Genomic DNA, 57,671 nt, shown 5'->3' with positions numbered 1-57,671 from the left:
TAGGACGAGAGGCTGCTCAAGAGAGCTACGAAGAGATAAGAAGCGCGCTTGAATACTCAGATATCGTATTTATAGCATCCGGTCTTGGTGGTGGCACTGGCACTGGTGCAGCTCCCGTGATAGCTCAAGTAGCAAAAGAGGTAGGAGCTTTAACAATAGCTGTCGTAACCACTCCTTTTTCTTTTGAAGGCAAAAAGCGCAAAAAACTAGCCGATATGGGCCTTGAAGAGCTAAGAAAAGAGAGCGACTCCATAGTCGTTATCCCAAACGATAAGCTTCTAACTCTTATTGATAAAAAAGCAGGTATGAAAGATAGTTTTAAAATAGTCGATAATGTATTAACTCGTGCTGTTAGCGGTATGAGCACTATCGTACTTGACTCAGGTAAAAGTGATATAAATCTTGACTTCGCAGACGTTAAAAAGATAATGGAACATAGAGGTATGGCGCTAATGGGCGTTGGCGAAGCGGACGGCGAAGAAGCTGCTCAAGAAGCTATCAAAAACGCTATACAATCGCCTCTTCTTGATGATGTTACTATAAACGGCGCTATGGGAGCTCTGGTTCATTTTAGAACCCATCCTGATTGTCCGTTTAGCGATATAAACGAAGCTATGGAGCTTATCACGGAAGCTGTTGATGAAGATGCGGACGTGATCTTCGGAACTACGACGGATGAAAATATGGAAAACAACAAAGTTCAAGTAACAATAGTTGCAACAGGTTTTAGAAACAAAAACGAGAAAAAGCCTGCTCCTGCAACTACAATACAAAACGGTTCAAACAATCCATTCTTAAGCCAAAGACTAGAAAGACTCAAAGTAAGCGGTGGATATGATAGCGAAGAGGCTCAAGCCATACTTGAACTACCGACATATATCAGACACCAAATGGACTAAAAATCCTCAACCCTAGATCCGTATATCACCCAATGCGGATCTTTATACTTCCAAATTAAAAACTAAAATATCTATTTGATCACATTTAAAAAATAAAGAAGTAATATAGCCCAAATTTAATATATTAGACAAATTTGGACCATTAAATGCTGATATGTCAAGCTCCAAGAGCGGCTTTTACCTCATCGCTTGCCATAGAGATATTCCAAGCCGGCTCCCAAACCAAATTTATATCACATTCATTTACGCCTTCAACGCTTAAAGTCGCGTCCTTAACCCAACCCAAGATGAGTTCGTGAAGCGGGCAAGAACGCGTTGAAAGCGTCATCGTAACAACCGCCCTGCCATCATTTTCCTTAACATCATATATAAGCCCCAAAGACACTATGTCAAATCCCACTTCGGGATCAACTATACTTGAAAGCGCCTTATAAATTTTATCCTTCATTTTGAACTCCGAATTTAGTATATTTAAAAAAGTTTATTACATTAACCACAACTAGCACTACGCTTAATGCAAGGCAAATTTGACTTAGCAAATTTAAACCGCCAAAATAAGCCGCAACCGAAGCCGTCTGAAGCGCCAAAGATAAATTTGCCACCCACTTTATCATCATATCATCAAGCAAAGGCACCTTAGTCTTGCCTACAAATTTCGCCACATAATGATACCAAATCAAAAAAGGCATAATCTTATAAAGATGTCCGACTATAAAGGCATACAAAAAGCCAAAAGTAAGCGTAAATACGGCAAATTCTATCTTATCAAGAGCTATACAAACTATGCAAACAAGTAACCAAACAAGAGCGAAAAAGACATTTAAATTCCAGTAGTCATAAGCCTTTCTAACTCTTTTTTTAAGTATCAAAAGAGCTTCAATCAAAAAGCAAATCACACTCAAAGCTATCAAGGCAAAAGCGAGTTCAAGGCTAAATTTAAGAGCAATACCACTAGCTAAAAATAGTGCTATAGATAGCTTGCTGAGATAAAATTTAAGATCATGCACAAGAGCAAACATGGGCAAAAGCACGCTTGCAACGCCTACTATGATCAAAAACACAAAGCCAAGCACGAAGTAGATGTGATAGTGCAAAACAAGCTCAAAATCAAGCGCAAATTTGCCTGATAGTATCAAGATAAGCATAAATCCAAGCACTACTCCCACAAGCAAAAACAGAGCTGAGATAAGCAGCGCAACAACAGCTAAACCACCCTTTTTAGCTCCTAAAAAGCTAAGCGCGTAAGTCACTGCGAAAAATAGTAGCGCGATAAATAAAATCCCGCCTCCCGCATGGATAAGCGCCATTTTCTCAAGATACATCCCAAGGCTTAGCGCCAAAACGCCTGCCGTATATAAAAACAAATTTAAAAAAGCAAATTTTATAGTAAAAAACGCCTTTTCAAGTATAACCGACGTAAGCTGATAGAGCGCGCCGATGATGATGCTCATCACAAAACCCACAAGATATACGTGGAAAAATCCGGCTGTTTTAAGGCTTGTAAGAGCATTTAAATCAACTCCGAAAAACACAAACACGCTTGCAAGCAAGAACAAAATCCCCACGATAAAGTATCCGCCTACCAGACTAAACGGCGGAGCAAATGTATTTAGTAGCATTTAGCCACCGCATTTTACGTTTGTATCTAGAGTTTGTGCACTTGCGCCCTCTTTTAGGCTGATTATTACCTTTACCTCTTCGCCTTCAAGTTTTTCGTGCGATATGTCGTAGCTCTGCTCGATCTTTGGGATGAGAGCGACGGGATAGTGGTGATTTATCATCATTACTTTAGCTTTGCTGTCTGCTATCAAATTTAAAGCCACAAGAGCATTTACCATAGGCTCAGGCGGCACGCATTTTCTCGAGTCAAACCCGATATATTCCACTCCGTCTTCGCTAAATTTATAAAAAGGCAGCGTTGCGCCCTCTACTTTGATCTCGGTTGCGTTTTTGAAAAATTCATTCATTTTTTATCCTTGTTTAAAATTTAGGATAATTATACTCTGATATTTAGTGTGGATTTATTGATTTAGTTCAAGATATGTTTAATTTATGGAACAAATATTTAATTTAATAAAGCAAATTTAAGCCAAATTTCTTTGTCAAAGCGGCTTAAATTTGCTAATTTATTAAATTCTTAATGCAAGAAGTGTCTAACTCCGGTAAAGTATAGCGCCATTCCATGCTCGTTTGCAGCCTGCACAACCTCATCATCACGGATACTACCGCCTGGCTCTATGATGGCTTTTACGCCTACTTCAGAAGCGATATCTATACTATCTCTAAACGGGAAAAACGCCTCGCTAGCAAGCGCGCATCCGTTAAGATCTATACCTAGATCTCTAGCTTTATTTACCGCAGCCCTTGCAGCATCCACACGGCTTGTCATACCCATACCGATAGCTACCATGGCTGAATTTTTCACATAAACCACGCAGTTGCTCTTAGTAAGTGCAGCCACCTTCCAAGCTATCTCAAGGTCTTTTAACTCATCTTTGCTCGCCTCGCGCGTTGTTTGTAGCTTCATATTTTCTAGCTCGCTAGGCTTAACCTCGTCGCTTTCTTGAAAAACAAATCCGCCGTCAACATGCTTAAAGTCGTATTTGTCGTTTGCTCTTGTTAAGAATTTATTTCCCTGAGAGAAAATTTTGATACGTTTTTTGGACTCAAACACCTTAAGCGCTTCTTCATCGACGTTTGCTGCAATTATAACTTCGACGAAAATTTCATTTATCTTTTCAGCCAAAGCCTTATCAAGAGTTCCGTTTATCGCTACAACTCCGCCGTAAGCCGAGATAGGATCGCATTTTAGCGCTTCGGTGTAGCTTTCAAGCAGGCTTGTTTTCGCCGCAAAGCCGCAAGCGTTTGCGTGCTTGACGATAGCTACCGCAGGCGCTTCATCAAAGCTACTTGCAAGCATCAAAGCCGCGTTTATATCGGTCATGTTATTAAAGCTTGCTTCGCCTTTAAGAGCTTTAAAATTGTTGCTAAAGAAGTAGTCAAACTCATATAAAGCGCCTTTTTGGTGCGGGTTTTCTCCATATCTTGTGTCAAACACCTTGCTAGCGGAGATAAATTTCATCTCGCCAAAGCCGCCGTTAAACCGCTCATTCATGTAGTTTGCTATCATAGAGTCGTAAGCCGCGGTGTGTTCATAGGCTTTTATCATTAGTGAGCGTCTAAATTCGAGCGCATTCTCGCCGTTTCTTAAATTTTCAAGCACAGCTTCATAGTCAAGCGGACTGGTTACGATATAGACGTCTTTAAAATTTTTAGCCGCACTTCGCACCATCGCAGGTCCGCCGATATCGATATTTTCTATAATCTCTTCAAAGTCATCGGTTCTAATGGTAGTCTCTTTAAATGGATACAAATTTACACAAACCAGATCGATCCTGCCGATACCGTTTTGCTCGGCTTGCGCTACGTGGTTTTTGTCATCTCTTTTATGCAAAATTCCGCCGTGAATTTTAGGATGAAGAGTCTTTACCCTACCCTCAAACATCTCTGGACTCTTTGTGTACTCGCTCACTTCAAGCGAATTTATACCGCTTTGCACAAGCAATTTATGCGTCCCGCCTGTTGAAAGTATCTCAAAGCCAAGCGAAGCAAGCCCCTTGGCAAACTCCACAACTCCTTCTTTATCACTCACACTGATTAACGCTCTCATTTACTCTCCTCTTTTTGATATATCTTAAAATTTCAAGTTCGTTTAGCTCTTCATATCGCCTCGGCTCAAAGCTATAGTCTGGCTTGAAGCCAAATTTTTCATACATCTTAACCGCTATCTCAAGCTCTTTGTTTGTATATAGATAAATTTCATCAAATTTTCATCACAAAATTTAATCGCCTCTTTTAAAAGCTCTCTTCCAATGCCTTGTTTTTGAAATTTTTCATCAACTATAAGCCACCTAAGCAGAGCTGCGTTTTCAATCTCATCAACGGCTATACAACCGACCAAAGCGCCGTCTTTTACGCAAGTAAATAGCTCTCGTTTTCCGCTTTTAAGACTAGCTACAAATTCGGCTATATCTTTAGCTATCTTCGTTTCAAAAGCCTTGCCAAGATCAAATCTTTTTGCGTAATATTTCGCATTAAGCGAGATTATATCGCCCACGCAGCCGCTTGTGTAGCCTTTAGTTATTTGCACTACTAGCCTTTATCTCCTCGTAAGCTTCATTAATCTCTTGAAGCTTTCTAGTTGAGCGCTCGATAATCTCCTCGCTCTCGCCCCTGCCCATCAAGATATCCGGATGATACTTTTTCACAAGCTCGCGGTAGCGCTTTTTAACATCGCTAAACGGTGCATTTTGTGGCAAATTTAATACCGCATATGGATTTTTCTTCTCGCTTTGAGAATTTGTGCCGTAACTTCTTTGCTCGGATTTTCTCTGTCTGTAAAATCCGTCAAATTTAGCAAACAAAGCCTCCAACACAGATCTATGGACTCTAAATCCTATAGCGATTTGCTCTATTATCTCTCGCTCCGAAGGAGAAAGCTCGCCGTCTATACAAGCCAAATTCAGTAAAAACGAAATTTTAGCTATCGTGGCGTCACTGCTTAGGTTAAATTTAAGATAATACTCGCGAGCTATCTTATATGTGTTGTTTAAATTCTCTTTTTCGGCATTGTAAATTTGCTTAAGCTCTTGCCTTTTTCTTACGTCTCCGCCTAGTTTTAAAGCGATATCATCAAGTATCTCGCTTACCAGCTGAGCTTCCAGCTCATTTACTCTGCCGTCGCTTTTGGCAACCTTGGCAAGCAGGCTAACAAGATACTTCGCCTCTTCGAAAACAAACTGCTTTTTAAAGCCCGATAAAATTTGCGGACTCTGCATAAAACCCGAAGATAGGTAGTATATCAAGAGTATTACGGCGATGATTATCAGCAAATTTCCCATCTAAATTCTTACCAAAGGTGATAAATAGTATTTTTTAACTTGCCGTTAACAAGCTCGTTCTTGCGCCATGAGCTCTCATCATTCATGACGTTCCAGCGACGCTCATCAGGACGATAAAACCAATCTTTATCTATCTGGAAATAAATCTGCTTGCCGTTTGCTTCGATGATATTTGCGATATTATTATCATGATAGCTGTTTTCATCAAAATCCGTAAACGCTCTTTGACCCATCTCCGAATAAAGCAGAGTAAGCTCTTGAAGCATCTCGTTTAGCTCATCATCCATCTTTTTTACATGTAGCCCGATCTCTTCCGCCTCGCGAAATAGTATCGGATACTCATGAGCCGGATAATCGCTGTTTAACCGCTCTGAAATTTTTAGAATTTTCTCCTCGTCGTCTATGTGGTAACGCAAAATTTCACGACAAATTTTAAGCGAAAGCGAGCTAGCTCGATCAACCGCACCAAATACAAGCGGATGAATGTACTCGTATAGCGATTTATACGGGTTTTCATCCTTATCTTTTTCGTTTGTTTTCCATAGTTTTATCACGCGGCTTAGCTCGTCCATAGACACGCTTACAAGCTCGTTGTTTTTATTTGTCGGACTTAGCTCGTGTTTAAGCGAGGTATCAACGGGAGTTAGATACGCAAGCGGACCCATGACGATCTCGTTTGCACCAAGCGCCATCATCGTAGCAGCCGAAGCACAGTTTGCAGGCACAAGAGCGGTTATGTTTTTGCAGTAGTTTCTAAGCGTGCTGATGATACGAAGCGAGGCGATACCGCTACCGCCGTCACTTTTGATAAACAAAAAGGCGTTTTGTATCTTTTTACCTTTTAAAATTTCATACATCGCGCTTGCGTCGTTACCGCACACACTGCCCGCGTTTGAGTTGTAGTAAGTTATCAGCGAACCGCCAAGCTTCGCCTCGATCGCCTTGATAAGCTGCTGCGTTTCGTTAAATAAAATAGGCGGCTTGGCTACATTTCTTTGATTCATCTTCTGCTCTCTTATCTCTTCTTTTTCCTCAGTCTTCTTGTTTAATAACTCTAGCAAACTCATTAAAGTAAACCTCGCTTATATCTTTTAAATTTTCGCTCACGCCATCCATTTCAAATTTGCTTCCGCCCGTTACGCCTATTTTGCTTACTTTAAGCCCAAATTTGCTTGCTAATTCACTAAATTTCGCCTCATCTTTTACCCCCACAACCGCTCGCGAAAAGCTCTCGTCAAATATCCATCTGCTATCGCCAAATTTACACTCACATCTTGCACCTATCTCGCTCATGCAAGCCATTTTAGCTAGCGTCATAGCTACTCCGCCCGTGCCAACTGAGTTTGCAAATTCCAAAATTCCTTCTTTATTTGCCTCTATCACAAGATCCCAAAGCGCTCTTTCTTTTTTATAATCAATCTCTTTTAGTTCGCCGCTAACCGAGTTGTATAAATTTTTCATATAAAGGCTTGCGGCAAATTCGCCTGTCGTTTCGCCTATCAGATATATCGGTGTACCCTCTTTTACAAAGACGCTCGGTAAATTTTTATGCGCGCACTCATTTACGCCAACGCTTACTATAGCAGGTGTCGGATACACACTTACGCCGTCCGTGTCGTTATAAAGGCTCACGTTTCCGCTTACAACAGGAGTGGTTAGCTCGCGGCACGCCTCTTTGATACCCTCGCAACCCTGCGCGAACTGCCACATAAATTCGGGATTTTCAGGATTTCCGTAGTTTAAGCAGTCAGTTATAGCAAGAGGCATAGCACCGCTCATAGCTACCTTTCTACCGCTTAGAGCAACCGCCATAGCAGCGCCTATTTTTGGATTTACATAGTTGTGGCGAGGGCTGCACTCCATACCCATAGCTATGGCTCTGCCGCTCTCTCTTACGCGGATAACGCTAGCGCCTAAATTTCCGGGCTGTTTAATTGTATTTGTCTGGATATTTGCATCGTATTGATCGTAGATCAAAGACTTATTTAAGATATGCGGATCGCGCAAAAGCTTGTTAAATGCGGTTTTGTTATCAACTTTTTCAAATTTATCCAAATTTATATCTTTTATCTCGTCAAGATAAGCAGGCTTTTTCGTAGGACGATCCAGCACCGGAGCGGCCTGCGCAACAGGATCTATCGGAATTTCGCCTGCAAGCTCGCCGTGCCAATAAAGCTGCATCTTGCCCGTATCAGTTACCTCTCCGATGATCTCAGCGTCTAAGTCCCACTTCTTAAATATCTCTATAACCTTGCTCTCATAGCCCTTTTTAGCGCATATTAGCATTCTTTCTTGACTTTCGCTTAGCATAAGCTCGTAAGGTGTCATGCCACTTTCTCTCATCGGAACGCGGTCAAGATACATCTTCATACCGCTTCCGCTGCGCCCCGCCATCTCAAAACTGCTTGAGGTAAGTCCAGCTGCACCCATATCTTGGATGCCTATGATGTAGTCTTTCTTAAATAGCTCCAAGCACGCTTCAAGAAGCAGTTTTTCTGCAAACGGATCGCCAACTTGAACAGTCGGACGCAAGGATTTATTCTCATCGTTAAAGCTATCGCTTGCCATAACGGCTCCGCCAAGCCCATCGCGACCTGTCTTGCTTCCTACGTATATAACGGGATTTCCTATGCCCTCAGCCTTGCCGTAGAAAATTTCATCGCTTTTGCAAAGTCCAAGAGCGAAGGCATTTACAAGGATGTTTCCATTAAAGCTCTCATCAAAGCTCACTTCGCCTCCGACAGTCGGGATGCCCATGCAGTTGCCGTAGTGAGAAATTCCAGCCACCACACCTTTTACAAGATATCTTTGGTGGCGCGCTACGCTTGAGCTACCGCTAATTTGTCCAAATCTAAGCGAGTTCATGTTCGCCACGACTCTTGCACCCATGGTAAATACATCGCGCAAAATTCCACCCACACCGGTGGCTGCACCCTGATAAGGCTCGATAAAGCTTGGATGGTTGTGGCTCTCCATCTTAAACACAGCCGCAACTCCTTCGCCAACATCGATAACGCCTGCGTTTTCGCCGGGACCTTGCAAGACCCAAGGAGCCTTGGTCGGAAAGCCGCTTAGGTATTTTTTACTTGATTTATAGCTGCAGTGCTCGCTCCACATAGCAGAAAATATCCCCAACTCAAGCAAATTCGGCTCACGCCCTAAAATTTTAAGAATATTTTCATACTCGCCGTCGCTAATTTTATGCGCTTTTATCGTAGCCTTATCCATTTTTTCTCCTATTTATTTTCTGATAACAAACCTAATAAAATGCCGATTTGTTTTCTTAAATCAGCATAAACCGTATCGTAAAATCTCGCCGAACACTAATGTTTCTCATCTTTCATAAACAGCTTTTTGCAAATTTGCTTCATATAGCGAAATGGATTCGCCCTTAATAAATTCTTAAAAACATCTGTTTATTAAAATCCGATAAATCAAAGCTCAAATTCCGCTCAAACACTTTTTAAAATATGTAATTTTATTTTGATATTGTATTAAATTTTAATTTTATTATTCATTATAAACGGCTATAAAATATAAAATTTCAAAATTTACGCCATAAATTTAACTATTTTACTTTAGCAAGCATAAAAACATAATAAACCAAAATGTAGCTTTGATGCCGGCATAAATTTTATACTTTATACGCTCTTAAATTTGAGCCGAAAAACATCTCTTTTTCTTTAATCAAGACAAATATCGCTACTATCAGCAATATAGCTGTTTGTAGCACCTTACTATCGGGATGTGTCGCAAAAATTTCATTTGTAAGATTTGCAAAAAGATGAAAGATAACGGCAATAGTTATGTTTCTGCCCGTTTTAATATAAAGCCAATTCATCAAAATCACAAAAACAAACACGCTAGCTATAAAATTTAGCCCGTATAAAAGACCGCTATTTGATACGTTGCTATGATAATAGCCCTTTATAAAGGCTAACGGCAAATGCCAAATCGCCCAGTAAAATGCAAATATAATAGATGATACAAACAGATTAAATTTAGAGGTTAAAGCATCGGTTCCGTAACTATGCCACGCCAACTCTTCTATGATTGCAGCAAAGACAAGTATGAACCAAGCGTTAAAAAAGGCTGAATCAAAACTTGGACTAGCCACTATATGAAACTGCTCTAAACTATATCCGAACAAAACAGATATAAGCTGAGCGAGTAAAAGAGCTATGCAAGTCATAAAAATAGCTAAGATAAGGTAAATTTTACAAACGCCCTTAAGGCTAAATCTATGCTTTAAATCCTTAAATTTAACTCCTTCACGCCAAAAGAGATAAAGTGCTATCAAACAAGGAGATATAAGTCCTAATAGGCTTAAGACCCCTTGCAGGAAAGTTAAATTTAAAGAATTTGGCATATTGCTCAAATAAGCTGCGCTAAAGAAAAACATCCAAGACACAACAAGCGAAGCTGTGAAGAAAAATAGAGGTTTATAGTATCTTGCTTCTTTGGCTTGCATAAATTTAACTTACTCCAAAAACATAGAGTAGCAAAGCACGTTTAGCAAAAACCGCCCTTGCTTTAGCATATCTTGATCGATTCCTTCTTTTTTAAATTTGTCCGAGTGAGCATACTCTTTTATCTTCGCAAGCTCTTTTTCATTTACATGAAATTTAAAATCTAAATTTTTAATCTCAAAACCCTTATTTCCAACGATCTGGGCTTTAATGATAGTTGCAAAAAATTCGCCTTTATCAACGCTTGTATAATAATTCGTAACGCTTTTTGTATTTATAGGTTCCAAACTATATCTAAAAGCTTCGCAGACCGATTTTTCACTAGTAGAGTAAATCACATTTTCTATCATGCCACCACCAAACTCATAAAATTTGATATTTTTTGAATTTTGCAAGCTTTTTATCTCATCATCGCTTGATATATTGACATTTTTACCTTTGTCAAGATCAATTACTATGACACTTTTAAGATCACTCACAAAGTAAATATCGCCTAAATCTTTGCTTGAATAAGTATCGCCAAACTGAGTCTTTACAACAGCATTTCCTTGCACTTCACCAAATTTAAGCGCACTAACTACTCTTTTATAAAAACTAATCTCTTGTAAACTCTCATCACTCTCTAAATATCGCATCCATGCTCTATCGTCTGCTGAAGCGCTGCCCAAAGAGCTTGCGCAACCACTAAAAACTATAGCGCTTAAAAAAGCTACTACAAAAGTTTTAAATTTCATAAAACGTTCTTTTGATTGATTTATTTAGCAAATTCTACGCAAATTATATTTCTTAGTATGCGCTCTTGCTTCATTAAATCCTTATCGATAACGTTTAACTTAAATTCCTCAGACTCTACCGACTTTTTAAATTGAGCAAGATCGGTCTCCGGAACGAAATATTTAAAGCTTAAGCCGTTTGCTATCGGAGTCTTATTTTTTAATATCTCAGATCTCATAACGGTTACAAAGAAATTGCTGTTATCTGGAGTATTGGCATTATAGTAATTAGTAACGCTTTTTGCATTTACGCTCTTACCGCTTATAAAAGCCTCGCACACAAGGTTGCCATTTGCGCTATAAACTACGGTTTCTAAAATTCCGCCACCAAACTCATAAAATTTTATATTTTTTGAATTCTTTAAAGATAAAACCTCGTTTTTATCGTGCATATTGATATAATAAGCACTCCTATCAAGATCTACTATCGAAAAAGACTTACCGCCGCTTGCATACATGTCGCCTATCTTTACGTTTTGAAACTTACCTTCATGCTGCTTTTTGGTAAGAGCAAAACCGATTTTAGAACCGTCTTTTAACTCTTTTGTGGAGGCTAAATTTTCAGAGTAAAACGCTATCTTTTGCATACTTTCGTCATTTTCAAGATAATTAATCCATTTAGGCTCGCTATCTTCTTGAAGCTTTGCCATTGATAAACTAGCATTGCTTTGCGCGCAACCCGCCAAAAAAACTACCGTTACACTGCTTGCAACAACTTTTAAAATACTCATTTTTATCCTTTAAATTTATTTCCCAAGACAAAAGCTGCTAAACATCTCATCAAGTATCTCGCCTCTTTCAAACGGCTTAGTTATAGAAGAAATTGAAGCTATTGCCGAATTTATCTCATAAGCAAAGAGCTCAAGTTCGCTTTCATTGAGTAAATTTAAAGCCCTTTTTATAGCTTCGCTTGCATTTTTACAACACTGAATTTGACGTGTCGAATTGAGCAGTACCTCATTTACATCCTGAGCGTCAAGATATACTTCAAGCTCTTTTATTATCTTTTCCGCGCTATTTTTAGCCGAAATTTCAAGCGGATCAGTTAAATTTGATGTGTCAAATTTAAGCTTCAAGTCGCATTTATTAAGTATGTAAAAAATCTTTTTTTGAGAATCTTTAAGCAAATTTATAATCTCAAAATCCTGTTCGTCAACCTCGTTTGAAGCATCAAAAACGGCAAGTATAATATCTGCTTCCTCAATCGCTTTTAAAGAGTGGGTTATGCCTATCTGCTCGATCTTACCTGCGTTTTTACGAATCCCTGCGGTATCTATAATGCGAATTAAATGAGTACCTATACTAAGACTTTCCTCTATGCGGTCGCGAGTGGTGCCTGCTTCATCGCTTATAATTGCTCGCTCATAATTTAGAAGTGAGTTTAAAATAGAGCTTTTGCCTACATTTGGCTTGCCGACGATTGCAACTTTAAAGCCTTCTATAAGCCCTTTGCGAGAATCGCTTATAGCTACTATTTTGCTTAATTTTTCGTGATTTAGCATTAACATATGCTTAATTTCGCTCATTAAATTTTCAGGAAGATCATCGTCCGCATAATCAATGCTAGTTTCAACAAAAGCAAGAGTTTTAACAAGCTCTTTTCTAATCTCGTCTGCAAATTTACCAAGATCTCCCCTCATAGCCCTAGCTATTATCTTGGCGGCACTTTCACTTCTTGCGTTTATTAAATTCTGTATGCTTTCAGCCTTGCTTAGATCCATCTTACCGTTAAGAAAAGCGCGTTTGCTAAATTCTCCCGGCTGCGCAAGTCTGGCTCCTAGTTTTATGAGACGAGAAATGATCAAATTAGCCACAGCAAATCCGCCGTGAATCTGAAATTCCACAACATCCTCGCCCGTAAAGCTAGCAGGTGCTTTAAAATACAAAAGTATACCTTCGTCTATAAATTCATCATCTGAATAAATTTTAGCTAAAGTTGCAAATCTTGGTTTTAAAGTTTGAATATTTGTGAGTTTAAGGGCTAGACTAAGCGCATTTTCGCCACTTAGTCTAACTATGCATATGGAACCTACGCCATGAGCCGTGGCGATGGCTACGATTGTGTCATTCATATTTTTTAAAAAATTCATTCACAATTATAAACTGTTTGTTATTATCGCTTTTAACTCCAACATATTTATCAGGAAATTTCTCTCGTAATTTCTCAAGTGCAATCTTTACTAAAATTCCGTCAAGCGGCTTAGTCTTAGCCTTTCCGGTATTTTGAACTTTCTCAATGATGCCCACCAAGTATTGATCGATAGCACCCTCTTGGTTTTTTAAAAATTCAGCTATCTCAAGCCGAACAAGTAGATTATATTTTGAATTTATCCAGTTATATATCAGATAAGAGATTGCGTTATACCTATAACCCTCTTTGCCTATAAGAAGTGCGGCATCCTCTCCGTCAAGCTCAATCAAAACAGTCTCATCGTCAAATTTATCCACTTCAATCTTGCTTATATCAAAGCAACTTGCGGCAAATAGCCTATCTAATCCATCTTTTATCTCAGGCAAAACTTTTTGAATATCGGCTCTTAGCTTTTGTTCTTTTTGCTTGCTCTCAATCTTTTGCTCATCATCTTTTATATCTTTATTAAAAGTATCTATTATCGAGGTGTCAAGTATATTTTTAGACTCCTCTTTTTTTACTTTAGGCTCTTTTATCTCGGTAATTTCATCTGATTGAATCGCCAAATTCAGAGGCTCGCTCTCAACTGTTTCGTCGCTTTTAAATGCATTATGAGATATATCAAAATTTTGATTTAAAGCACTAGCCGTATCACTCTTTTGATCTTTCTCGGCTTTATTTGCACTGCCATTTTCACCGTTTGAGCTTAAATTATCTCCATTTCTTTTTTCTTTTCTTTTTTTATTTCTATCTCTTCTTTTTTTATCGCTTGAGCCGTTTTGTTTGTCGCTATGATTTTCGGCTTTTTGCGCACTTTTTTCATCCTTATGTTTTTCACTTCCGTTAGAGTTGTTTGAGCCGTTAGAATTTTTACTTTTATGCTCTTCGTGTGCGCTTCGCTCTTTTTTGTCTCTATATTTTTTAGAGCCATTTTTAGGCTTATCGCTCTCTCTTTCGGCTTCAATTATAGCCGTCTTTTTAAAAAACCCTAAAAATCCCATACTTGGATTTTGAATAACTTTTATATCAAGCTCGGTTACGGAGCAGTTTAGCTCCTCTGCGGCCTTTCTAAAAGCCTCTTGCAGTGTTTTTGCTTCAATACGCATTATGCTTTTACCTCCGCTTTTTTATGCTTTTCAAATAGTTTATTTACAAAAATTTGCTGAACAACCGAACATACGTTATTTATAAACCAATAAAGCGTAAGTCCCGCAGGGAACGTTACAAAGAAAAATGTAAATATTAAAGGCAGGAATTTCATAATTTTTTCTTGCATAGGATCGGTAAAATTTGTCGGTGTTAGCTTTTGCTGTAAAAACATCGTTATACCCATTAATATCGGTAGGACGAAATATGGATCCATCACCGCAAGATCCTTTACCCAAAGTATCCAAGGCGCAGCTTTTAGCTCGATCGCATTTAAAAGTACGCGATAAATAGCAAAAAATATCGGAATTTGCATAAGTATCGGCAAGCATCCGCCCATAGGGTTTGCATTGTGCTTGCGATAAAGATCCATCATATGAGCATTTAGTTTTTGCGGATCGCCCTTATATTTAGCTTGCAACTCTTTAACTTTTGGCGCAAGCTCTTTTAGCTTGTTCATAGACAGCATTCCCTTGTATGTTAACGGGAATAAAACTAGCCTTATAACAAGAGTAAGTACCACTATCGCCCAACCCCAGTTGCCGATATAATCGTGCAACAAACTTAAAAATGCAAACATAGGTTTAGCGATAAAAGTAAACCAGCCATACTCTACAACATCGGTTAGTCTATTATCGATTGATTTTAAAATTTTATGATCTTTTGGTCCTATATATCCGCCCGCTTTAAATTCACCGCTATTTTTTATAAATATTATCGCATTTTCGGCAGTATCTGTTGAAACAAGCACGTTTAACGGCTTATCAAAAGAGTAAAGCAAGCTTGTATAGTAGCGATCGCTTGCAGCGGCAATATTTGCGTCGTCAAATACTTCCGTGCCGTCCACATCGCCGTCTTCAAGTATCTTTAACTTATCATCTGCATATCTGATAAGAGCGCCGTGAACTGTATAGCTATCAACCGCTACGCTTGGTCTAAAGCCCGGTGTTACGAAATACTCACCTCCGGTTACCGCAAGGTCTAAATCATAATTTCCGGATGGATAAAATGTAAGCTTTTTGGTTACGGTTGCGCCGTTTAAATTTTGCGTTAAAATAAGAGTTTGCTTATCGCTTGTGACGTCTATCACGCTTGCGCTGCTTGTGTAGTCGGTCTTAAAAGCTTGCTCGTTTAAATTTGTATCGGTAAATCTTATTTCAAGAGGCAAAAGCGTCTTTGAAGTAAGCTCAATCCTACTTCCATCTTCATTTTTATATTTCTCGTCATTTAAATAAAATTTTGAAATTCTACCAAGGCTATCTATATGAGCTTCATAATGAGCTCCTTTAACCACGGCGATATTTTTTAGCTCATTTGCCACAGGGGCTGGAGCACCTGCTGAATTTGAAGTAGAGGACGGTGCGGCTGAAGCATTTTGCGAAGCGCTTTGAGTTGCTACCGTTTTGTTTTGATCTAGCGGCAAATTTTTCGGTATAAAAAAATAATCATAAGCAATAAAAAAGGCAAAAGAGAGAAGAGTCGCCAATAAAACTCGCTTTTGCACTGAAAGTTTGTCTAACACTATATTTCCTTTAATGAGTCTAAAACTTTTACAACATAAAATTTATTCTCTTTGTATGGTATAAACCAAAAATTTATATTAAAATCCGAATTTTGGCTAAAAATAGAAAAAGAGTTAAATTTCTTACGTATCACAGGGTAATCAATACCACCTTTAAATAGCTGATTGCAACGAAGAATTCGAAGAGTAACCGCAACAAATGCAGAAAAAAAATTATTGTTTTTAAAGTGCCAAGCAGCAAATTCAGAGCATGTTGGATAGTAGCGACACGTCTTAGGCGTCATTTTAGAAATATAACGTTGATAAAATTCGATTAAAGACAGCGCCATTTCTCTTATCATTTTATACATCCAAGCTTTTTTAGAGCCCAACTGATGTTTTTCTGGATCTTTTGATATGAAGTATTTTCCAGACCCGCCTTTACAACCACTACATAAACACCGCTTGCAAGCTCATCTTTCATCTGAATAAAAACCGCACGCAAAAGCCTTTTACAGCGATTACGAACAACTGCCTTGCCCACTTTTTTGCTAGCTACGACGGCTAGCTTCATTTCGGTCGAGGGCTTATAAAAAAGCGTAGCATTTTCACAATACCACCTGCTCGCCTCTTTATAAACTGCCGAGAATTCCTTAGAGTCGCTTAAGGAACTAAATTTGACTAAGCCGCCAATCTTTTTCTACCTTTTGCGCGTCTTGCATTGATGACTTTGCGTCCGTTTTTAGTCTTCATTCTTAAGCGAAAACCATGAGTGCGCTTTTTAGGTGTTTTATGAGGTTGATAAGTCCTTTTCATACCTTTTTCCTTTTTAAAATTTAATGATAAAGTCGTGATTTTAACAACAAATTACTTAAAATCCATTGAATAAAATTTGCAAGCCTTTTAAAAATAATTCAAATTCGGTGCTATAATTTTAAAAATTTTAAAGGTTCATTAATGTCAAATTTTACTATCACAAAAGCAACCAGAGCGGATATAAAGCCAATTTGTACCTTGGTAAAAGAGCTTGCGGAGTATGAGAAACTATCTCATATCATTAGTTTTAAAGAAGATGAGTTTGCTTTTTGCATTTTTGATAAAAATTACGCTCAAATTTTAGTGTGCAAAAGCGAAAATGACATTGTCGGATACGCAATTTATTTTTACACTTTCTCGACGTTTTTAGGACGAGGCGGAATATATTTAGAGGATTTATACGTAAAGCAAGATTATAGAGCAAAAGGTATAGGCAGGGCATTTTTAGCTCGTCTTGCTCAAATTTGCAAAGAGGAAAATTTAAGTAGACTTGAGTGGGCTTGTCTGAACTGGAACGAGCCTAGTATTAAATTTTATGAAAATTTAGGCGCGATAAATCTATCCAAAGAGTGGCGCACGTATAGACTAAATGGCGAAAATTTGGTGAATTTAGCAGATGATAAAAGATAGTTTATTGAGTTTTAACTCATACTTTGATAATATCTCGCAATGATTTACGCCGATAAAAACGAAATTTTAAGACAGCTTTGCTATCTAAGAGCTTTTGGGTATAGATACATAAACCCGTCGTTTGGCTCGCAAATTTATAGCGATGTTTCAACCGATATAACCGAGCTTGAAAACCAGATAAAAAATTGCAACCTCTGCGATCTTTGCAAGAGCAGAAATCACGCTTTAACGGGTAGTGGAGATCTTAACTCAAAAGTTATGTTCATAACCGATACTCCAAGCGTAAGCGAGGATATAAGCGGGAGATATCTTGAAGGAAGTGCTGGAGATAAATTTTGCACGCTTGTTAAGCAAAATTTAGGGCTTAGCAAAGATGAGTTTTATGTAACCAGCATAATAAAGTGCAAAACGCCTTCAAATTTAGCTCCCAGCCTAATAAACTACGAGCTTTGTAAGCCATATCTGCTGTCGCAAATAGACATAATATCGCCAAAAGTGATAGTGGCTCTTGGCGAAAACGTATTTTTAAATTTAATTAACGAAAGCGAACAAAAGCAGAGCTTTGAATCAATCAGAGGCAATCTTTTGAAATTCAAAAGCTCAAATTTGCTTGCCACCTACTCGCCTGCATGGGTGCTTAAAAATCCGAGCAAAGAGCAGGCTTTAATACAAGACTTAAAAAACATTAAAGGGCTATTATGAAAAAATTATTACTGATATTGCTTGTGCCTACGCTATTTTTTGCAAAGAGTCAAAAGCTCTCGGACATCCAGCCCGCTCATGAAATTTATATAAATTTAGAGCCTTTTAAGTGCAATGACACCTGCTTGCTTGAACTTGTAAAAAACGGTCTGCTTCACAGCTTTTTAGCAAGGTATGAAAGAAGCCAGAACATCGAAGTTATCGAAGCTTTTAACTCGATAACCGGAGGAGCGGGCTTTAATGAGCCGATGTTTATCCCAAGTGCCGATGCCGAATTTAAAATAGCAATCATAGTCCCCGAAAACAGTATAAAAAGCTATGCCGGTATCGTTGCAAACTCCGTAATTGCCTATACAATAAGACAAAACGCAAATATAGACGTCAAATTTTACAACATCGGCAACGAATCTCCCGGAGCCATTGACTCAGCCATAGCAAAAGCAAAAAGCGAAAACATAAGCTATCTGATAGCTCCTTTTACCGCCGTGGGAGCCAATTATCTAAATAGCGTTTTAGACTCCTCGATGCTTGCTTACGTGCCTACTTTACATATTTCAAGCGTGGAAAATTTAAGGGCAAATTTGATCTTTGGAGGCATTGATTACAAAGACCAGATAGCAAAACTCCTTGAGTTTTCAAACGGCAAAGTTGCTGCATTTTCTGACGGAAGCGCGCTTGGAAACAGTCTAAATAGATATAGCGACGAGCTTGGCGGAGGGCTTGCTTACGAAAATATTATCGCAGGAAATCAGACCGATTTTAAAGGCTTTTTAAGCGGCAATTCAAGATTGGCCGAAGCTACTATATTTTTAAACGTACCTATCGTAAAAGCATCCATGTTAAGCTCGCAACTTAGGCTATATGACGTAAAAAGCGCAGCTCTTCTTAGCACTCAGATAAACTATACGCCAAATATATTTAAGCTAACACAACCTGAAGACAGAGCAAATATGTATATCGCAAATTCACTATCGGATGTCGATATGGCGCTTGATTCTAACAATGAAATTTTAAGCCAAGATATCAATTTTAACTGGGTCGGCTATTCGACAAGCGTAGGAATGGACTACATCTACACCGCCTACTTAAATCAAAACGCACAAAAGCTATTTAGCGAGCGAATAGAAAATTCTCAAGTGATTTACAATACAAAAATTTTAAAAGCAGGCGAATCAAGCTTTATTCAAGCAGACGCGACGAGATAAACTCAAGCATCTGCTCGCTCATCTTCGCCATGCCTTTTTCGTTCATAAAAGCTACCGTCACATCGGCTTCAAAGAGCAGTTCAGGCTCGCACCCGCTCTTTAAATTTCCGACTTTATAAATTTGCTGATTTATAACGACGGAGACTTTTTTAACCTGCACGGCTTTGCTTCTAACCTCAATCATATCACCAAGTGTCGCGGGCTTTTTAAATTTAGCGTGAATTTCACTTACTACGAAGTAGCCATCCTTACTAAACGGCTCCAAATCGGAGTTAAAAAACGCCTCACTCCTTGCTCTTTCGCAAAATTTGATATAGTTAGCGTGATATACTATCCCCGCAGCGTCCGTATCTTCGTAGTAAATTCTAAATTTCATACACATTCCTTAAAATTATTCTTCTCTTGCTTTGCGTTTAGATCACACCTTGCGCCACGCGTTACCATTAAAGATTGCTCATAAAAGATCAAAAGCGTCACAGAAACGCCCACTCCAAGTGCAAGAGAAACTGCAACGGTGGTTAGCGCATTATCAAAAAAGAGCATTAGGTAAGTGATCTTTTGAGAAATTTCACTGCTATTAGTAAAAGAAAATAGAGCCAAAATACTCTTGTAAGCGTAAATTCCAGGCACCATCGGCAAAAGCGCGGGAAAAGCTATGATCTCGGCAGGCACTTTTAGTTTGCGTGCAAAAAATATCCCTAAAATTCCAACCAAAAAAGATGCAAAAAGAGTAGCGATCGAGATAGAAAAAATTTCACTCTTTAGCATCATAAACCTACTTGCATGAGCAAGTGCGGCAAGTGCCGCGGAGTAGATCAAAGTGCGTTTCGGAGGAGAGCTTGCATAAGCAAAGCCAAGCCCCGCAATCGCCGCAAAAAACGCATCTGTAAGAGTTAAAAAAATGAGATCAAACATTTAAAAGCTCTATATTTGAAATGGCAATCGTCATATAAACGCCTATTGCGATACAGATGATAAGAAGCCCTGTATTTAGCCCTCTGCTAATGCCAACGAGCGTGTTTTCATTGAGTATGTCAAAGACCGAATTTATAAGCAAAACGCCCGGCATCAAAAACAAAATGCTCGATCCAATCGCCACGTCAGGTGTATTTGAAACTCCAAGATAAACTCCAAGATAAGCGATAAAAGACGAGATAAAAGAGACTATGATGTATTGAATTTTTAAATTTATGCCAAATTTACTAAACAGATGTCTTAGATAAAATCCGATAAAAGTAGCCACAAAAACACTTGCCATCGAGCCTATATCCCCGCCAAAGAGCTTGCAAAAAGCCGAATTTGCAAAACTCATCAAGATAAGCGATACGCCGAAATTTCGCTTAGTGTGGCTTATGATCTCATTAAAAAAGCTTCTTGCTCTTTTAAGCGAAATTTTCTCGTCATAAATTTGCCAGCTAAGAGCGCTCAGCTCGGATATGAGGTTAAAGCTGATAGGCATTGTAGCGCTTGATTTTACGTATGTTCGGCGGATCGAATTATCATTTGGATCCATCACGCTTATAGTAAAATGCTTCACGAATATAGTAAGGCTCACGTCGTATCCGTAAGCGCGCGCTATCCTGCTTACACAGCGATCTATGCGAGCGGTGTAAGTGCCGATACTTAGCATCTTTGCCGCGTAGTCAATCAAAAAATCAGTCACCTCTTGGATATCGGGCTTTTCTTGCATAAATTTGCCTTAAGCCTCTTTTGCACGTGGAAATTTGATAAAAAAGAGCAAAAGCTGAGCAACCATCATCACTTTCATCACAAGCTCGCTTGCCTTATGCACCTGAAAAAACTCAGGCGTCGTAGTTCCAGCTTCACCCAAAGCCTGCGCGTTTAGCACGTAAGGAGTAAAATAAAAGACAAAAGATGCAGCCAGAGCAAAATTTATAAGCGCGAGCATAAAAGAGCTGAATTTTAGAGCAAACTTAACGTCGCTTCTAAGTGCAAAAAGCTCGTAAACAAGTGCCAAAATCGCAACTGCGATTAAAACGTAGTTAAATTTTACAAATATATTTGTCATCAAAAGTCCGCTTTGAAAATGTGTCAAAACGCCCTCTCCTATGATACTCTGCGGATAAAAAAGCGTAGGCGCGATAAAAGCTCCTATTGAAATTTCTATGCCGATTAGAGCCGCTAAAAGCAAAAGATATAAACCTTTCATATTTTTCCTTTAAATTTGATATTTGAATTTGGCGACAAATCCCCTGTCAAAACCCGCCAAATCCTTATAAAATTTAGCCTCAAATTTGTTAATTTCAAGGGCTTTTGCCATACTTTCTTTTTGATCGTAACCCATCTCGCAAACGAGATTTTTTACATTACGATTTCTTGCTTGCAAGATGATGTTTTTTAAAATTTCATCGCCGTTTTTACCGCCAAATAGCGCCTCATGTGGCTCATTTAGCACGAATTTGCTAAGTTTATAGCCGTCTGCTATATAAGGCGGATTTGAAACGACTAGATCAAATTCGCCCCAAGCCTCGTCCATATATGAGCAATGAATAAAATTGATGCGCTTTTCTACACCGAATTTAATGGCATTTTTATGCGCTAGCCTTAAAGCTTTTTCGCTTATATCGGTTGCCGTTATCAACGCGCTTGAATTAAGTGCCAAGCATATACTTACAATCCCGCTTCCAACGCCTATCTCGCAAACTTTTGGAGCATTAAATTCGCGTAAAATTTCAAGCGATTTTTCAACCAAAATTTCAGTCTCGGGACGAGGGATTAAAACTCCATTTTCAACTAAAAATTCAAGTCCGTAAAAGCCCGCTTTACCCGTTATATACTCAAGCGGCTCGCAAGAGGCAAACCTATCAATAAGCGCGAAATACTCATCCTTAGCTTCAAGCTCTTTGCTTAAATTTAAAAACACCCACTCTATGCTCACGCCAAGATGATGCATAAGCAAAATTTTAGCAACTCTTGCGGGATTGTCGCATAAAGATGAAATTTGAGTGCTTGCCTCTTTTAGCGCCTCATCTATTCTCATTTTTTAGCTCATTTATACGCTCATAAAGGCTGGGATGCGAGTGATAGATAAAGGCATAAGTAGGATGCGCCTTAGGGAAAGCCCTATTTTCGCTAGCCAGCTTATTAAGAGCACTTATCATGTCATCTTTACTCTTTACGCTTGCACCGAATTTATCCGCGCCAAACTCGTTCTTTCTGCTTACAGATGAGATAACTGGGCTAAAAACGAAGCTAAAAATCGGCGAGAAAAGAAGCATAAATACGATTATCGCTCCGCCCTCTTTCTCAAGCCCAAGCGCGTTATATGCAGACGCAGGGATATTTCCAAACAGCGCAAACATCGCAAGTAGCATCACGGCGCTAAGAGCTATCATCTTAAATAGATCCTTATGCTTAAAGTGTCCCAGTTCATGACCCAAAACGGCGATTATCTCATCTAGGCTAAGCTTTTTTATAAGCGTGTCAAAAAGCACCACGCGCTTTGTCGCTCCAAGTCCGCCAAAATAAGCATTTAGCCTGTTATCTCGCTTGCTTGCATCCATACTAAACACACCGCTACTCTTAAATCCGCAACTATCAAGCAGTCCTTCTATAGAGCTTTTAAGCTCACCCTCTTCAAGCGGTTGCATCTTGTTAAAAAGCGGTGCGATTATAGTCGGATAGATCAAATTTATCATTAAAACTATCACAAAACTAAGAGAAAAAGCCCATAACCACCAAAGCTCGCCCAAAAAATCGATACAAAGCAAGATAAGCCAGACAAAAAGCGAGCCGAAAACAAGAGTTAATGCAAGAGCTTTTAAAGTATCCATTATAAAAATTTTTGGAGTCGTGTTTGAAAATCCGTGCTTTTTATCCTTGACAAAGGTTTCGTATATGCCAAACGGCAACTCAAGAATGGAGGATATGATTATAAAGCTCATCACAAAGATGATATTTTCGCTTACAGAGCCGCCTTTAAGCGTGATATCTGCTAAAAATTTAAGCCCCCAAAACGCCCAGATCATAAATATACCCAAATGATAAACAAGGCTTGCTATCTGAAATTTTTGGTTTGCGATAGCTATTTTAGCCGCACTTTTATACTCTTCCTCGCTAAGCACGACGGCTTTAGCCCTGCTCTCTTTAGCTATAAAACTTATCTGCAAAAACGCCAGATAAATTTTAACTAAAGTGTATATAAAAAATATAGTTATTAAAAGATTAAACATCTATTTCCTTATTATAAATTATAAATTTTGCAAAATACTATCAAAATTTAGTAAATCATTTCAAAAAATTGTCATAAAAACTGCTTGCAAAAACGATCAAAATCACAAACGGAATTATATATTTTACATACAAAAACCATAAGTTGATTATCTTTTTGTGATTTTCGCTTCCTTGTAAAATTTCAGCCTTCGCCTCATCCTTTAAAACCCAGCCGACAAATATCGCACATAGCAAAGACGTAAGCACGAAAAATATCGTCGCACTTATGGCGTCATAAGCGTCAAAGATATTTTTACCGAAAATTTTTACTTCGCTTAGCAAATTCGTAGCCATTAAAGAAGGTAAATTTCCAAGCACAAAAATAGCCGCTAGCACTATCAAAATCGCTTTTTTGCGATCTATTTTCATCTTTTCTTGAAGTGTAGTTATAAGCACTTCATAAATAGGAAGTGAAGTAGTAAGAGCCGCTATCATAAGCAATGTAAAAAACGTAACCGCAAAAACGCCTCCAAACGGCATGTGCGAAAATACTATCGGGAGGCTTTTAAACACAAGGCTTGGCCCGCTATCAGGCGTTACTCCGAAGCTAAAAAGCGAAGGAAATATCATAAAGCCCGCAAGCACGGCTATAACGGTGTTTAAAATTCCAGTTATCACCGAAATTTTAACCAGCGCCTCGTCCTTTTTAACAAAACTAGAAAGCGTTATCATCACACCAAATCCAAGCGAAAGCGCAAAAAACACCTGCCCAAGTACATCTATAAAAAGCTTCATACTGATCTTTGAAAAATCAGGCGTGAGATAAAATTTAATCCCTTCCATAACTCCTTCAAGAGTTATGTTTTTAACCACCATTGTAATCATAAGCAAAAAGAGTATCGGCATGAGATACTTAGCTGCTTTTTCGATCCCTTCAACCGCACCTTGAGTTAAGATGATGTAATTTACCATAACAAAAACCAAGGTAGCAAAGCCGACTGAAAAAGGATTATTTACGATATTTTGCTCATAAAACGCACTTGTCGTGGCAAAATCAACAACTTTTGAGAGATCAAGCGACCCAAATAAAATTTGCGCTATATAATTTAGCACCCAGCCGCCTATAACCATATAATAAGCCATTATCCCAAAGGCTCCCGCCAAGCTCATATAGCCTGCCACTCGCCAAATTTTGGCTATCTTTTTACCGTTTGCAACACCGCTAAAAGAGTCTATGACATTTACTTTAAGGCGCCTTCCGATAGCGTTTTCAACTAAGATCATCGGAATTCCTATGACGATCATAGCTATACAAAAGGTAAGCACATACGCCCCGCCTCCGTTTTGACCGACCAGATAAGGAAACCGCCAAGTCGCGCCAAAACCGACCGTAGCGCCCGCAATAGCAAGTATATAAGTAAGTCTTGAGCTCCAAGATCCTCTTTTCATAAATCATCCTTCAAAAAAAGGGTGATTATATAAAAATTTACTTAAATTTAAGCCTGCACGCCTCTAATGGTATGCAAAAACTGCATGTGTTTGCGGTACTGCTCAACGATGTCGTTTATGATAGTAGCCTCGCTCCAGCCGAGTATATCATAGTCTTGTCCGCCCTCTTTTAAAAACACTTCGGCTCTGTAATACAAATCATCTCCTTCAAGAGCTCTGGTATAATCAGGGCTTTCCATTCTAACTAGCTTTACTCCGTAGCTAAAGTCCATCTCATCGCCAAGCCCTACGATCAAATTTATAAAATTTCGCTTTTCGTCCTTTGAAATTTTAGCCTGCAAGCCGTTTTTCTCAAATTCAGCCCTCACCTCATCAAAGACCTTTTCGATAACCTCGCTTATAAATTTGTCTGCGTTTTTCTTATTTGGTAGCGATATGATCGTTTTTAACCTCTCTTGCCAAGTTTTAGACATCTCAGAAACGGGCATGTTGGCTAAATTTCTGCTTTGTTTTTTTATGAGATCTACTCTAAGAGCCTGAAAAAGCCCGTAAATAGCTACCAAAAGCGCAATGGTAAAAGGAAGTGCGGAAGCTATCGTCATAGCCTGAAGCGAGGCTAGTCCGCCACCAAGCATAAGAAAACAAGATACAACGCCAATCGCCGCTCCCCAGAAAATTTTCTGCCAAAGAGGAGTGTTGTCTTTGCCGTTTGAGCAAAGCATATTCATAATCATCGCCGCAGAGTCAGCCGAAGTAATGAAAAATATAGCTATCATAAGCACGGCTATAGTGCCAAGCAGACTTGAAAATTTAAAGCTATCCAAAAACATAAAAAGAGCCGATGCGGTGTTTGAATTTGCAGCTTCGGCGAGCTCGCTAAATCCGTTTTGAACAAGAGTTATAGCGCTGTTTCCAAAGAAAGTCATCCACATAAACGTAAATCCCGTAGGCACCAAAAGTGCTCCTACGACAAACTCTCTTATTGTCCTGCCCTTTGAAATCCTAGCGATAAAAAGCCCTACAAAAGGCGACCAAGAGAGCCACCATGCCCAGTAAAGAAGCGTCCAACCGCCAAGCCAAGAGCTGTTTGCTTTCTGATAAGCGTAGAGGTTAAAGGTATTTGAGATAAGCGTGGATACGTAGTTGCCGCTATTTTGCACGAGCCTTTGAAGAAGATCGGTGGTATTTCCTAAAAACAATATAAAAAGCATAAATATAATGGCCATGATGATGTTTGAATTTGAAAGAATTTTTATGCCCTTATCCACTCCGCTTGCGGCTGAAACGGTAGCCAGCAAACATAACACTACAAGCAAAGTTATATGCATACTAGGAGCTCCAAATACGTGAGTAAGCCCGGCATTTACCTGCACGACTCCATATCCAAGAGAGGTAGCCACTCCAAAAAGTGTCGCAACCACTGCAAAAACGTCTATCACATCTCCGATCTTGCCGTAAATTCTCTCGCCTATAAGCGGATAAAACGCCGATCTAAGCGTAAGAGGAAGGTTGTGTCTATACGCAAAAAAGGCAAGTATAAGCGCGACGATGGCATAAGTAGCCCAAGCGCCCACACCCCAGTGAAAGAAAGTGATATTCATGGCAAGCTTGGCAGCCTCCATGCTTTTAGGCTCACCGACGGGTGGGTTAAGATAGTGCATAAGCGGTTCGCTCACGCCAAAAAACACAAGCCCTATACCCATACCCGCGGCAAATAGCATGCCAAACCAAGATAAATTCGCATATTCGGGCTTTGAGTGATCGGCTCCTAGCTTTATATCTCCAAATTTGCTAAATCCCAGCATAATAACACAAAGCACGATAATGGCGATAGCAAGCACATAAAACCAGCCGAATTTGATAGTGATGAAATCTTGCATGGATTTAAAAAATTCGCTTGATCTCTCAGGAAAAACAACAGAAAAAATAGCAATCATAAATATGATAAATACCGATGGATAAAATACGGATGAGTTAAATTTCGAGTTTTTTATAAAGGTCATAAATCTCCTTGTTTATTTTAAGCTTGCTTTTAACTTACTTGAATTTTGTAAATAAGTCAAATAAATTATAAATGTAAAACATATTAAATCCTTAAATTTAGGGAAAGTAACAGCCAAATTTTATTCCGCTAAATTTTGATAAAGAGTTTTATAAAGTATTTTTAGAAGCAATGCAAATTTGAATTTGTATAAATTTCCAAATTTTGCTTTTAGGCTCTGTTTTTAGGATATAAATTAAATTTAGCGGCTTTAAATTTCAATCCTTAGATTTGTAAAATTTGAAATTTTTAAAATTCTAATCAATATTTTTTATTATTTAAGAAATATTTTATTTTAAATAAGTATAATTCCGAAATAATAAATTTTATTAAAAGGAAAAAATTATGAGACAACTAACAACTACTTCGGGCAATCCAATCGCCGACAACCAAAACTCGCTAACGGCAGGTGCTCGTGGCGGCGTTATGATGCAAGATTATCAACTAATCGAAAAACTTGCTCACCAAAACAGAGAGAGAATCCCTGAAAGAACGGTTCACGCTAAAGGTAGCGGTGCATACGGCGTGCTTGAGATAACTAATGACATATCTAAATATACAAAAGCTAAAGTTCTTCAAAAAGGCGAAAAAACAAAGCTATTTTTACGCTTTTCAACAGTTGCAGGCGAAGCGGGAGCTGCAGATGCGGAGCGCGACGTAAGAGGATTTGCAATTAAATTTTATACAAAAGAAGGCAACTGGGACTTAGTAGGAAACAACACTCCTGTATTTTTCTTAAGAGATGCTTACAAATTCCCTGATTTCATCCACTCTCAAAAGAGAGATCCTCGCACACACCTACGCTCAAACGAAGCGGCATGGGATTTTTGGAGCTTAAGCCCTGAAACACTTCACCAAGTAACGATCCTAATGAGCGATAGAGGAATTCCTGCAAGCTACAGAACTATGCATGGATTTGGAAGCCACACTTATAGCCTAATCAACAAAGACGGCGAGAGATTTTGGGTGAAATTCCACTTCAAATCACGCCAAGGAATTAAAAATTTAACTAACAAAGAAGCGGCTGATATCGTTGCAAACGACAGAGAGAGCCACCAAAGAGATCTATACGAAAATATAGAAAAAGGCAATTTCCCAAGCTGGGATTTCAAGATCCAAATAATGACTGACGAGCAAGCTAAAAAGCTACCTTTTAGCCCGTTTGACTTAACTAAAACATGGTCTCATAAGGATTTTCCACTGATTGAAGTAGGCGTTATGACTCTAAATGAAAACCCTAAAAACTACTTCAACGAAGTTGAACAAGCGGCATTTAGCCCGTCAAACATAGTTCCTGGCATCAGCTTTAGCCCTGATAAGATGCTTCAAGCTAGAATTTTCAGCTATCCTGACGCTCAAAGATACAGAATCGGAACTCACTATGCACAACTTAAGGTTAATCAACCTATAAGTGAGATAGGCACTTACACCGTAGGCGGAGCTATGAATAACGGCATGTACGAGATCGAAGACAAGGCTTACTACGAGCCAAACAGCTTTGGCGGTGCCAAAGAAAACAAAGACTTCCTAGAGCCTGACATCGCTCTTGAAGGAGTAATGCAAAGACACGATCATAGAGCCGAAGATAGCGATTACTACAGCCAACCAAGAGATCTATTTAACCTAATGAACGACTCTCAAAAATCTCAGCTATTTAACAACATAGCAGAGAGTATGTGCGGAGTAAGCGACTTCATAGTTGAGCGCGCACTTGGACATTTTGAGAAAATTTCACCGGCTTATGCAGCAGGCGTTAAAGCTGCACTTAAGAAATAAGTTATGAGTGATAGAAATTTAGAGATTAGCAAAGAAGAAGAGGCAAGGTATAACGAACTTTGCCTCATGGCGCTTGATTTTGCAAGAAAAGACGAAGTAAGCGAGCTTGAAAAGATGATAAAAGCTGGGCTAAATGTAAATTTAAAATCCGCTAAAGGCGATACGCTCTTAATGCTTGCAAGCTATAATAACTCCATAAATACCGTAAAAATGCTAATAGCAAACGGCGCACTGGTAGATGAAAGAAACGATAGAGGGCAAACCCCTCTTGCGGGAGCTGCATTTAAAGGATACTTGGATGTGGTAAAGGCTCTAGTTGAAGCGGGTGCGGACATAAACGCAAACAACGGCATGGGAGCTACGCCTCACACTTTTGCCGTGATGTTTGGTAGAAGCGAAGTGGCAAAATACCTGCTAAGCGTAAATAAAAAACCAAGCCTAATAGCAAAAATAGGCTCAAATTTGCTCTCTATTTTTGGCAAAAAAGCTTCATAACATCCTCCTTTCAAGAGAGCTTCGGCTCTCTTGATTCTTTGCTCAATACGGCTATTTATACAAATTTACACCCCAAAATTCACATTATCTAAACTAAAAATTTAATAAATTAGTCTCATTTTGAAACATTAAAACATATAAAAAATATAAATATTATTAAATTTATAATCCAAACAGCAACCTTTAAGCCTTTTTAAATATAATTTTTAAATATGCCAAAATTAAGGATACAAGATGAATTCTTTGGTTTTACTCTTTGTTGGCTTAAGTGCTTTTGCGATCGGATTTTTCATCTATTCAAAATTTATCGCTCAAAAGATCTTAAAGCTTGATCCGAATTTCAAAACTCCTTCGCAAGAATTTGAAGACGGCGTTGATTATGTCCCGACAAACAAATTCGTCCTTTGGGGTCATCACTTCACATCAGTTGCAGGCGCTGCTCCTATCGTAGGTCCTGCGATCGCGGTTATTTGGGGTTGGTTGCCTGCGTTTTTGTGGGTTATCTTGGGCACGATATTTTTTGCGGGCGTGCATGACATGAGCACAATTTGGGCAAGTGTGCGTAACAAAGGCTACTCTATAGGCACCATATCAGGGCAAATTCTAAGCAAACGCGCAAGAAGCCTTATGATGGTGGTTATATTCTTGCTTTTGCTTATGGTAAATGCCGTATTTGCCGTGGTTATAGCAGGAATGATGATAAAAACTCCTTCATCCGTCGTTCCTGTTTGGGGTGCGCTTGTAGTTGCGTTTTTCATCGGACAGGCTATTTATAAATTTAAATTCAACCTTCCTATCGTATCACTCATTGGCGTAATTGCGCTTTATGCTCTGATATTTATCGGACCTAGCGTTCCGCTAGCTCTACCCGATAAAGTTCTTGGGCTTGATGCCAATGCCGCTTGGATAGTTATTTTATTTATTTACGCAGCCATAGCTTCGACTTTACCTGTCTGGATGCTTCTTCAGCCAAGAGACTACATCAACGGGCTTCAGCTATTCATCGGTCTTGGAGCGCTTTATTTCTCATTTTTAGTAGTTTCTCCAGATATTGTAGCTCCTGCGTTTAACTCAAACGTCCCTGCCGGAACTCCGTCACTATTTCCGCTTCTTTTTGTAACCATAGCTTGCGGTGCGATATCGGGCTTTCACGGGCTAGTTTCAACCGGAACTACGGCAAAACAAGTTAAAAACGAAACGGATGCTAGATTTGTCGGATACTTCGGAGCTATCGGAGAGGGTTTGCTAGCGCTTGCAGCCATACTTGCGGCGACTGCGGGCTTTGCAAGCTTGGCTGAATGGGAAGGCGTATATAGCTCGTTTGGCAAGGGAGGCATAGGAGCATTTATCGATGGCGGCGGAAGAATTTTGAGCCAAGGTATCGGACTAAGCCCTGAAATTTCAGCAACGATGCTAACGGTTATGGCGGCTTTATTTGCAGGAACTACTATGGATACGGGCGTAAGACTTCAAAGATACATTTTTCAAGAGTGGGGTGAAGTTTATAACTTAAATTTCTTAAAAAACGGCAAGGTTGCTACTCTTTTTGCGGTAGGCTCATGCTTGCTTTTAGCATTTGGCGCAGGCGGAATCGACGGCAAGGGAGGCATGATCATATGGCCGTTATTTGGCACCACAAACCAACTTATGGCAGGTCTTTCTCTGCTTATAATTACCGTTATGATACTGAGACAAAAAGGTGCTATCAGATACACTCTTATACCGCTTGTTTTCTTGCTTTCGGTTACTTTTGTAGGTTTGCTGCTTCAGCTTGTGGATTTTTACAACAAGAGCAACTGGCTGCTTATCACGCTTGATTGTATCATTTTAGGCGCTACGATCTTAGTCTGCTTGGAAAGCTTTTCAGTACTTAAAAAAGAATTTAAAAGCAAATGAAAGAGCAGATAAAGGCGTTTTTAGAGGGGCTTAGCGAATACTACAACGCCCCTTATAGAAGCGCTCTAACAAAGAGCTATCAAGAAGAAAATGATTTTTTTATGCTGATGGTTTTTGCAGAAAGTCTCGGCATAGAAAATCCCGTTTCGTTTTATACCATAGAAACTTTGCCGTTTTTGCTTGAGGAATTTCACGCATGGCATAAACGTATGGGTATGCAAAGCTCCCCGATTGATCACTTTGGGTGTTGCTGATGACGCCTATTTTATTTATAGGAGGAAAAGGCGGAGTCGGTAAAACCACCATATCCGCCTCGATAGCTTCCAAGCTAGCTGCAAGCGGCAAAAAAACACTCATCATATCAACCGATCCGGCTCACAGTCTAGCCGATGCGCTTGACGTAAATCTAAGTCACAAGATAAAAAATGTAAGCGCAAATTTAGACGCTCTTGAGCTTGATCCGACCCTTATCACAAACGAACACTTCAAAAACATCGAAGAGACGCTAAAGACCTACTCAAAGCCGGAGATGTTTGCTAAGATAAAGCAGCATTTAGAGCTTTCTAAAGACACTCCGGGGGCTCAGGAAGCCGCACTTCTTGAAAAAGTATGCGAGCTTATTACTGACAGAAAAGATTACGATCATATCGTATTTGATACCGCTCCTACGGGACATACGATCAGGCTTTTATCCATGCCTAGCATTATGTCGGCGTGGAGCGAAGGGCTTATGAGACACCAAAAAGATCGCGAAAAGGTAGCCGACGCCGCTAAGGTCTTTTGGCAAAAGAAAGAAAACTACGAGCACAATCCGTTTGCACCAAGCAAAGAGCTAAGATGGCAGCAAGCCTTAAAGCGTCTTGATGAGCGTAAAAAACTCTTTAATGAAGCAAATCAAACGCTAAAGGATCCTAGCCTAACTTCGATTTATCTAGTTATGATACCTCAAGCTCTGCCTCTTTTTGAAACCCTGCGCGCAAACGAAACTTTAGAGAAATTCGGCATAAAAGTCGGAGGAATTTTTATAAATCAAATCATCCCGCAAGCTCAAACCGATAGCTTTTGGCAAGCTCAGATCAAAAAGCAAGATGAAATTTTGGCTAAATTTCATAGAGCATTGCCAAAGACTAAGAAATTTTACGTTATGCTAAGCAAAGAGGATTTAAGGGGTGTGGATAAGCTTGCGAATTTAAAATTTGAAGATAGGCTTTAAACAAAATTTGAAAGCTTTAGTAGGGTTTAGTAGTAGTACGACTTCAATATATCACACGCAAATAAAAGCTATATCTTAACTGCAAATATAAAAGACTTTATAGTTTTGTTACGCAAAAGATAGTGCAATAGCTACTTCTTTTAAATTTCTAGTAGCGCTTAGATTTCTTTTTTAACTATCCAAATTTTCAGCGATTTCCAAAACTTCAAAATACTCGTTTTCTAAAATTTCAAGCTCTTGTTTAGCAGCTTCAAGCTCCCCATAAAGCTTAGTTAGTCCTATTTTTTGATAAACATTTGGATCGCTGAGTTCATCATTTAGTTTTGAAATTTGAGCCTCTAAAACAGCGATTTTATCCGGATGATTTTGTAAAATTTGATTTTCTTTATAGCTTAATTTCCTACTCTTACTCTTTTGTTTTTCGGCCGAATTTTCGCTATCTTTGTTAATCTCGGCTTCAAATTTATCAAGCTCGTTTAGCTCATCTTCAAGCTCAAGATAAACACTATAATCCTGATGAACCACTTCGATTTTAGCACTCTCAAAAGCCCAAAGTTTAGATGAAATTTTATCCACAAAATACCTATCGTGACTAACAAGCAAGATAGCTCCTTCAAAGCTTTGCAGATAATCTTCTAAAATATTAATAGTTGCTATATCAAGGTCGTTTGTCGGCTCATCAAGCACAAGCACATCGTATTCGCCCGCAAAAAGCAAAGCAAGCGCAACGCGGTTTTTCTCCCCTCCGCTTAACACGCCGATTGGCTTATCTAAAAACTCTTTTGGAAAGAGGAAATTTTTAAGATATCCGTACACGTGCATATTTCGTCCGCGCACCTGCACCCTATCTCCGCCGTTTGGACAAAATACCTCTATAAGGCTTTTTTCGTCGCTTAACGCGCTTCTTGCCTGATCAAAATACCCTATCCTCACATCGCCACGCTTGATCTCGCCACCGCTTGGTTTATCAAGTCCCAGCAAAATTTTTAGCAAAGTACTCTTACCGCTCCCGTTTCGCCCTACTATAGCGATACGCTCTCCTTGCAATACTCGCGCGTCAAATTTTTCAAATAAAATTTTACTGCCAATGTTCTTGCTTAAATTTTTAATCTCAAAAAGCATTTTTTTGCGATTTGTCGAGTGGGTTTGGTTGAAATTTTTACTCGCACGCTCAAGCTCAAGTCTTACTCGTCTGATAACGCCGGGATTTTTCTTGGCTTCTTCACGCATCTGCATAACGCGCTCTTTGCGACCCTCGTTGCGCTTAAGGCGAGCTTTAACTCCTCGTCTTAGCCACTCCTCTTCGCTTTTAAGCTGCTTTAGTAATGTCTCGTGAGATTTGGCCAAAGAGAGTAAAATTTCCTCCTTTTTGGCTAAATAGTTAGCATATCCGCCGTCAAAACTTCGAAGTTTGCCCTCCTCGACCTCAACGCTTCTAGTCGCCAAAGCATCGATAAAATAGCGATCATGGCTTATAAATACGATGGTTTGCTTTGAGCTTTTAAGCATCTGTTCTAAAAAACGCACCATATATACGTCAAGGTGGTTTGTCGGCTCATCAAGTAAGAGTACATCGGGCTTTTTAAGGATTAAAGCGCCTAGTGCTACGCGGCGAATTTCACCACCGCTAAGGCTAGAAACCGCCCTATTTTCATACTCTTTTAGCTTAAATTCGATCAAAACCTGCTCGATCTTTCGCTCGATCTGCCAGCCGTCTTTCGCTTCTATAAATTTTATAAGCTCATCTTGCCTTAAATTAAGCTCCTTATCACTTGGATTGTCGGAAAGCTTTTCAAGCACGGTTGCATACTCGCTTCTAGCATCAAATATCTCTTTAAGCTCTAAATTTAAAGCCTCCTTGACGCTTATACCTTCATCAAATTTAGGATTTTGCGCGAGCATCTCGACCTTTATGCCGTTTTGCACTACACGCCTTCCCGTGTCAGGCTCATAGCTTCCTGCTACAAGCTTCATAAGAGTGCTCTTGCCGCTTCCGTTTTTGCCTATGACGGCTATGATCTCACGCTCGTTTATGCTGAAATTTATCTGATTTAAAATTTCATTAGCGCCAAATTTCTTACTAACTTCGATAAGATCGACTAACGCCACTTTAACCCTTAAAACGAGTGTTGCATACTAAGTGCAATTATGCAAAGCGTAAGAGCCATCGGCACATAGATGTATCTTCCTATGTTATACCAAAGCGCGCCTTGAGCTCTAGCCGCACCTGTATTTATCTCGTCCATTATCTCTTCTTTTTTGATAATCCAAAACCAAGATATTGCGCCTATGACCGCACCGATAGGGATGATATAGATAGATACGAAATCCATCCAAGGACCCCATTTGCTAATAGCTTCCATATTTACGCCGATGCCAAAGCAAACAACACACAAGATAATCAGCATAGGCACGCGTTTTATATTTGGGAATTTGTGCATTATCGATTCGGCGACGGCTTCAAACATATTTTGTAAAGACGTTATACCGCCAAATATCACCGCCGTAAATAAAATAATCGCAAAAATTTGCCCGCCGGGCATATCTTGTAAAATTTTAGGCAAAGTTACAAAAAGCAGCCCAGGACCGGCAGCCGGATCCATAGAGTAAGCAAACACCGCAGGTATCATTACAAGAGCAGCCGTCATCGCCGCAAGAGTATCAAAAAAAGCCGTCTTCTTAGCAGAATCTACAATATCTTCTTTTTTAGATAGATAGGCTCCATAAACTATCATGCCAGATCCCGTGATAGAAAGTGAGAAGAACGCCTGCCCCATCGCAGCTACCCAAACCATAGGCTCGCTTAACTTATCCCAGCCTCCTCTAAAGATAAATTTATATCCTTCAAAAGCCCCGTCAAGCATAGCAACCCTAATAGCAAGTATAAAAAACAGCACGAAAAACAGAGGCATCATTATTTTATTTGTCTTTTCTATGCTCTTTGCGCCAAAAAGAAGGGTAAAGAGCGTGCCCGCAACCACTATAAAGTGAAAAGGAATGACCGAATAATCACTGAAAGCAAAAGACTCAAACCAGGTATTTGTATCAACGCTCATTAAAGAGCCCGTGATAGCTTGAGTAAGCGCCTTTAGGATATAAGCGATGATGACGGCATAGCCTATGGCTATACACATGGAGCCTGCCAGCGGTATCCAGCCTACGATTTTGCCTATCTTATCAAGTCCGCGCGTGCTAAAAGCATACTCGTAAGAGCCAAGGGTACCTGTTTTGGCTCGCCTGCCGATAGCGTATTCGGCCGAAAGTCCCACATATGAAAATATCGCGATAAAAAACAGATATATAAGCAAAAATGCGCCTCCACCGTTTGTCCCTACTTTGTAAGGAAACCCCCAGACGTTTGCCATGCCTATAGCAGAGCCTACCGAAGCGATTATAAAGGCCCATCTTGAAGTGAAATTTCTCTTTTCCATTTCGCACCCGTTAAATTTAAATTTGCAAAGATTATACTTAAGTAAGCTAATAAAAATATTATAAAAAGCCTATTTTAGGCATAAATGAGGGATAATGTTTAGCTTTGTTGCACACAAAGTTACAAATGCCAATTTAACGAAATTTGCAAATTTCATTTCTTATTGGTTAAATCAAAATTCAAATTTACAAACATCGCTTTGTAGCTTTAAAATTTAAAGGCTTAAATTAACTTAACAACAGGAATTTAAGCATAATTAACGCAGATGATTTGATATAATTAACCCTTAAATTTAACCCCCTGTACAAAAGAGAAATTTATGAACCTCTCGCTTAGAAAGCTTACGATTCCTATATTTTTGGATATGTTTTTACACTTTATAACGCTCATCATAAACACCTACATGGTGACAAAAGTAAGCATTCATCTAGTGGGCGCAATGGGTGCGGGCAATCAAGTCATGGATCTTTTTATGACGATTTTTAGTTTTTTAAGCGTTGGTTGCTCTGTCGTAGTCGCTCAAGCCTTGGGCGCAAAAAACAAAAATTTAGCCATCAGAGTTATACACGCAAGCATCACTTTTAACACTATTTTTGGCATCACGGCAGCGATATTTATCTACTTTTACGGGCATGAGGTCTTAGAGCTTTTACAAGTGCCTGAAAATTTGATAGACGAGAGCTTTAACTACCTACACGTTCTTGGTATAGCGCTATTTTTTGACGGAGTCGGGATGGTTCTTGCGGCGGTTATTAGAGTCTATAACTTCGCATTTCAGGTTATGCTTGTCTCCGTTTTAATGAACGTCATTACGCTTCTTGGCAACGCAATAGCTCTTTTTGGCTGGTTTGGGCTTCCAAACTACGGATTATACGGAGTTGGCGTATCAACTCTCGTCGGAAGGCTAGTTGCGCTTATAGTGCTTTTTATCATCCTTTCTCGCACCGCAAAAGTTAGAATTTATATAAAAATGCTAGTTAGCTTGCCGTTTAAAATTTTAAGCAAAATTTTATCCGTCGGGCTTCCAAGTGCGGGAGAAAATTTACTATGGATGGCGCAATACATGGTCGCTTTTGGTTTTGTGGCAAGCATGGGTGAAGCAAGTCTAAGCGTGCAGACCATATACTTTCAGATCACACTTTTGATATTGCTTTGCGGAGCTAGTATAAGTGTGGCAAACGAGATCATCGTGGGGCATTTAGTAGGCGCCATGCGGTTTGATGACGCTTATAAAAGGACGTTTTACGCGCTTAAGCTTGGCTTTATAGCCACTACTATCGTGGTTTTGGCTGCATACTTTGGCAAAGAGATCATCATGGATAGGCTAAATTTGACAGCCGAGCTAAAAGAGATCATGGTGCCTTTGTTTGCGCTTTCTATCGTGCTTGAGACGGGACGAACCTTTAACATTGTCATAGTAAATTCGCTTCGTGCCGCAGGAGACGCGAAATTTCCGCTTATAACGGGGCTTATTTTCATGTGGGGCGTTAGCTTGCCGCTTGGATACTATCTTGGCATAGTTCAAGACATGGGTATAATCGGGGTTTGGATCGGATTTGTAGCTGATGAGTGGCTAAGAGGCCTTGTAAATACTTGGCGATGGAAGAGTAGAAAATGGCAGTCAAAACGGCTTGTGTGAGGTCAAGTTAAATATATTAATCAAATCTTAAATTTATACAATAAAGCAAATTTTAAAGTTACCTTGTGATAAAATGGCGTGTTTTTATTTAAATTTACTACTTAACAAGGAGAAATATGTTTTCATTTCTAAAGGCTTCTCCTCCATCAACGCAAAAAGTAGAGCCTTCTCGCGTTGATGCGGAGTATAAAAAACTTCGTTGGCAAATTTTTGCCGGTGTATTTATAGGTTATGCGGCATACTATCTCATCCGCAAAAACTTCTCTCTAGCAATTCCTTATCTTATCGACGAATACGGCTTTAGCAAGGCTGATTTAGGTAAAGTCGGTGTGGCGCTGTCTATGGCTTACGGCTTTAGTAAATTTATCATGGGAAACATCTCGGATAGAAGCAACCCCAAGTATTTTATGGCGATAGGTCTTATCTGTTCGGCAATCATTAGTCTTATATTTGGCTTGGTTCCCGGAGTGCTTTCATCTATAGAAACTATGATAATTCTTGGCGCACTTAACGGCTGGTTTCAAGGCATGGGCTATCCTCCGGGCGCAAAGAGCATGACAAACTGGTTTTCTACATCGGAGCGCGGAGTATGGTGGAGCTGGTGGAACATCTCTCACAACTTAGGAGGCGGACTCATCGGACCTCTTGCTATACTTGGACTTTCCATTTTTGGCGTTTGGCAATCTCTATTTTACTTGCCTGCATTAATCGCCATAGTCTTAGCCTTCGTGATGTTTTATCTTATGCGAGATACTCCTGAATCCGTAGGCTTACCGCCTGTTGAAGAGTATAAAGGCGAAAAACACATCCAAAAGGTAGAATCAGCCCACACTCTAAGCTCAAAAGATATCTTCTACAAATATATCATCAATAACAAATTTTTGTGGGCTATAACTATTGCTAATATATTTGTATATTTTGTTAGATATGGGATCATAGACTGGGCACCTACATACCTAAAAGAGGTTAAGCACTTTACCGTAGATAAGCAAAGCTGGGCGTATTTCCTCTACGAATACGCTGGAATTTTCGGTATGCTTGCCAGCGGATATCTAAGCGACAAGGTTTTCAAAGGCCACCGCGCACCGCCTATGCTGCTCTTTTTAGTAGGTGTTTTAATCGCTATAGTGGTTTACTGGAAAAACCCTGCCGGTAATCCTTTAGTAGATAACCTCTGTCTAGTTGCGATCGGATTTTTGATATACGGACCTGTTATGATGATAGGACTTCAAGCTGCCGATCTTGTCCCTAGAGTAGCAACCGGTACTGCAACCGGACTAACGGGACTATTTGGATATTTGCTAGGCTCGGCAAGTGCGGGATATGTAATGGGTAAATTAGTAGATGTCTTTGGATGGGACGGTGGATTTTACGCACTAATCGCCTCTTGTGTTTTGGCGTTCATGTTTATCGCTTTAACCTTGTTCCACAAGACATCAAGACAGCTTGACTGATACGCTCTTTAGCACAATATGACAAAAGAGAGAGTAATTGATTTTTTAGATTTTAAAGTATTTTTAAAATTTACAAAAAGAGCAAGAAATATAAGGCTTAAGATAAATAAGCAAGGCAAAATTTCTTGCTCTTTGCCGTTTTATACTACACAAAAAACAGCCATAAATTTCCTAAACGCTCACAAAGATTGGCTTACTAAAACGCATGAAAGAATTTCTGCAAATTTGCTAAAAGATGATGAGTTTAGATTGCTTGGCAAAATTTATAAGATAAAATTTGATGAAAATTTAAACTCCGTTTTGATATCGGATGATCAAATTTTGGCTCCAAATTTAAAGAGGCTTGAGGAGTTTAAAAAAAGCGAAGCAAAGCGCGTTTTTACCGAATTTATCGATAAATTCGCCCCTACCATAAACCGCAAAATAAACCGCGTAGTGATACGAAAAATGCAGACACGCTGGGGAAGCTGTAACTATCACAAAGGCTACATTAACTTAAATCTAAACCTCATCGAAAAAGAGCCGGATCTAATCGAATACGTCATACTTCACGAACTAACCCATCTCATTTACCCGCATCATCAAAAGAGCTTTTATGAGTATATCGGCTCTTTAATGAGCGATTTTAAAGAACGCGAAAAGCGCCTAAACAAAGCCGTTATATAATCTGCTATATTAGCATAGTATAATTTTTATTATGATAAAATGTCTCAAATTTTAGGAGATCAAATGAAAAAGATATTAATGCTATCTGCTGCGGTTATGGTTGCGATGAGCGGGGATTTTGAAGACGGATTAAAAGCCTATCAAAATGCTGAATTTAAAACGGCGTTTGAAAAATTTAGCACCGCTTGCGAAAATAAAAATGCTGATGCGTGTTCAAAACTAGGCACTATGTATCAAGTTGGCAAATTTGCAAACAAAGACCCCAAAAAGGCGCTTGAGTTATATATCAAAGGTTGTGAAGCGGGATTGGGCGAAGGCTGCTCGCAAGCAGGCGGGATGTATGAGCTTGGCGAAACGGTTAAGGCTGACTCCAAAAAGGCGGAAGAGCTCTTTACTAAAGCTTGCGAACTCGGGCAAGGCTATGCTTGCAGTACGGTCGGCTCTGCATATCTTGAGCGCTCAAATTTTAAAAAAGCAAAAGAGTTTTTTGACAAGTCCTGCAATGCGGGCGATAAGCTGGGATGCGAGTGGGCTGGCGATCTTGAAAGATCAAACAAGCTTTAAATTTAGCGCCAAAACGCTTCGAGGATGAAATTTAAATTTGCAACTTCACTCTATTAAAAGCATCTTATCAAGACGAGCTAGATATCTATTTATCTTATCCAACTCGGCACTTTGTTTTACCGCTCTACCTGAATAAAAATACTCCACATTTGCAGGCGAGCTTTCAAGCAAATTTAGCCTTTCAAGCTCAAATTTAAGCTTATTTACAGTGCCTTCGTTGCCGTCAAGTAGCCTTATATGACTTGGTAAAATTTCGCGCAAACTATCTTTAAAGTAGTTAAAATGCGTGCAGCCAAGCACCAATGACGAGTAAAGCGACAGATCAAATTTCAAAAGCTCTCTTTGCAAATACTCCTTCACTCTAGGCGAGTTAAACTCCTCATTTTCAGCAAATTCAACTAGCTTTGCAAGCGCAACGAGATCTATAAGATGATCGCTATCAACGCGAGCTATCAGCTCTTTTAGCTTATTTCCTTTAACGGTAATCGGAGTAGCGATGACGAGAGTTCTTGCCTTTTTGCATGTATCAACGGCCTTTTTTACGGCGGGCTCCATGCCGATGATAGGCAGGTTAAAATTCGCTCGAAGCTCCTTTATAGCGACACTTGTAGCCGTATTGCAAGCGATAACGATAGCCTTTGCGCCCTGCTCTTGCATAAATTTTACCGCTTCGGTTGTAAAATTTAAAATTTCCTCGTTTGATTTTAGACCGTAAGGGACGTTATCTCTATCGGCATAGTATAAAAACTGCTCGTTTGGCAATTTTTTAAGGGCTTCATTTAGCACGCTAAGTCCGCCAAGTCCCGAGTCAAAAATAGCTATCTTCACTCTTGTTTCCTGTTTAAATTTGATAAGTTAAGACCTAAAACGCCTAAGATTATCAAAATTGTCCCTATAAAATGATAAATTTCAAATTTTTCATCTAGTAAAACGACTCCCGCGATGATGGTTATCAAAGTCGAAAGGTTACTAAAGATGCCGACTTTAAAAGCCTCAAGATGTTTTAAGGCGTAGCCAAATAAAAAGGATGTACATACGGAGCTAAAGATAGCTAAAAACGCTATCGCAAAGCTAAATTTAACTTCCAAAAACGGTGCAAAATAAAGCTTCAAATCACGTCCACTTGAAACAAAATCGATCAAATTTAAACCGTTAAAAAAGACAAATCCGATAAAAACCATTATAACAACGAGCTTTGATATCTCAAATTTGACTAAAATTTTCCTTGTGAAAACGTTATAAAGCGAGATAGCAACTACCGAAAGTAGGATCAAAAAGTTGCCTAAAAAGCTTGAATTTGCGCTTAAATTTCCAGACATTACAAGTATATAAACTACGCCAAAAACAGATATCAAGATAAAAAGCTTTTGGAGTAAATTTGTTCGCTCTTTGATAAAAATTTGCGCAAAAATCATCGTCATGATAGGTGTGCATGCATGCAAAACTCCAGCCATAAGCGAGCTTGTATAAACTAGTCCAAAAGCCTGAAAAGCAAAAAACGAGCTTGGATATAAAGCCGCGATAAATGCTACTTGCTTTAAATCCTGCAAGCTAAATTTAGCGCTGATAACGCCAAATTTAAGCAAGATCAAAACAGCAAGAAAAGCTATGCTAAATCTATGCGCAAGGCTTTCAAATACGCTTGCGCTCTCAAGCGAAATTTTTACAAAAGCAAACGAAAATCCGACGATAAAAGTAGCGCCTATTAAAGACGCATAGGCCTTAAACATAGCCTATATCGCAAGCGCCCTTTTCTCGCTTTTATTCTTTATCCACTGATACGCAAAAAGAGCAAAATAAATCCCCGAGCCAATAGCGTAAGAGATATATTCGTTTGCGATAAACGGGATATATTTAGCGCACATATTCGGCACCAATGTTAGCGGCACAACCAGCATAAGCAAGGCTCGCTCCCAAATTTGAACGCGAGTAACAAAATAACCTTGAAGTGCGGACGCAAAAGCAAACATGCCTATAAGTGCGGTTGAAAATATGAGAAGTATCTCGGCCGGATTTGTTATCCAAACTATGCCCTTGGCGTCGCTTGGAGAAGCAGGATTTACGCTTTCGATAAGAAGAAGTTTGTTATTAAACACAAATGAAAACGGCAAAATAGTCGTTCTTAGATCATAAAAAAATCCCTGAACACCGACGGTTACCGGATTTGCTTTGGCGATACCAGCAGCAGCGTAAGCTGCAATTCCGACAGGCGGGGTATCGTCTGCTAAAATTCCAAAGTAAAACACAAATAGATGCACCGCAATCGCAGGTATCAAAAAGCCGTTTTTATAAGCTAAAAATAAAATTACGGGAGCCACAAGCGAGCTTACCACGATATAATTAGCCGTAGTCGGAAGTCCCATGCCAAGGATGAGCGACATGATCGCCGTTAAAAACAGTATAAGCACGATGTTGTTTCCGGCTAGCGTCTCGACTACTTCAGACAACACCTGACCGACGCCCGTAAGCGAGATAGAGCCTACAATGATACCGGCTAAACCCGTTGCTATCGCGATTGTAGTCATGTTTCTAGCTGCACCGACCATCGCCCAAAAGATATCGGCAAAGCCGATAATGAAGTCGTTTTTACTAACTTTTTCTTTAAATGACAATTTTCTAATAGGCTCTTGAAATATTATTATCAAAAATAATACGTTAATAGCGTTAAAAGCAGCCGAGATAGGTGATTCTTTTGCTATCAAAAGCGTATATAATAGAACTAAAATCGGTATAAGATAGTGAATTCCGCTTACAAAAATTTTAAATCTTGAGAAATTCTTATCGTGCTGCATGCCTTTAAGCCCAAGCTTGCAAGCCTCCAAATGCACGATAAAAAACAGAGACATATAGCAGACAAACGCAGGAATTACCGCAGCTATCATTACATTTGTATAGCTCATGCCCAAAAATTCGGCTATGATAAATGCTGCTGCACCCATGATAGGCGGCATAAGCTGACCGTTTACACCTGCGGCAACTTCGATAGCGCCTGCTTTAGTGCTACTTAGACCAGCTTTTTTCATAAGAGGTATGGTAAACGTTCCAACCGTTACGACATTCGCCGTAGAGCTTCCTGAAACCATGCCCGTTAGCCCACTAGCGATAACCGAGGCCTTAGCAGGACCTCCTCTAAATCTGCCAAGCATCGCAAAGGCTAAATTTATAAAATACTGCCCCGCTCCGGCTCGCTCAAGCAACGAACCAAACAATACAAACAGATAGATAAAGCTAACGCTAACCCCAAGAGGCACGCCAAATACACCCTCGGTAGTTAGATACATATGTCCTGCAAGCTTATTTAGGCTCGCACCTTGATGAGCTATGATATCGGGCATATATTGACCAAAGTAGTCATACGCTAAAAATATAGCCGCGATAATGCCTAAGGCAGGACCTATCACGCGTCTGCCAGCTTCAAACAGTATCAAAACGGCGATGCACGACACCGCAATATCAACCTTAGTGTAATCACCAGGTCTTTGAGCCAAAGAGTAAAATTCTATAAAAGGATAAAGAGCCGCAAAAACACCCACAACGCAAAGGACGATATCATAAATCGGCATGCTCGTGTGAGCCTTTTTATGAAATTTAAGCGGATAGAGCAAAAACACAAGCCCTATCGCAAATGCAAAGTGAACGGATCGCGACATAGTCGTATTCATAGGAAAGTAGGCTATGTAAAGCTGGAAAACCGACCACGCAAAGCAGATTATACTTGTTAGATAAAGATAAAAATTCGAGTTTATCTCTCTTGTCTTAACCTCTACAAATTCCTCTTTCTCTTGCGCCGCTACATTTCCAACTTCCATACACCTACCTTTAAATTTGATTTATATTATTTTATTATTCCGTGTTTTTTAAACTCAGCCTCAGCCGCAGGGTGAAGCGGAGCCGAAAGTCCTTCGACCAAAGACTCTTTCGTTACCGCACCAAGCGCAGGGTGAAGCGTTTTATACTCGTCAAAGTTATCTAGTATTGCCTTAACAACAGCCGTTACGGCCTTATCGCTCATATCTTTATTTGTTACCAAAACAGCTTTAACGCCGATACTTTCCACGTCTTTATCAACGCCTTCGTAAGTGCCTTTCGGTATCACACCTTTTGCGAAATAAGGAAACTCTTTAAGCATCTTATCTATATTTTCGCCGCTTATATTTACGATATCAATAGGCATTGAATTTGCGGCGTCGGTGATGTTTGCCGTAGGGTGACCTACCATATAAAAATATCCGTCTATTTTTTTATCTTTAAGTGCGTGCGGACACTCTTGAGCCGTTAAAACGCCGTGATGTTTTAGCTTCTTAGCGTCAAAGCCGTAAGCGTTAAACACGGTAAGAGCCGTCATTTCATTGCCGCTTCCCGGATTTCCTACGTTTATATTTTTGCCCTCAAGGTCATTTATTGAAGCTATTCCGCTTGCTTTTGACACGACAAACGCCAAAAGCTCAGGATAGATTGATACTACAGCGCGTAAATTTTTATCGCCCATATCTTTAAATTTGCCCACGCCGTTGTATTTATCATAGACTACGTCGCTTTGCACAAAGCCGAAATTTAGCTCTTTTTTAAGCACGTTATTTACGTTATATATAGAGCCTCCGGTTGATTGCACGGAGCATTTTATCTGAGGATCTTTATTTGCAAGACGGCAAATAGCACCTCCGACAGGATAATAAGTACCTGTCATTCCGCCTGTGCCGATAGATATAAACTCTTTTGCGCCAAGTGTCGAAGCGAAAAGAAGCCCTGCTAAAACTAAAGATGTCTTTTTCATAGCCAATCCTTTATCATAAATTTTGGATTTTTTATCGTATCACAAAAAAATAGTTTTTTATGAAAAATCCATTTAATTTTTTACGGCTTATTTAAAATTTTTGCTAATTTTACACATTTTAACTTTAAAAAATAATTTCTTAAGTTTTATTTAATATAAATTTCTAAAGCATTTGCAAAAAGAAGTGTTAAATTTAAGAGATCACAAAAGTTGAATTTTAGGCTACTTATTGCAAATTCGCAGGTCTAAAATCTAACAGGAATTGACTTTTCTAAATTTTTTGCTTTGCCGAGTATTGTTATGGCTTTTTGGTTGCATATATTTACGCATCTGTAGCAAAGTGTGCAGTTATCATCAAATTTAGCCTTTCTAGCAACCAAGCTTATATTTGCCATCGGGCAAGGCTTCACGCAGCTACCGCAACCCGTGCAACGACCTTCATCAAGAGTGGGCTTGCTCTTACTAAATGGTGTCTTGTCATAAAGTTTCATCCAAAGTCGCTGCCCCAAAAATCCCGCTATTTGATGAAACAAGCTTAGTCCGTGCCTAGGAGGCTTGCCCGTCATAAACAGCCCCGCAAAGTGTTTTATCTTAATAGAAGCTTGACTGATTATACGTTCGTTTTTCTCGTGCGAATAGCTAAAAATACCTACATCAAGGATAAATCCGGGCATTTTTATATGCGCCCCGCCAGTTATATTTGCGCCGAATTTCTTTAAAATTCTAGCCGCACATCCGGCCCCGTCACCGCTAAAAGCTTCCATAGTAGAGATGATAAATACATTTTTGCCATTAAAATTTGCGCTGTTTTTGTAAAGAAACTCACGCACAATCCTTGGCAGGTCGCTAAAATAAATAGGATACGCAAGAATAACATCTTGATGTTTGCTTAAATGTTTAGCGCAAGCAACATCTTCAATCGAAAGTGCCAAAACATCCTTTTTGAGATAGCTTATGAATTGATTAATGCAGTATTTGGTATTGCCTGTAGAGCTAAAATAAATCGCTATCATAAATTTTCTCACAAACAAATTTAATCAAATTTTGCTCAATATATCTGAGTAAATTTGATTAAATCTAAATTTTATAGCAAATTTTGCAGTAATAAAATATCTTAAAATTTTCAGTCAATAAATCTCTTTGTCAAATTCGCATAAGCATCGATCCTTCGATCTCTTAAAAAAGGCCAAATTCTACGCACTTCTTCGCTTCTTTTCATATCGATTTCCACTATCTCGCATAGTTCGCTTGTGCTATCGGCACGGAAAATTTCCTCTCCTTGAGGTCCAAATACAAAGCTATTGCCCCAAAATTTTATGCCGTCCATAACTCCGCTTGTATCTTTTTCAAATCCTACGCGATTTACCGCCACCACAGGCAAACCGTTTGCTACCGCATGACCGCGCTGAACGGCTACCCACGCCTCAAGCTGGCGAGATTTTTCAGCCTCGGTATCAGACTCAAACCATCCTATCGCCGTAGGGTATATTAAAATTTGCGCTCCACGCAAAGCCATAAGTCTAGCCGCCTCAGGATACCACTGATCCCAGCAAACTAAAACGCCAAGCTTACCAAGACTCGTTTGTATCGGCTCAAATCCAATGTCTCCGGGCGTAAAATAAAATTTCTCGTAAAATCCGGGATCGTCAGGTATGTGCATTTTGCGGTATTTGCCCGCAACTTTGCCGTCTTTTTCATATACGTAAGCGGTGTTGTGATAAAGCCCGTCTGCGCGTTTTTCAAATAGCGAAGTAACCAAAACTACGCCGTTTAGTTTAGCAACCTCACCCCAAAACCTCACATCGTCTTGCCAATCGTTTGCCAAATCAAAAAATTCCGTATCCTCGCTTTGACAAAAATATTGCGTTTGATGAAGCTCTTGGCACACCACAAGATCAGCGCCCTGACTTGAGGCCTGTTTAATTAGATCTAAAGTCTTTTGGTTTGTCGCCTCTTTGGTTCCGTGAAATTTCTGCTGAATTAAAGCTACTTTCATAATTTTACCTTAAATTTAAATTTTAAAAATTATACATCAAAGAGGATAAACGCCTCATAAATCGCTCTTCATCCTACCTATCATCATACGGATCAAGATGAGTGATGATATGCCACTCAAACTGCGGAAATTTGCTCCTAATCTGCTCTTCTATCTCGTCTGATATGTCGTGAGCTCTGATTAGTAAAATTTCCTTATCAAACACAAGATGAACGCTGATGTAGCAATCATTTGCACTCTTTCTGCTAGTAAGTCCGTGAAAACTTGAAATTTCCTTTTTTAAAGAGAGTATCTCCTCTATCTGCTTTATAATTTCAGGCTCAAGTGCCCTGTCCATAAGGACCAAAACGCTGTCTTTTAGCAAATTTATAGCCGAATGAACTATATAAAAGCTGATTAAAACGCCAAAAATCGCGTCTATTATCGTAAATCCAGTAAATTTGATAATCACAAGAGCGGCAACTACGGCTAAATTCGTGAAAAAATCGCTCTTATAGTGAAGCGCGTCTGCCTTTATGATTAAATTTTGAGTTTTTTGAGCTACTTTGTTTAAAAACGCTACCAAAATTCCCGTAACACCTAAAGAAAAAACCATAACGTAAAGACCGGTATTGACATCTATGCTAACCTCTTCGGCGGTAAATTTAATAGCGCTTTCATAAAATATAAAAACACCGATTGCGATGATTAAAGCCCCTTCAAAAAGCGCCGCCAAGGCTTCAAGCTTAGTGTAGCCGAAGTTAAATTTATCATTTGCCGGAGCGTTTGACTTCTTAAGCGCAAAGAAATTTAGCACCGATATAAGACAATCAAGCATAGAATCAATAGCGGAGCTAAGCACGGATATGGAGCCGCTATAAATGCCTGAGATAAGTTTAATGATAGCCAGCAAAAATGCCGTAGCTCCAGCGGTAATAACCGCTAAACGTTGTAAATTTTTTTCCGTTTTTAAGCTATTTAATGTAGAGTCTTGCCGCTCATTTTTAGATTTTATTTGCTCTGCTGGCATCTTATCATCTCATCTATTATCAAGATAATTTATCTCGCGAGCCTTCGTATCTGTTTTGGCTTGAGCAGTGAAGCGAGCCGTTTTGACGAACAAAAACGAGAGAATTTACGCCTATTATTTTGTGATTTGGAAGCGCTTTTACAAGGCGCTCAAGCACGATTTTATCGTTTCTATCATCATAAGTAGGCACGATCAAAGCGCCGTTTACAAAGATAAAATTTGCATAAGTACACCCTAGCCTTTTACCTTCGTAAAATTTAGGATCAGGAAGCGGAAGCGGCAAGAGGTTAAAGCCCGTTTTTTCAAGCTCTTGCTTCATTTTTTCAAGCTCCTCATAGTGCTCATCATTTTTATCATCCGTGCAAGCATAAGCAATCGTATCAGGCGAGATAAATCTAGCCAAAGTATCTATGTGAGAGTCGGTATCATCGCCCTTTATGAAGCCGTGCTTAAGCCAAATAACACGATTTAAGCCAAAAAGCTCTTTTAGCCTCTCTTCAATCTGATCTTTACTAAATTTGGAATTTCTATTATCGTTTAACAGGCAAGTTTCAGTCGTTAGCAAAGTGCCTTGTCCGTTAAATTCTATACTTCCGCCCTCTAGGATGAAATCAATCTCTTGCAAATTTGTCTTAAAACGCTTAATAAGCTCTAAATTTACGGCATTATCCTTTGAGCTTTCAAATTTCCCGCCCCATGCGTTAAATTTAAAATCATAGCTTAAAATTTTATCTACGTTTTCAACGTCAATCATCCCGTAATCGCGTATCCAAGTGTCATTCGTATCGATCTTAACAAACTCCACATTATCAAATTTGGCAAATCGCGAGTTAAAAATTCCTTCATCGGGACATATCAAAACGCACTTTTGAAAATGAGTTATCGCCGCCACAAGCTCTTCGTAGCTATCTAAAATTTCGTTTAAATACGGCTTCCAGTCGCTGTTTTTGTGCGGTAACGATAAAAACAGAAGCTCTTGTTTTTCCCACTCTGCATAAGCTCTCAAATTTCACTCCTTGATCTGTTTTTGTAAATTTTAAAAATTCCATAAAGCGTTATGAATATCCAAAAAACCTCTATCAAAAAAGAGCCTAGATTAAAATGCACAAGAAGCGAGATGATAAGCAGTATCGCTCCTGCTAAATTTATAAGCTGATAGCTTAAGTCGTTGCTTGTAAGTCTTCCTATCTGAAGCAGTAAATACCCAAGAACGATACAAATCATGCCTAAAAATCCGATAAATTGAAAAATATCCATCGACACTCTTATATACGAAAATTTAAAGCTAATTGTAACATATTAAAAAAATTCTAGTTTTAAAAATTAAAGAATATCTACATTAAATTGCTGTAATATTTTCTAACATATTCTAAATAGAATTTAAATAACTTAACCATAAGGAGATTTTATGAAAAACAGTGTTTTGCTGATGGCCGTGCCGCTTTTGATAAGCAGCTCTTTTGCGTTTGACGCAGCCAAAGATAAGGCTAAAAGCGCTTATCCGTTTGAAGTAAAAGTTCAGGAATTCAGGCTTCCTGCAGGCATTGATGAAAACGGCATAATAGACGAAGCCAAGCTTGGCGACTCTCCTTATGCAAAAACAGTTATATTCGGCTCAAAGCTACTAAACGAGACCTCGCGCTATCTTGGTCCTCAGGCAAAAGACGAGAAAAAGCGCTTCGCGGGCAATAACCTATCCTGTTCAAGCTGCCATTCAAAGGGCGGAGTTGAGCCGGGACACTCTCCTTTCGTAGGAATTACGGCTAGATTTCCTCAGTACAACTCAAGAGCCGATCAGGTGGTAACCCTGCAAGACCGTATAAACGGCTGCTTTCAGCGCTCGATGTCGGGCAAACCGATACCTGCAAATTCAAAAGAGATGCGCGCGATGGTAACTTATATGCACTGGCTATCAAGCGGATATGAAGTGGGCTCAAAGGTCAAGGGTCAAGGACTCGTTAAGGCTGAATACATAGATAGGGCTGCCGATCCTAAAAAAGGAAAAGAAATTTACGCTGCAAGATGCGCCTCATGCCACGGTGAAAACGGAGAAGGCATGATAAATCCCGACTTTGCAAACGGCGGAGATTATTATATATTTCCCGCACTTTGGGGAGATGACAGCTACAACACGGGAGCTGGCATGTACCGCTTAATAAAAGGCACCCAATACGTCAAATCAACCATGCCTCAAGGCGACGCGACTCTAAGCTGGGAAGAAGCGTATGACGTAACGGCTTATATGAACTCTCATCCTAGACCTATTAAACAGGGTCGCGAAAAAGACTTCCCCGATCTTGACGTAAAGCCTATGGATATGGATGTAGGACCTTACAACGACGGATTTGACGAGAACGCTCACAGATTTGGACCGTACAAACCTATGCTTAAAAAATAAATTTTTCTTTCGGTAGTCGTATTAATACTAATTTTGTCTTTAAATTTAGTATTAATACGCTAAAATCTCGCAAATTTTAAACAATAGGTCAAATTTTATGGATTTTGAGTTTATAAAAGAATTTTATCCGATGTTTATAAAGGCCGGAATTTTGACGCTAAATCTAGCCTTTTGGGGGATAGTCTTTTCTATCCTTGTCGGTATATTTTGTATGATGATTAAATTTTATAAGATCAAACCTTTAGTGCCTATAGTTAATGGCTATATCGAACTTTCGCGCAACACTCCGCTTCTTATACAGCTGTTTTTCTTGTATTACGGTTTGCCAAAGCTGGGCATAAATATAAGCTCGTTTTCATGCGCTGTTATAGGGCTTACCTTTCTTGGAGGAAGCTACATGGCGGAGAGTTTTAGGCTCGGGTTTGAGTCGGTCAAAAAATCTCAACTTGAAGCGGGATTAAGCATAGGATTAAACGATCATCAGCTTCTTGGATATGTAGTATTGCCACAAGCTTTTAGCGTCGCCCTACCGTCAATAAGCGCAAATATAATATTTTTACTTAAAGAAACTTCCATAGTCAGCATAGTAGCTCTTGCGGATCTAGTCTATGTCGCAAAAGATCTAATCGGGCTTTATTATAAAACCGATGAGGCGCTTTTTATGCTTGTTATCAGCTATCTTGTTATTATCTTGCCTATATCGCTTGCGCTGACATGGCTTGAAAGAAGGATGAGGGTTGCAAGGAGCTAGTATTTTATTTGACGCACAAAATTTAATGCGACTTGGCGAAGGGCTTATCGTAAGCTTGCAAATTTCCATCATATCTATCGTCATATCGATAATCGGCGGGCTTATCATGGGCATAGTGATGAGTTCAAAAAACAAATTTATATATATGATTTGCAAAATTTGCCTTGAGATTATTCGCATTATGCCGACTATAGTTTGGCTCTTTATATTTTACTTTGGAGTAAGCAGAGCCTTAGGAATTCACATAAGCGCATTTACGGCGTCGCTTTTGGTGTTTAGCGTTTGGGGAGTGTTTGAGATGATGGATATCGTGCGCGGAGCTATCACTTCGATACCAAGACATCAATTTGAAAGCGCAGCGTCGCTAGGTCTTAGCAAGACTCAAATTTACATAAACGTAATCGTGCCGCTTGCCATGCGTCGTTTGGTTCCGGGAGCTGTAAATTTGCTAAGCAGGATGATTAAAACAACTTCGATAGTGGTACTGATAGGTGTCGTAGAGGTAGTTAAAGTCGGACAGCAAATCATCGAAAATCATGTCTTTACAAACAATATGGCGCCGTTTTGGATATACGGATTTATATTTTTTCTATATTTTATTATATGCTATCCTATTTCAAAGCTCTCAAAGAGACTTGAAGAGAGATGGGGTTAGGGAATTTAATGGACAAACAGATATTGCAACTCAAAAATTTAAACAAATTTTATGGCTCTACGCAAGCGCTTAAAGATATAAATTTAAACGTAAAAAGCGGCGAAGTAGTGGTTCTACTGGGTCCTTCAGGATGTGGTAAAAGCACGACTTTGCGTTGCATAAATGGACTTGAGCAGATACACGGCGGCGAGATAGTCATACACAGAGAGTCGATAGATAAAGACTTTAAAGACTGGACGCGCATAAGACAATATGTAGGCATGGTGTTTCAAAGCTATGAACTCTTTGATCACATGAACGTCATAGACAATATCTTGCTTGGTCCCGTAAAAGCTCAAAAACGTGATAAAAAAGAAGTAGAAAAAGAAGCCGATATGTGGCTAAAAAAGGTCGGATTAAGCGATAAAAAATACGCCTATCCAAAGGAGTTAAGCGGCGGTCAAAAGCAGCGTATCGCCATAGTAAGAGCGCTTTGTATGAAGCCTGATCTTATGCTGTTTGACGAAGTAACGGCTGCGCTTGATCCTGAAATCGTGCGAGAAGTGCTTGATGTGATCATAAATTTAGCAAAAGAAGGCATGACCATGCTAATAGTAACTCACGAAATGGGTTTTGCAAGAGCGGTTGCAGATAAAATAATATTTATGGATGAAGGAAAAATCGTAGAAGAGAGCGATCCTGAAGAGTTTTTTACAAATCCAAAGACTCAAAGAGCAAAAAAATTCCTAAATTTGTTTTCGTTTTAAAATTTTTGGTATAAATACAAACTTATTTTATAATACAAGGAGAAAGAATGAGAAAACTTCTGTTTTCATTTTTGGCATTAATCGCTACCGTCTTTCTAACGGGTTGTGGTAATGATAATTCTAGCGCAAACGCGATAGACAAGATAAAGGAGCGCGGATACGTTCGTATAGGGGTATTTAGCGATAAACCGCCTTTTGGTTTTATAGACAAGGACGGTAAAAACCAAGGCTATGATATCTACTTTGCAAAGCGCATAGCAAAGGATCTCTTAGGAGATGAAAGCAAGGTAAAATTTGAACTCGTAGAGGCTGCTAGTAGAGTTGAATTTTTAACCTCGGACAAAGTTGATATAATCCTGGCCAACTTCACCAAAACTGAAGAAAGGACTAAGGTGGTTGATTTTGCGCTTCCTTATATGAAAGTTTCGCTTGGTGTAGTTAGTCCTGACGGAGAGATAATCAAAGACATAAGCGAGCTTAAAGGAAAGAAACTGATCGTAAACAAAGGCACTACGGCAGATGCTTATTTTACTAAGAATCATCCTGAGATAGAGCTTTTAAAATTTGATCAAAATACCGAAACTTTTGGAGCATTGCTTGACAAAAGAGGTGCCGCGCTATCGCATGATAACACTTTGCTTTTTGCATGGGTTAAAGAAAATCCCGGCTTTACGGTAGGCATACAATCAATCGGCAATATAGACTCAATAGCGCCTGCCGTTAAAAAAGGAAACGATGTCTTGCTTAAGTGGATAAACAACGAAATCATGAGTCTTGAAAAAGAGCAATTCTTCCACAAAGCATACGATGAAACACTCAAGCCAGTATATGGCGACAGCGTAGATCCTGAATCAGTAGTCGTCGAAGGCGGTAAAATTTAATTTATATTATTTACGAGTCGGCTTAAACCGACTCTCTATAAATGTTAAGCTTATCAGATTATTTTAACTACATCATCATCTACATCAATTTTAACAGTTGTTGTAATGCTATCTGATTGAGCATAGCCTTCATATCTAGTATAGCCATTCTCTAAATTTTGCTTGTCTTCAGACTCGGCAAATCCATTTAAACCGACAGAGTCTTTATCATCTCCTGAAATTTTTATAATTATACTCTCGTCTTTTACCATATCAAGCACATCGTTTGGATCTAAATTTGTAATATGAGTAGGGTTTTCTCCGTGTCCTAAATCAATTTTTTCAAAATTAGATATGCTTCCTTTTGGTATATTATCAAAGTCTATATTAAAACTAGAATCAAAATTTTCAATTTGAGCATCATCCGGCACGATACGCAAAGTATCTTCGCCCTCCCCGCCGTCAAGGATAGTATCATTTAAATTGCCTACTATGGTATCATTACCGTCTTCGCCGTAAATTCTATCACTTCCATAATTTCCGTAAAGCAGATCATCTCCCAAGCCACCGTGTATAACATCATCTCCGCTATCTCCGTGTATGATATCATCTCCTGTGTCTCCATATATGGTATCTTTGTCTGCTCCGCCTTTTATAATGTCGTCTCCATCTTCTGCTATTATGAGATCATCTCCATCTCCTCCGTAAAGATTATCATCTCCGCTTCCGCCCCAAATTTTATCGTCTCCTATCTCGCCCCAGATAGTGTCATTGCCTTCATTGCCATAGAGCCTGTCGTCACCTATATCACCGTTTATCTCATCATCTCCGCTTCCGCCCTCTATGGTATCATCTCCACTTCCGCCGTTGATGATATCTTTTCCGTCATTGCCGTACACTATATCGTTTCCGTCTTCGCCTTTTATAGTGTCCTCGCCATTGCCGCCGTGAATCTCATCATCTCCGTCACCGCCTAAAATTTGATCGTCTCCGCTATTGCCGTAGATAGTATCTTTTCCGTCTTCTCCATGGATCTCATCGCTTCCGCTTCCACTGTGAATTCTATCATCCCCGCTTCCGCCTCTTATACCGTCGTTTCCATCTTCGCCGTAGATGGTGTCATTGCCATCTTCACCATGAAGCTCATCATCACCGTCGCCACCGTGAATTCTATCATCTCCGCTTCCGCCTCTTATACCGTCGTTTCCGCTTCCGCCATATAGCTTATCGGCATCTTTGTTACCTTCTATATAGTCATCTCCGTCTTCGCCGTAGATAGTATCCTTACCCTCTCCGCCATGCAGCAAATCTCTATCTTTACCACCGTAAATAGTATCATCTCCACTCTCTCCGTGGATTGTATCGTTTCCATTGTCTCCATACAAGGCATCTTTGCCTGCTCCGCCTCTTATAATATCGTCTCCATCTTCTCCGCTTATAAGATCATCCCCCTCTTCTCCATGAGGCTCATCATTTCCGCTTCCGCCCCATATTCTATCATCTCCATTTCCGCCTCTTATACCGTCGTTTCCATTTCCGCCATATAGTTTATCGGCATCTTCGTTACCTTCTATATAGTCATCTCCGTCTTCGCCGTAGATAGTGTCCTTGCCATCTCCACCATGCAGCAAATCTCTATCTTTACCACCGTAAATAGTATCATCTCCGCTCTCTCCGTGGATTGTATCGTTTCCTTCGTATCCATATATAATATCTTCGTTTTGAGTACCCTTTAAAGGTATATCATCATAAGATGTTCCTTGTATAGTATTTTTTATATTAGGCATCGATATATCGATATCTTCAGGAATTGAGTGATCACCCGATACGCTTGGATCGTCTAAAGACTCCTTAGAATCATTATCGCTATTAGACGTTTTGGTATCTTGCTCATCTTGTTTATTGGGAGATATAGGAGCTACGGCTTCATTATCCTCGTCTTTATTATCTTTATTATCTTTATTATCTTTATTATCTTTATTATCTTTATTATCTTTATTATCTTTATTATCTTTATTATCTTTATTATCTTTATTATCTTTATTATCTTTATTATCTTTATTATCTTTATTATCTTTATTATCTTTATTATCTTTATTATCTTTATTATCTTTATTATCTTTATTATCTTCTAAGAAGATAATATCATTGTTGTCGTCATTTTTTGTCGTATCGATATCCGCTTCGGGGATCAAGACATTGGGTTTATTATGAGATATCGCGCCGATATCTTTTTGGGAATTTAAATTTACGTCCCCTTGATCTCTTTTTGAGTCTATAAAAGTATCTACTTGCTCCATATTTTCAATTTTTAAAATTTTATTAGGCTCAATCATGTAAGTTTTTTTATCGACTATATTGCTTCTAGCTAAGTTTTTATAATCCACATCGACATTACTTATATGACCTGACTTTACAAAATCTTCCGAGCTTAAAAATACACTTTTTAAGACCTTATCTTTAGCCTCATCCAAGGTTTTACTCTCTGAACTATTCTTCAAATCAATACGAATCTGCGAGAAATTTACAGGAGAATTTTCGGCATTTTGAACATCAAGAATAGCTTCTTTAGAGGCAACTTTATCCGAGTTGCTTTTTTGCTTCAACTTGGCACCACTTAAGATAATATCGGTATCCGGTTTTGCATTTTCTATATTTTGCAACTCTTTAAGGATAACTTCTTTTTCTTGTTTTAAATTTTGTTCTAGTTCTTTCATGATTATAAGCTTTAAAAAATATTATTGCAACATATTGATTTTACATCAGTATTAATAAAATATAAATTAAAATTTAACGACTTCTAGTATGCTTGCTTAAAAACAAACTTCTAGCAATAAATTTCCTCTCTATCCAAACCCAAATTTCCCATTTTAATTTGCCTAAATCAAACAGCTTCCGAGTCAGGTTTTTAATGTAAATTTCTTCTTGTGTATCAAAACTAAGTTTTTAACATCTTGTCTACGAATTATCGTATCTAAGCGGGCAATCAACTTTGTCTTAAATTCATTTAAATTTTTCATAAGTATTTAAATTTAAGAACAAATAATTAAAAATTTGGCAAGAGTATCAACCCTTGCCAAATTACTAAATTAAAATCCGCTAATCGTAGTCGTATCTTCCGTATTCATAGGAACCACTACGCTAGAAGTATTTGTCTCCGAAGCTTGCTCGGCTAAAGACGGTGACGCCTGCGTATCAGTTTCATTAGCGGAATTTACTACACCCTCTTCAGCTTTAGGGCTTTCAAGTCCAGGAATCGCCTCTTTATTGTCTTGAGTAAGTATTCCTTGCGGTAAAGAGCCAGAAGCCGGTTTATTGTCTGACTGCTCACTTAAGCTTGCGATAGCTGTGACATCAATATTTTCACTTTGTGTATCTTGATCTTGACCGGAAGTGTCAGGTTGAGAATTTTCATGTGACGCAGTTTTTGCATCAGTATCTTCAAATACTTTAATAGCCTCAACCTCGATAACTTGAGCATTACTATCCTTTATGGTAGTGCTTGCTTGAGACACTACATTGCCTTGCTCGTCTTTGTATTCTACCGTAAAGAGATCATCCTCTTTTAAGGGCTCTTGCAAAGTATGAGTTTTAGTCTTTACCTCATCTTTTGAAACATCAAATGAGCCCACATTATTTATAAGACCACCTTCTTTATCGGTTATTTTTACATCTACATTAGCTTCAATATCCGTACGAACGCTTATTTCAGCCTCATAGCCCTCTACCTTTCCAAGCTTTCCATCAACTATAACCATATCCGATATATCGGTAAATAGAGGAATTCCGCCATTTTTATGATCTCCAACAACGACTTCTTTCCCGTCTTCTATCGTAAATAGTTTCAATGTAGCATTGCCCCAGCCTATATCGTAATGAGCGATATTAAGCTCATAAAATCCCGTCTCCTGAACACTATATTTATCTTCTTCACTAGTCTTTCTGTCGTGGTGTCCTTTTAGCGCTTTTTCATCGTTAAATAATACCTTGTCTCCTATTTTTATACGAATTCCGTCATCGGATTCGGATTTAAATTTATACTCTTTATCTTTTTGTAAAAAAGCATAACCTTTCATTATATTAAGAGATCTATCTCCTTGAGGCTCGTTTTTGCCTACTGCATAGTCTGTTCCCTCTTCTGCTTTTAAACTGTGTGCATTGTCCCCCAAGAAACGTGCCAAAGGACTATCCTCTAGGCTAGATGCAGTATTTTTAGCCAAATCTTCGCCCTTATGGGTTTGGAAATCTATCTTTTTAACCTGATAAGTAGCATCAACTTTACCTTGTGATGCAAAATCCAAGGCCTGATCTATATTTAGGAAAGAGCGAAGCGTCCAACCCTTGGTTTCATCTTCAGCATGGCTAATATAGGCTTCTCCCCCCGGAGGTAGGTAGAAAAATTTAGATTGTAACCCCATTTGGCTTTCAAAACTATCCAAATTTGTATTAAGCTTAGGAGTTATCTTTTCAACAGTTATATTCAAATTCGGTTTCGGTTCTTGCGGAGCTGGAA

57 protein-coding genes (1 of these 57 running past the window's edge) are annotated in these 57,671 nt (G+C 39.1%); 18 read left to right on the top strand and 39 right to left on the bottom strand.

The annotated features are described in order from the left end of the window. Positions 1-899: the 3' portion of a cell division protein FtsZ gene (gene ftsZ, locus CDOM15925_RS04235; RefSeq protein WP_169941436.1), read on the top strand. Its footprint begins 244 nt before the window's first position; the window shows 899 of its 1,143 coding nt (coding positions 245-1,143); its start codon lies off the left edge, out of view; it ends in the stop codon at positions 897-899. 157 nt (positions 900-1,056) lie between these two features. On the opposite strand, the gene CDOM15925_RS04230 is transcribed toward ftsZ, so the two are convergent. The 18 genes from CDOM15925_RS04230 to rpmH form a co-directional block, all read right to left on the bottom strand. Further along, the gene (locus tag CDOM15925_RS04230) at positions 1,057-1,347 is read right to left on the bottom strand and encodes a metal-sulfur cluster assembly factor (protein WP_169941434.1); all 291 of its coding nucleotides are present in this window, start codon (positions 1,345-1,347) and stop codon (positions 1,057-1,059) included. After that, a complete protein-coding gene (locus CDOM15925_RS04225; RefSeq protein ID WP_169941432.1) occupies positions 1,337-2,518 on the bottom strand; it encodes a peptidase M50 in 1,182 nt (393 codons plus the stop codon). The genes CDOM15925_RS04230 and CDOM15925_RS04225 overlap by 11 nt, the downstream gene beginning before the upstream one ends. Then, positions 2,519-2,866, bottom strand: coding sequence for a hypothetical protein (locus CDOM15925_RS04220; RefSeq protein ID WP_169941430.1), 348 nt, complete (start codon positions 2,864-2,866; stop codon positions 2,519-2,521). A 170-nt stretch (positions 2,867-3,036) separates the two neighbouring features. Then, positions 3,037-4,569 (bottom strand): bifunctional phosphoribosylaminoimidazolecarboxamide formyltransferase/IMP cyclohydrolase, encoded by a 1,533-nt coding sequence (purH, locus tag CDOM15925_RS04215; protein ID WP_169941428.1) that lies wholly within the window; start codon positions 4,567-4,569, stop codon positions 3,037-3,039. Then, on the bottom strand, positions 4,544-4,675 hold the full coding sequence (locus tag CDOM15925_RS10150) for a hypothetical protein (RefSeq protein ID WP_283956670.1): 132 nt from the start codon (positions 4,673-4,675) through the stop codon (positions 4,544-4,546). Before CDOM15925_RS10150 ends, purH begins: the two co-directional genes overlap by 26 nt. A gap of 8 nt (positions 4,676-4,683) precedes the next feature. Next, on the bottom strand, positions 4,684-5,049 hold the full coding sequence (locus CDOM15925_RS10060) for a GNAT family N-acetyltransferase (protein WP_169941426.1): 366 nt from the start codon (positions 5,047-5,049) through the stop codon (positions 4,684-4,686). Beyond that, positions 5,036-5,800 carry a TerB family tellurite resistance protein gene (locus CDOM15925_RS04205; RefSeq protein WP_169941424.1) on the bottom strand — a complete coding sequence of 255 codons (765 nt, stop codon included), beginning with the start codon at positions 5,798-5,800 and terminating at the stop codon, positions 5,036-5,038. The genes CDOM15925_RS10060 and CDOM15925_RS04205 overlap by 14 nt, the downstream gene beginning before the upstream one ends. Before the next feature lie 8 nt (positions 5,801-5,808). After that, positions 5,809-6,867 carry an SDH family Clp fold serine proteinase gene (locus CDOM15925_RS04200; RefSeq protein WP_169941422.1) on the bottom strand — a complete coding sequence of 353 codons (1,059 nt, stop codon included), beginning with the start codon at positions 6,865-6,867 and terminating at the stop codon, positions 5,809-5,811. After that, the gene (gene purL / locus CDOM15925_RS04195) at positions 6,833-9,028 is read right to left on the bottom strand and encodes a phosphoribosylformylglycinamidine synthase subunit PurL (protein ID WP_169941420.1); all 2,196 of its coding nucleotides are present in this window, start codon (positions 9,026-9,028) and stop codon (positions 6,833-6,835) included. Before purL ends, CDOM15925_RS04200 begins: the two co-directional genes overlap by 35 nt. Positions 9,029-9,434: 406 nt before the next feature. Then, the gene (locus CDOM15925_RS04190; protein ID WP_169941418.1) at positions 9,435-10,271 is read right to left on the bottom strand and encodes a CPBP family intramembrane glutamic endopeptidase; all 837 of its coding nucleotides are present in this window, start codon (positions 10,269-10,271) and stop codon (positions 9,435-9,437) included. Between the two features lie 9 nt (positions 10,272-10,280). Then, the gene (locus CDOM15925_RS04185) at positions 10,281-11,003 is read right to left on the bottom strand and encodes a DUF8095 domain-containing protein (RefSeq protein ID WP_169941416.1); all 723 of its coding nucleotides are present in this window, start codon (positions 11,001-11,003) and stop codon (positions 10,281-10,283) included. Positions 11,004-11,023: 20 nt separating this feature from the next. Beyond that, on the bottom strand, positions 11,024-11,773 hold the full coding sequence (locus tag CDOM15925_RS04180; protein ID WP_249934686.1) for a DUF8095 domain-containing protein: 750 nt from the start codon (positions 11,771-11,773) through the stop codon (positions 11,024-11,026). A 15-nt stretch (positions 11,774-11,788) separates the two neighbouring features. Then, entirely contained in the window at positions 11,789-13,114 is a 1,326-nt protein-coding gene (mnmE, locus tag CDOM15925_RS04175) for a tRNA uridine-5-carboxymethylaminomethyl(34) synthesis GTPase MnmE (RefSeq protein ID WP_169941414.1), read from the bottom strand. After that, a complete protein-coding gene (locus CDOM15925_RS04170; RefSeq protein WP_169941412.1) occupies positions 13,107-14,279 on the bottom strand; it encodes a Jag N-terminal domain-containing protein in 1,173 nt (390 codons plus the stop codon). The genes mnmE and CDOM15925_RS04170 overlap by 8 nt, the downstream gene beginning before the upstream one ends. Further along, positions 14,279-15,841 carry a membrane protein insertase YidC gene (gene yidC, locus CDOM15925_RS04165; RefSeq protein WP_169941410.1) on the bottom strand — a complete coding sequence of 521 codons (1,563 nt, stop codon included), beginning with the start codon at positions 15,839-15,841 and terminating at the stop codon, positions 14,279-14,281. The genes CDOM15925_RS04170 and yidC overlap by 1 nt, the downstream gene beginning before the upstream one ends. Next, complete coding sequence (yidD, locus tag CDOM15925_RS04160) at positions 15,841-16,182, bottom strand: membrane protein insertion efficiency factor YidD (protein WP_211436671.1); 342 nt, start codon at positions 16,180-16,182, stop codon at positions 15,841-15,843. The genes yidC and yidD overlap by 1 nt, the downstream gene beginning before the upstream one ends. Continuing rightward, entirely contained in the window at positions 16,179-16,514 is a 336-nt protein-coding gene (gene rnpA, locus CDOM15925_RS04155) for a ribonuclease P protein component (protein ID WP_169941607.1), read from the bottom strand. Before rnpA ends, yidD begins: the two co-directional genes overlap by 4 nt. Continuing rightward, the gene (rpmH, locus tag CDOM15925_RS04150) at positions 16,502-16,636 is read right to left on the bottom strand and encodes a 50S ribosomal protein L34 (RefSeq protein ID WP_002940373.1); all 135 of its coding nucleotides are present in this window, start codon (positions 16,634-16,636) and stop codon (positions 16,502-16,504) included. Before rpmH ends, rnpA begins: the two co-directional genes overlap by 13 nt. Positions 16,637-16,777: 141 nt before the next feature. Between rpmH and CDOM15925_RS04145 the strand changes: the two genes are divergently transcribed. Genes CDOM15925_RS04145 through CDOM15925_RS04135 form a run of 3 tightly spaced genes read left to right on the top strand, consistent with a single transcriptional unit; the run spans position 16,778 to position 19,173 of the window. Beyond that, positions 16,778-17,266 carry a GNAT family N-acetyltransferase gene (locus CDOM15925_RS04145; RefSeq protein WP_169941408.1) on the top strand — a complete coding sequence of 163 codons (489 nt, stop codon included), beginning with the start codon at positions 16,778-16,780 and terminating at the stop codon, positions 17,264-17,266. Between the two features lie 39 nt (positions 17,267-17,305). Next, positions 17,306-17,968 (top strand): uracil-DNA glycosylase, encoded by a 663-nt coding sequence (locus CDOM15925_RS04140; protein ID WP_169941406.1) that lies wholly within the window; start codon positions 17,306-17,308, stop codon positions 17,966-17,968. Further along, positions 17,965-19,173, top strand: a complete 1,209-nt coding sequence (locus CDOM15925_RS04135; RefSeq protein ID WP_169941404.1) for a type 1 periplasmic-binding domain-containing protein — start codon at positions 17,965-17,967, stop codon at positions 19,171-19,173. Before CDOM15925_RS04140 ends, CDOM15925_RS04135 begins: the two co-directional genes overlap by 4 nt. Here the strand turns inward: CDOM15925_RS04135 and CDOM15925_RS04130 are convergent. From CDOM15925_RS04130 to CDOM15925_RS04095, 8 genes are read right to left on the bottom strand one after another with little or no spacing between them, the layout of a single operon-like run. Further along, the gene (locus tag CDOM15925_RS04130) at positions 19,148-19,549 is read right to left on the bottom strand and encodes a YbgC/FadM family acyl-CoA thioesterase (RefSeq protein WP_169941402.1); all 402 of its coding nucleotides are present in this window, start codon (positions 19,547-19,549) and stop codon (positions 19,148-19,150) included. The genes CDOM15925_RS04135 and CDOM15925_RS04130 overlap by 26 nt on opposite strands. Then, positions 19,546-20,088 carry a threonine/serine exporter family protein gene (locus CDOM15925_RS04125; protein ID WP_169941400.1) on the bottom strand — a complete coding sequence of 181 codons (543 nt, stop codon included), beginning with the start codon at positions 20,086-20,088 and terminating at the stop codon, positions 19,546-19,548. Before CDOM15925_RS04125 ends, CDOM15925_RS04130 begins: the two co-directional genes overlap by 4 nt. Beyond that, positions 20,081-20,863 carry a threonine/serine exporter family protein gene (locus CDOM15925_RS04120; protein ID WP_169941398.1) on the bottom strand — a complete coding sequence of 261 codons (783 nt, stop codon included), beginning with the start codon at positions 20,861-20,863 and terminating at the stop codon, positions 20,081-20,083. Before CDOM15925_RS04120 ends, CDOM15925_RS04125 begins: the two co-directional genes overlap by 8 nt. A gap of 9 nt (positions 20,864-20,872) precedes the next feature. Beyond that, a complete protein-coding gene (locus CDOM15925_RS04115; RefSeq protein WP_169941396.1) occupies positions 20,873-21,343 on the bottom strand; it encodes a DUF4149 domain-containing protein in 471 nt (156 codons plus the stop codon). Positions 21,344-21,352: 9 nt separating this feature from the next. After that, complete coding sequence (gene prmC / locus CDOM15925_RS04110; RefSeq protein WP_169941394.1) at positions 21,353-22,174, bottom strand: peptide chain release factor N(5)-glutamine methyltransferase; 822 nt, start codon at positions 22,172-22,174, stop codon at positions 21,353-21,355. Continuing rightward, positions 22,161-23,366: a M48 family metallopeptidase gene (locus tag CDOM15925_RS04105; protein ID WP_169941392.1), complete on the bottom strand. Its 1,206-nt coding sequence runs from the start codon at positions 23,364-23,366 to the stop codon at positions 22,161-22,163. The genes prmC and CDOM15925_RS04105 overlap by 14 nt, the downstream gene beginning before the upstream one ends. Before the next feature lie 55 nt (positions 23,367-23,421). After that, a complete protein-coding gene (locus tag CDOM15925_RS04100) occupies positions 23,422-24,795 on the bottom strand; it encodes a sodium-dependent transporter (RefSeq protein WP_169941390.1) in 1,374 nt (457 codons plus the stop codon). Between the two features lie 47 nt (positions 24,796-24,842). Then, positions 24,843-26,798 (bottom strand): BCCT family transporter, encoded by a 1,956-nt coding sequence (locus CDOM15925_RS04095; protein WP_169941388.1) that lies wholly within the window; start codon positions 26,796-26,798, stop codon positions 24,843-24,845. Between the two features lie 383 nt (positions 26,799-27,181). Between CDOM15925_RS04095 and CDOM15925_RS04090 the strand changes: the two genes are divergently transcribed. From CDOM15925_RS04090 to CDOM15925_RS04070, 5 genes are all read left to right on the top strand, one after another. After that, positions 27,182-28,612 (top strand): catalase, encoded by a 1,431-nt coding sequence (locus tag CDOM15925_RS04090; RefSeq protein ID WP_169941386.1) that lies wholly within the window; start codon positions 27,182-27,184, stop codon positions 28,610-28,612. Positions 28,613-28,615: 3 nt separating this feature from the next. Next, the gene (locus CDOM15925_RS04085) at positions 28,616-29,107 is read left to right on the top strand and encodes an ankyrin repeat domain-containing protein (RefSeq protein ID WP_169941384.1); all 492 of its coding nucleotides are present in this window, start codon (positions 28,616-28,618) and stop codon (positions 29,105-29,107) included. 234 nt (positions 29,108-29,341) lie between these two features. Next, positions 29,342-31,003 (top strand): carbon starvation CstA family protein, encoded by a 1,662-nt coding sequence (locus CDOM15925_RS04080; RefSeq protein WP_169941382.1) that lies wholly within the window; start codon positions 29,342-29,344, stop codon positions 31,001-31,003. Continuing rightward, complete coding sequence (locus CDOM15925_RS04075) at positions 31,000-31,257, top strand: cory-CC-star protein (RefSeq protein ID WP_169941380.1); 258 nt, start codon at positions 31,000-31,002, stop codon at positions 31,255-31,257. Before CDOM15925_RS04080 ends, CDOM15925_RS04075 begins: the two co-directional genes overlap by 4 nt. After that, positions 31,257-32,216 carry an ArsA family ATPase gene (locus CDOM15925_RS04070; RefSeq protein ID WP_169941378.1) on the top strand — a complete coding sequence of 320 codons (960 nt, stop codon included), beginning with the start codon at positions 31,257-31,259 and terminating at the stop codon, positions 32,214-32,216. Before CDOM15925_RS04075 ends, CDOM15925_RS04070 begins: the two co-directional genes overlap by 1 nt. 171 nt (positions 32,217-32,387) lie before the next feature. Here the strand turns inward: CDOM15925_RS04070 and abc-f are convergent, their stop codons facing one another. Beyond that, a complete protein-coding gene (gene abc-f / locus CDOM15925_RS04065) occupies positions 32,388-34,325 on the bottom strand; it encodes a ribosomal protection-like ABC-F family protein (RefSeq protein WP_169941376.1) in 1,938 nt (645 codons plus the stop codon). Positions 34,326-34,333: 8 nt separating this feature from the next. Further along, entirely contained in the window at positions 34,334-35,647 is a 1,314-nt protein-coding gene (locus CDOM15925_RS04060; protein ID WP_169941374.1) for a sodium-dependent transporter, read from the bottom strand. A 318-nt stretch (positions 35,648-35,965) separates the two neighbouring features. Between CDOM15925_RS04060 and CDOM15925_RS04055 the strand changes: the two genes are divergently transcribed. From CDOM15925_RS04055 to CDOM15925_RS04040, 4 genes are all read left to right on the top strand, one after another. After that, positions 35,966-37,285, top strand: a complete 1,320-nt coding sequence (locus tag CDOM15925_RS04055) for an MATE family efflux transporter (RefSeq protein WP_169941372.1) — start codon at positions 35,966-35,968, stop codon at positions 37,283-37,285. A gap of 116 nt (positions 37,286-37,401) precedes the next feature. After that, positions 37,402-38,739, top strand: a complete 1,338-nt coding sequence (gene pgtP, locus CDOM15925_RS04050) for a phosphoglycerate transporter protein PgtP (RefSeq protein ID WP_169941370.1) — start codon at positions 37,402-37,404, stop codon at positions 38,737-38,739. An 18-nt stretch (positions 38,740-38,757) separates the two neighbouring features. Then, complete coding sequence (locus CDOM15925_RS04045; protein ID WP_169941368.1) at positions 38,758-39,405, top strand: M48 family metallopeptidase; 648 nt, start codon at positions 38,758-38,760, stop codon at positions 39,403-39,405. A 63-nt stretch (positions 39,406-39,468) separates the two neighbouring features. Next, a complete protein-coding gene (locus CDOM15925_RS04040) occupies positions 39,469-39,969 on the top strand; it encodes a tetratricopeptide repeat protein (RefSeq protein ID WP_169941366.1) in 501 nt (166 codons plus the stop codon). A 45-nt stretch (positions 39,970-40,014) separates the two neighbouring features. Here CDOM15925_RS04040 and murI read toward each other — a convergent pair whose 3' ends face one another. The 9 genes from murI to CDOM15925_RS03995 all read right to left on the bottom strand — a co-directional run bounded on the left by murI (position 40,015) and on the right by CDOM15925_RS03995 (position 49,005). Beyond that, positions 40,015-40,797 carry a glutamate racemase gene (gene murI / locus CDOM15925_RS04035; protein WP_169941364.1) on the bottom strand — a complete coding sequence of 261 codons (783 nt, stop codon included), beginning with the start codon at positions 40,795-40,797 and terminating at the stop codon, positions 40,015-40,017. Continuing rightward, positions 40,794-41,699, bottom strand: coding sequence for a DMT family transporter (locus CDOM15925_RS04030; RefSeq protein WP_169941362.1), 906 nt, complete (start codon positions 41,697-41,699; stop codon positions 40,794-40,796). The genes murI and CDOM15925_RS04030 overlap by 4 nt, the downstream gene beginning before the upstream one ends. 3 nt (positions 41,700-41,702) lie before the next feature. Beyond that, complete coding sequence (locus CDOM15925_RS04025; RefSeq protein ID WP_169941360.1) at positions 41,703-43,778, bottom strand: TRAP transporter permease; 2,076 nt, start codon at positions 43,776-43,778, stop codon at positions 41,703-41,705. A 26-nt stretch (positions 43,779-43,804) separates the two neighbouring features. Next, on the bottom strand, positions 43,805-44,743 hold the full coding sequence (locus CDOM15925_RS04020; RefSeq protein ID WP_169941359.1) for a TAXI family TRAP transporter solute-binding subunit: 939 nt from the start codon (positions 44,741-44,743) through the stop codon (positions 43,805-43,807). A gap of 245 nt (positions 44,744-44,988) precedes the next feature. Further along, positions 44,989-45,756 carry an EFR1 family ferrodoxin gene (locus tag CDOM15925_RS04015; RefSeq protein ID WP_169941358.1) on the bottom strand — a complete coding sequence of 256 codons (768 nt, stop codon included), beginning with the start codon at positions 45,754-45,756 and terminating at the stop codon, positions 44,989-44,991. A 110-nt stretch (positions 45,757-45,866) separates the two neighbouring features. Then, complete coding sequence (locus CDOM15925_RS04010; RefSeq protein WP_169941357.1) at positions 45,867-46,739, bottom strand: carbon-nitrogen hydrolase; 873 nt, start codon at positions 46,737-46,739, stop codon at positions 45,867-45,869. A gap of 73 nt (positions 46,740-46,812) precedes the next feature. Then, on the bottom strand, positions 46,813-47,748 hold the full coding sequence (locus tag CDOM15925_RS04005; protein ID WP_169941356.1) for a cation diffusion facilitator family transporter: 936 nt from the start codon (positions 47,746-47,748) through the stop codon (positions 46,813-46,815). Between the two features lie 19 nt (positions 47,749-47,767). Further along, positions 47,768-48,754, bottom strand: a complete 987-nt coding sequence (locus CDOM15925_RS04000) for an agmatine deiminase family protein (protein ID WP_169941355.1) — start codon at positions 48,752-48,754, stop codon at positions 47,768-47,770. Continuing rightward, on the bottom strand, positions 48,751-49,005 hold the full coding sequence (locus CDOM15925_RS03995; RefSeq protein WP_169941354.1) for a CBU_0592 family membrane protein: 255 nt from the start codon (positions 49,003-49,005) through the stop codon (positions 48,751-48,753). Before CDOM15925_RS03995 ends, CDOM15925_RS04000 begins: the two co-directional genes overlap by 4 nt. Before the next feature lie 151 nt (positions 49,006-49,156). Between CDOM15925_RS03995 and CDOM15925_RS03990 the strand changes: the two genes are divergently transcribed. From CDOM15925_RS03990 to CDOM15925_RS03970, 5 genes are all read left to right on the top strand, one after another. Next, entirely contained in the window at positions 49,157-50,146 is a 990-nt protein-coding gene (locus tag CDOM15925_RS03990; RefSeq protein WP_169941353.1) for a c-type cytochrome, read from the top strand. Between the two features lie 97 nt (positions 50,147-50,243). Then, a complete protein-coding gene (locus tag CDOM15925_RS03985) occupies positions 50,244-50,897 on the top strand; it encodes an amino acid ABC transporter permease (RefSeq protein ID WP_169941352.1) in 654 nt (217 codons plus the stop codon). Between the two features lie 25 nt (positions 50,898-50,922). Continuing rightward, entirely contained in the window at positions 50,923-51,552 is a 630-nt protein-coding gene (locus CDOM15925_RS03980; RefSeq protein WP_211436675.1) for an amino acid ABC transporter permease, read from the top strand. Between the two features lie 8 nt (positions 51,553-51,560). Beyond that, a complete protein-coding gene (locus CDOM15925_RS03975) occupies positions 51,561-52,298 on the top strand; it encodes an amino acid ABC transporter ATP-binding protein (RefSeq protein ID WP_169941348.1) in 738 nt (245 codons plus the stop codon). A 47-nt stretch (positions 52,299-52,345) separates the two neighbouring features. After that, the gene (locus CDOM15925_RS03970) at positions 52,346-53,179 is read left to right on the top strand and encodes a cysteine ABC transporter substrate-binding protein (protein WP_169941346.1); all 834 of its coding nucleotides are present in this window, start codon (positions 52,346-52,348) and stop codon (positions 53,177-53,179) included. A 53-nt stretch (positions 53,180-53,232) separates the two neighbouring features. Here the strand turns inward: CDOM15925_RS03970 and CDOM15925_RS03965 are convergent, their stop codons facing one another. Together CDOM15925_RS03965 and CDOM15925_RS03960 are read right to left on the bottom strand one after the other, a co-directional pair. Continuing rightward, on the bottom strand, positions 53,233-55,875 hold the full coding sequence (locus CDOM15925_RS03965; protein ID WP_169941344.1) for a calcium-binding protein: 2,643 nt from the start codon (positions 55,873-55,875) through the stop codon (positions 53,233-53,235). 372 nt (positions 55,876-56,247) lie between these two features. Beyond that, a partial coding sequence (locus CDOM15925_RS03960) for a PA14 domain-containing protein (RefSeq protein WP_169941342.1) occupies positions 56,248-57,671 on the bottom strand: 1,424 nt, incomplete at its 5' end.

It is taken from the genome of Campylobacter sp. RM15925, assembly GCF_012978775.1.
GTDB lineage: Bacteria > Campylobacterota > Campylobacteria > Campylobacterales > Campylobacteraceae > Campylobacter_A > Campylobacter_A canis.
This window is presented reverse-complemented; position numbering and strand designations above follow the sequence as displayed.

Coding starts and splice junctions, on each gene's coding strand:
- CDOM15925_RS04230 (WP_169941434.1), bottom strand. CDS start 1,347: ATGAAGGATAAAATTTATAAGGCGCTTTCAAGTATAGTTGATCCCGAA.
- CDOM15925_RS04225 (WP_169941432.1), bottom strand. CDS start 2,518: ATGCTACTAAATACATTTGCTCCGCCGTTTAGTCTGGTAGGCGGATAC.
- CDOM15925_RS04220 (WP_169941430.1), bottom strand. CDS start 2,866: ATGAATGAATTTTTCAAAAACGCAACCGAGATCAAAGTAGAGGGCGCA.
- purH (WP_169941428.1), bottom strand. CDS start 4,569: ATGAGAGCGTTAATCAGTGTGAGTGATAAAGAAGGAGTTGTGGAGTTT.
- CDOM15925_RS10150 (WP_283956670.1), bottom strand. CDS start 4,675: ATGTATGAAAAATTTGGCTTCAAGCCAGACTATAGCTTTGAGCCGAGG.
- CDOM15925_RS04205 (WP_169941424.1), bottom strand. CDS start 5,800: ATGGGAAATTTGCTGATAATCATCGCCGTAATACTCTTGATATACTAC.
- CDOM15925_RS04200 (WP_169941422.1), bottom strand. CDS start 6,867: ATGAGTTTGCTAGAGTTATTAAACAAGAAGACTGAGGAAAAAGAAGAG.
- purL (WP_169941420.1), bottom strand. CDS start 9,028: ATGGATAAGGCTACGATAAAAGCGCATAAAATTAGCGACGGCGAGTAT.
- CDOM15925_RS04190 (WP_169941418.1), bottom strand. CDS start 10,271: ATGCAAGCCAAAGAAGCAAGATACTATAAACCTCTATTTTTCTTCACA.
- CDOM15925_RS04185 (WP_169941416.1), bottom strand. CDS start 11,003: ATGAAATTTAAAACTTTTGTAGTAGCTTTTTTAAGCGCTATAGTTTTT.
- CDOM15925_RS04180 (WP_249934686.1), bottom strand. CDS start 11,773: ATGAGTATTTTAAAAGTTGTTGCAAGCAGTGTAACGGTAGTTTTTTTG.
- mnmE (WP_169941414.1), bottom strand. CDS start 13,114: ATGAATGACACAATCGTAGCCATCGCCACGGCTCATGGCGTAGGTTCC.
- CDOM15925_RS04170 (WP_169941412.1), bottom strand. CDS start 14,279: ATGCGTATTGAAGCAAAAACACTGCAAGAGGCTTTTAGAAAGGCCGCA.
- yidD (WP_211436671.1), bottom strand. CDS start 16,182: ATGATAAGAGAAATGGCGCTGTCTTTAATCGAATTTTATCAACGTTAT.
- rpmH (WP_002940373.1), bottom strand. CDS start 16,636: ATGAAAAGGACTTATCAACCTCATAAAACACCTAAAAAGCGCACTCAT.
- CDOM15925_RS04145 (WP_169941408.1), top strand. CDS start 16,778: ATGTCAAATTTTACTATCACAAAAGCAACCAGAGCGGATATAAAGCCA.
- CDOM15925_RS04140 (WP_169941406.1), top strand. CDS start 17,306: ATGATTTACGCCGATAAAAACGAAATTTTAAGACAGCTTTGCTATCTA.
- CDOM15925_RS04135 (WP_169941404.1), top strand. CDS start 17,965: ATGAAAAAATTATTACTGATATTGCTTGTGCCTACGCTATTTTTTGCA.
- CDOM15925_RS04130 (WP_169941402.1), bottom strand. CDS start 19,549: ATGAAATTTAGAATTTACTACGAAGATACGGACGCTGCGGGGATAGTA.
- CDOM15925_RS04125 (WP_169941400.1), bottom strand. CDS start 20,088: ATGTTTGATCTCATTTTTTTAACTCTTACAGATGCGTTTTTTGCGGCG.
- CDOM15925_RS04120 (WP_169941398.1), bottom strand. CDS start 20,863: ATGCAAGAAAAGCCCGATATCCAAGAGGTGACTGATTTTTTGATTGAC.
- CDOM15925_RS04115 (WP_169941396.1), bottom strand. CDS start 21,343: ATGAAAGGTTTATATCTTTTGCTTTTAGCGGCTCTAATCGGCATAGAA.
- prmC (WP_169941394.1), bottom strand. CDS start 22,174: ATGAGAATAGATGAGGCGCTAAAAGAGGCAAGCACTCAAATTTCATCT.
- CDOM15925_RS04105 (WP_169941392.1), bottom strand. CDS start 23,366: ATGTTTAATCTTTTAATAACTATATTTTTTATATACACTTTAGTTAAA.
- CDOM15925_RS04100 (WP_169941390.1), bottom strand. CDS start 24,795: ATGAAAAGAGGATCTTGGAGCTCAAGACTTACTTATATACTTGCTATT.
- CDOM15925_RS04095 (WP_169941388.1), bottom strand. CDS start 26,798: ATGACCTTTATAAAAAACTCGAAATTTAACTCATCCGTATTTTATCCA.
- CDOM15925_RS04090 (WP_169941386.1), top strand. CDS start 27,182: ATGAGACAACTAACAACTACTTCGGGCAATCCAATCGCCGACAACCAA.
- CDOM15925_RS04085 (WP_169941384.1), top strand. CDS start 28,616: ATGAGTGATAGAAATTTAGAGATTAGCAAAGAAGAAGAGGCAAGGTAT.
- CDOM15925_RS04080 (WP_169941382.1), top strand. CDS start 29,342: ATGAATTCTTTGGTTTTACTCTTTGTTGGCTTAAGTGCTTTTGCGATC.
- CDOM15925_RS04075 (WP_169941380.1), top strand. CDS start 31,000: ATGAAAGAGCAGATAAAGGCGTTTTTAGAGGGGCTTAGCGAATACTAC.
- CDOM15925_RS04070 (WP_169941378.1), top strand. CDS start 31,257: ATGACGCCTATTTTATTTATAGGAGGAAAAGGCGGAGTCGGTAAAACC.
- CDOM15925_RS04060 (WP_169941374.1), bottom strand. CDS start 35,647: ATGGAAAAGAGAAATTTCACTTCAAGATGGGCCTTTATAATCGCTTCG.
- CDOM15925_RS04055 (WP_169941372.1), top strand. CDS start 35,966: ATGAACCTCTCGCTTAGAAAGCTTACGATTCCTATATTTTTGGATATG.
- pgtP (WP_169941370.1), top strand. CDS start 37,402: ATGTTTTCATTTCTAAAGGCTTCTCCTCCATCAACGCAAAAAGTAGAG.
- CDOM15925_RS04045 (WP_169941368.1), top strand. CDS start 38,758: ATGACAAAAGAGAGAGTAATTGATTTTTTAGATTTTAAAGTATTTTTA.
- CDOM15925_RS04040 (WP_169941366.1), top strand. CDS start 39,469: ATGAAAAAGATATTAATGCTATCTGCTGCGGTTATGGTTGCGATGAGC.
- CDOM15925_RS04030 (WP_169941362.1), bottom strand. CDS start 41,699: ATGTTTAAGGCCTATGCGTCTTTAATAGGCGCTACTTTTATCGTCGGA.
- CDOM15925_RS04025 (WP_169941360.1), bottom strand. CDS start 43,778: ATGGAAGTTGGAAATGTAGCGGCGCAAGAGAAAGAGGAATTTGTAGAG.
- CDOM15925_RS04020 (WP_169941359.1), bottom strand. CDS start 44,743: ATGAAAAAGACATCTTTAGTTTTAGCAGGGCTTCTTTTCGCTTCGACA.
- CDOM15925_RS04015 (WP_169941358.1), bottom strand. CDS start 45,756: ATGATAGCGATTTATTTTAGCTCTACAGGCAATACCAAATACTGCATT.
- CDOM15925_RS04010 (WP_169941357.1), bottom strand. CDS start 46,739: ATGAAAGTAGCTTTAATTCAGCAGAAATTTCACGGAACCAAAGAGGCG.
- CDOM15925_RS04005 (WP_169941356.1), bottom strand. CDS start 47,748: ATGCCAGCAGAGCAAATAAAATCTAAAAATGAGCGGCAAGACTCTACA.
- CDOM15925_RS03995 (WP_169941354.1), bottom strand. CDS start 49,005: ATGGATATTTTTCAATTTATCGGATTTTTAGGCATGATTTGTATCGTT.
- CDOM15925_RS03990 (WP_169941353.1), top strand. CDS start 49,157: ATGAAAAACAGTGTTTTGCTGATGGCCGTGCCGCTTTTGATAAGCAGC.
- CDOM15925_RS03985 (WP_169941352.1), top strand. CDS start 50,244: ATGGATTTTGAGTTTATAAAAGAATTTTATCCGATGTTTATAAAGGCC.
- CDOM15925_RS03980 (WP_211436675.1), top strand. CDS start 50,923: ATGCGACTTGGCGAAGGGCTTATCGTAAGCTTGCAAATTTCCATCATA.
- CDOM15925_RS03975 (WP_169941348.1), top strand. CDS start 51,561: ATGGACAAACAGATATTGCAACTCAAAAATTTAAACAAATTTTATGGC.
- CDOM15925_RS03970 (WP_169941346.1), top strand. CDS start 52,346: ATGAGAAAACTTCTGTTTTCATTTTTGGCATTAATCGCTACCGTCTTT.
- CDOM15925_RS03965 (WP_169941344.1), bottom strand. CDS start 55,875: ATGAAAGAACTAGAACAAAATTTAAAACAAGAAAAAGAAGTTATCCTT.